We start from the raw sequence: 54,787 nt of genomic DNA on the forward strand, positions 1-54,787 counted from the left end.
TTCGCTGCCTGCTAAGCGGTTCTCACGAATTTCAGTGAGCCTTTCTGCGTCAATGGTCAAGCCAAACAGCTTATGTCGGTAGATCTCAAACTCGGGCAACAACTTTAAGCGAGCCAAGTCATCGTGGATAAATGGGTAGTTTGCTACGCGTAAGCCAAACTGCATCGCCATATACAAACTTGTTGGTGTTTTGCCACTTCGAGAAACACCCAACAAGATGATATCGGCTTCTTCCAGCCCTTTTAGCGTGATGCCATCATCATGCGCGAGCGTGTACTCAATCGCAGCAATACGGTCGAAATACTTCACCGAGTCCTTGTTTACACTGCGTGAGCGCTGCAACTTAGGAACAGGCGCCATCTGAATGTCATCCTGTACTTTCTGCACGATGCTCTCTAACACGTCATAACAGTGCGCGGGCGCTTCTAGCAATTTGGTTTTGATATCAGGTATCACAATCGAAAAGAACACTAGCGGTTCTAACCCGGTATCACGATACGAAATTTCAATCTCTTTTAATAAATCAGAAAGTTTGTCCTCACTTTCCACAAACGGAAAGGTTTTTTCATTGGCTTTGAAAGGGAATTGACCTAGAACAACATGCCCTAAAGTCTCACATGTTATGGCCGTTCCATCAGAAACATAGAATACATCACGACTTTGGATATCAATTTGCATTTTTTATTTAATGTTTAAAATTATTTTGAGTAGGATGGGAACCATAATATATATAACGAAACCCTGCTGACTATTACGTCCCCCACAGCTTTAAAAAATAATTTACATTTTTTTAAACTGATACGTAATCGTTTGCCTTTAAATCCCTACAATGCTTGCTATGTTTCTGGAGAAATAAATGCAAAATAATACCCTATGGTTCAATGGCCTATCCATGGAAGATGTCGACAAAGTCGGCGGTAAGAACGCCTCACTGGGCGAGATGGTTTCTAACCTGTCCAATGCTGGTGTTTCTGTACCTAATGGTTTTGCTACCACCTCTTATGCGTTTAACGACTTTCTTGATTACAAAGGTCTTGATGAGCGCATTCACCAACTACTTGATGAACTTGATGTTGAAGACGTTGACGCACTGCGTAAGACAGGTGCAACGATTCGACAATGGGTTCTAGATGCACCCTTCCCAGAATCACTAGAGCAAGACATCCGTGAGAACTACCGCGAGCTAATTGAAGACAACGAAGAATTGTCTGTAGCGGTTCGTTCATCGGCAACCGCAGAAGATCTTCCAGATGCTTCTTTCGCAGGCCAGCAAGAAACCTTCCTTAACGTGAAAGGCATAGATGCTGTACTCGAAGCAACTAAGCACGTTTACGCTTCACTCTTTAACGATCGCGCTATCTCTTACCGTGTACACCAAGGCTTTGACCACCGTGGCATTTCACTGTCTGCGGGTATCCAGCGCATGGTTCGTTCAGACAAAGCCTCTTCAGGTGTGATGTTTACGCTTGATACTGAGTCTGGCTTCGACCAAGTGGTATTCATCACCTCTTCTTGGGGCTTGGGTGAAATGGTTGTACAAGGTGCTGTGAACCCAGACGAGTTCTACGTTCACAAACCAATGTTAGAAGCGGGTCACTACCCAATCGTTAAAAAGACGTTTGGTTCTAAGTTGATCAAAATGATCTACTCGACCAATCAAGAGATCGGTAAGCAAGTAGATATCATCGACACCGACACTCAAGAGCGTAACGAGTTCTCACTCAACGATGAAGAGATCAAAGAGCTAGCAAAGCAAGCGATGATCATTGAGAAGCACTACCAACGTCCGATGGACATTGAGTGGGCGAAAGATGGCATCGACGGCAAGCTTTACATCGTTCAGGCTCGCCCAGAAACCGTATGTTCTCAAAGCGATCAAAACGTTATCGAGCGTTACGAGCTAAACAATAAGGCGGATGTCTTGGTTGAAGGTCGTGCTATCGGTCAACGCATCGGTTCTGGCCCAGTTCGCTTGGTTGATTCACTAGACCAAATGTCACTGGTTCAAGAAGGCGACGTACTGGTAACAGACATGACAGACCCAGATTGGGAACCTGTTATGAAAAAAGCCTCTGCGATTGTTACTAACCGTGGTGGCCGAACTTGTCACGCTGCAATCATCGCTCGTGAGCTTGGTATCCCAGCAATTGTTGGTTGTGGTACAGCAACAAGCAGCCTAAAGGATGGCGATACCGTGACAGTGTCATGTTCAGAAGGCGAAACAGGCTACGTTTACAACGGCGAACTCGACTTTGAAATCAAACGTTCTGAGGTTGATGAGCTACCAATGCTGCCAACCAAGGTAATGATGAACGTGGGTAACCCAGATCGTGCCTTCGATTTTGCACAAATCCCGAACGAAGGTGTTGGCCTTGCTCGTCTAGAATTCATCATTAACAAGATGATCGGTATTCACCCTAAAGCACTGCTTAACTTCGATGCACAAACGGATGAGCTAAAAGCGGAAATCAACGAACGTATTCGCGGCTACAAAGATCCTATCGATTTCTACGTGAGCAAACTAACAGAAGGCATCGCGACTATCGCGTCTGCATTCTGGCCTAAGCGTGTGATCGTACGTATGTCTGACTTTAAGTCGAATGAGTACAGCAACCTTGTAGGCGGCAAAACGTTTGAACCACATGAAGAGAACCCAATGCTAGGCTTCCGTGGTGCATCTCGTTACATCTCACCAGTATTCGAAGACTGTTTCGAGCTAGAAACTCAAGCGATCAAACGTGTTCGTAACGAGATGGGTCTTAAGAACGTTGAAATCATGATCCCATTCGTTCGCACGCCAAGCGAAGCAGCATCGGTTATCGACATTCTGGCTAAGTTCGACCTACGCCGTGGCGACCAAGGTCTGAAAGTCATCATGATGTGTGAGCTACCATCGAATGCAATCTTGGCTGATGAGTTCTTGAAGTACTTCGATGGCTTCTCTATCGGTTCAAACGACATGACGCAACTGACACTTGGCCTAGACCGAGATTCAGGTGACGTGGCACACCTCTTCGATGAGCGTAACCCTGCTGTAAAAGCGATGCTGAAAATGGCGATCGATGCAGCAACCAAAGCGGGTAAGTACGTGGGCATTTGTGGTCAAGGACCATCTGACCATGATGACCTAGCAGAGTGGTTAATGGAGCAAGGCATCAGCTCTGTTTCACTAAACCCGGATACGGTTATCGATACGTGGTTGAAGCTAGGTAACGTTGCGAATAAATAACGCTTAGCCACCCAAATAGAAACACCGAAAAGTAAAATCAACAAAGCCAGTCATTGCGACTGGCTTTTTCTTTATTGGCTGTTGTTTCTAGCTTGCTCAGCCACGGACATTACTTTTCATTCAGCAACTTAGCCGCAGAGCGCATTAGTGCAGGGCCTTTGTTCTCACCAAAACCTGAGTGGTATGGGTTGGTTGAGAACATCACACCCACAAAGTCACGCGCCGGATCGATGTAAATAAATTGGCCTAGGTTGCCGCTTTTCGACATCGCACCATCGTTGAAAATGAAATCAAACTGGTATGCGTTGTAGTCTGCTTTTTCGTTGTATGCGTGCAGTGAACTGCTCTCTTTGCTAGTACCTACGAATGCTTTTGGATCACCGCCGTTGCGGATACGATCAATCACAGCTTGTGACACCACTGCCTCATCAGCCACCGCTTTCCAACTAGGTGTAAATAGTGTTCCCCAGCGAGCCATGTCTTCCACCGTTGATGAAACCAAGCCAACCGCAATCGCCATGCCATCTGGCGTTAAGTTGAATTGCATTGGTTGACGTGCATGCACTTTTGACCAAACACGATCTTCGAATACTTGAGTCCAGGTTTTGTTTTCAACGTTTTCAACTAACTTAGTCAGCACCATTGTGTTGATAGATGCGTAACGGAAATGATCACCCGCTTTTTCACCTTCAAGCTTTTGCGCGCCCTTAGCCACATCCATCCAAGTTTCCATCTCACCCGTTTTTGCTCTTGGTGAGTTAAACGATGCCGCAAAGAAGCGCACTACATCAGAATCTGGGTTCAAGATAGACTCTAATGTCTCTTCATTGTCTAGCGCGGTCGACATGTTCAGAACTTGGTGTACTGTGATGCCATCCCAATTCGTTCCTTTCAATTCAGAAACATACTCAGCGATCTCTTTTTCAGGATCGACTTTGCCCTCTTCCACTAACATCGCAATCACAGTACCAACCGTCGTTTTCGCTGTAGATGCCCAAACATGCGTATCTGTCGGCTTCATACCTGGGTAAGCTTCGTAAACGATCTCCCCTTTGTGAATCAACATAAAGCCTTGAGTGCGGAACTGTTCATCCGCCAAGTACTCATCCATTCTCAACTGACCTTTGCTTTCAGTATCAACCTTGAGTGCTGCGAGTCGTGGGTCGATGTTTTTAACTAAAGACTTGTACTCTTCGTTTGGAGCCGCCAGTGCCGTTGGTAGAAACTCACTCATGTGCATGTTGTAGTAAACACTGTGGTCGCCGCCCATCTGCCAATGAAAATTATTGAATAACTCACGAGCTGAGTCAGTAAAACTTGGGGTAAATGCTGTGCTCGCCTCTTTCACGGTCAAGGTAACTTGAGCACCTTCAACTTTCAGAGCTTCTTCAACTGGGTTTGCTGCAAGAGCAAATGATGATGCGGTCGCTAACGATACTAGAACGGCAATGTGTTTGAGTTTCATAATTGGTCTCCTGTTTGGGTTAGGAGAAGTATAAGGAGATGCGCTACACTTAATTAGGTCACTTGGTGACATTTAATGGTAAGCACAAAACAATGAAAGCATCATCGAACACCACCAGCATATTGCTCACTTCGACCAGTAATATTGCTCCATATATTCAGTATTGTGACAAACATAGACTGGATTGGCGCACCGTCGCCGATGCGTGCGGTCTACCCATTGAGCTAACACAATCCAATCAATGGCTTCCTACACAAGACGTGATTCGCTTCATTCATGGCCTTGAGCGGAAGTTTGGTTATTCGATAGGGATTGAGGTTGGACGTAGAGCTTCTCTAGAGCAATTGTCACCTGAGCTAGACCGAAAAATTGATCAATGCACGTCACTAGAGCAAGCGGTACGTTGCTTGATTACTGAAATATCGACCTTAAGTAATCACGTCACCATATGGACGGAAAAAAGCGATGGGTTGTGGTGGCTGTGTCATCGAAGTTGCTATCACCCATCGACCTCAGGTTTTGAACAAGCCGAATGGTTTCGCGCCCTGACCGTGATTAGCCTCTGTCGTAAGTTCATTGACAGTCATTGGCAACCATCACACGCCAAGTTGGTCTCTAAGCACAACAGCGCACGTAAATTACCTAAGCATTTCTTTGATTCTGATATTCAGTTTGAACAGCAATACGGTGCGTTCTCGATTCCGCTGCCCGATGATTATCGGGCCATTTCAGAACGAAATAGTACCCAAGATTGGCATCACGCCGTCGAGATATTAATAGACACCTATGCGACTCTACCTTGGTTCAATATTGAGTGGTTTGCGACCATGCTCGGTATGACAAAACGAACGCTGCAAAGAAACCTAAAGAGCAAAAACATTCTCTTTAAAGAAGCCAAAGAACAGATTCGAGAAGCCAAAGCAAAACAGCTACTCGAACAGACAGACCTTTCTGTTCAAGACATCAGTTGGCAAGTGGGTTACAGCGACTTAAGTAATTTCAATCGCGCATTCAAAGGTTGGGTTGGAATCACTGCACCGAGCTATCGAAGCAATAAAAGAGGTTATTAAAAACCGAGGCTCAAAAACAAAAATGTCCGGTCAAATAACCGGACTCATAGTAGCTCTCAATACCAGTTGACTACTCTAATAAAGCTCTGGCGTTATCACCTTGCTCATAGATATAGAGGCTGACACGAGACAATATCGTTATCTCTTCTAAGCTGACTTGAAGTGAGTTCTGCCCCCTTCCAAGGTTCGCTCTCAAGCGATCAACCAACTGCTGTACAGCCATCAAATCATCTCTCGCTTTAGGTACTCGAGTGTTCATAAAGTTGAACCATTTTTCACTCATATTACGACTTATCTTGGCAAGCACCTCAGTATTGGTAATGGTGAATGCCTTATCAAGATTGCCTCCATCTCGAAGGATGTCATAGATGATGTGACCGTTCTTTTTCGCCACCATCATATTCTTGGTATTGAGCTGCAATTCACCGATATGTCCGTTGGCCATTTTTAAGAAGAACTTAATGTCTTTGTAACCGGCGTCTGTTGCTCCGCAGTTGAATTTTGCATTGTCGCCTTGGCTTGTACCGTAGCGATCTTTCATCGCAGACTGGTGGTGTTTTAGCTCAATAAACTCTTTGGTCAAAATGATCATCGCCTTGGCTACGATCATATCGTCCATATTCTCGAATACGATGGTCATACGAGCGGCATCTTTGAGATCACCAATATCGTAGTGACGTTTTCGATTGGTAATTTTATCCAGCGCGCCGTGGAAATCTTTTACGCCTAGATAAGCACCCGGAGGCTGTTTGAGTGTGCCGTTACATACTGAAGCGACTTTAACAGCAAACTCTCTGAGCGCTTCTTGCGCCTCGACCGTTTCCATAAACATCATGAAAAGCTGCTTTTTCTTAAGCGTGGCATTTGCGACCTGATTTCGAGAACCAAAATCTAGGTTACCGCTCCCTAACTTCTGGCTCGAAGATTCATCCAAGTAATTATGAATTTTCTCTTTCTGAGTCATGATGTCGAGAATGACCTGATCTTGCTGCTTATTGGCGTCATTCATGTAATCGAAGTTTTCGACTTTCTGTTTTAGAGCTTGTAACTTCTGTTGGTAGTCTTTGACGTTAACCAAACGAAAGCCCTGAGACATAATCCCTTGCTGGTTTATCTTCGCCAGAACCTTAGCTTTGTTCTTTCTCACTTGTTCTTGGCTGATCTGAATTTCTTCTGTCCCTGGCATATTTTGGCTCCCTCTCCAATATGCATTTAAAAATGTGCTTGCTGACTCGCAATTCCTTTTCTCTCCAACGATATTAGTTTATGGGTTTGATAATTACATTAGCCAACTTCGATAAGTCTATAAAATAAATAAGGTTTGAGAGGTGCTTCCATAAAGTCACGGTGCTGAATGCACAGAACCTACAGAAAACACACATAGGTAATATGTTTAGATCGGGTAACATTTATTGGTATCGAGCTGACGTTACGTTATCCTTTACGCAATTCTTCATTGAGTGGATTGTCACTACGACAAACCTACCTTCAAGACCGATAAGAGTGTTATGAATTCTACGACCGCAACTCCCTCGCCTTCTCTTGGCCGACAACTCTATACAATGACATGGCCTATGCTGTTTGGGGTGCTTTCCCTGATGAGCTTCCAGCTTGTAGACAGTGCTTTTATTGGCCAGCTAGGCGTGCTGCCGCTCGCGGTTCAAGGTTTCACGCTACCAATTCAGATGATCATTATCGGCATTCAAGTCGGACTAGGCATCGCGACAACGGCTGTGATCGCGAGAGCGATTGGCGCCAACGAGATACGCTATGCCAAACAGCTCGGCGGATTAGTGGTTGCGATGGGCAGTGTGAGTGTCGCGCTGTTCTCAGTCATCATCTATCTATTGCGTGGTCCTATTTTACAACTCCTCGATGCGCCACCGACGGTACTGCCGATCATTGATTCTTACTGGATATATTGGCTAGCCAGCTCTTGGACAGGCGCACTGCTCTACTTTTTCTACAGTGTGTGTCGTGCCAATGGTAATACCATGCTGCCAGGTTCGATGATGATCGCGACCAGTATTATCAACTTGATATTGGACCCGATTTTCATCTTCACGCTCGACATGGGTATCAACGGAGCCGCGATTGCGACCATCTTGGCGTTCGGTGCTGGTATCTTTATCGTTGCTCCTAAGGTGACTAAGAAGCATTGGATGACATTCGACTGGCACGATCTCGATATCGGCAAAAGTGTTCGCTCTATCGGAAACATCATGGGGCCTGCGATGATCAGTCAACTGCTGCCACCAGTCTCTTCTATGCTCGCCACCAAACTGCTTGCTGGCTACGGCACTGCAGCCGTTGCAGCTTGGGCGCTAGGTTCACGTTTTGAGTTCTTTTCGATTGTTGCCGTGCTTGCTCTGACTATGTCGATGCCACCTATGATTGGCCGAATGTTGGGAGAAAAAAACCTAGAAAACATCCGCAAGCTCGTCAAGATTGCCGTGACGTTCGTATTAGGGTTCCAATTGGTGATCGCACTAATAACTTGGGTGTTCTCTGGCGGGTTGGCAAGTCTCATGACCAGCGAAGACGAAGTCTCAACCATTTTGAACTATCACTTACTTATCGTTCCTATCAGTTTAGGGCCTTTGGGCATCTGTATGCTGATGGTTTCTATCTCTAATGCGCTTGGCAAGTCTTATACTGCCTTGACGATATCAGCACTGCGCCTGTTTGCTTTCTTCTTACCGTGTCTATGGGTTGGTTCGCAGCTTGCTGGCATTGAAGGCCTATTCTGGGGTGCCATGGTAGGTAATGTACTTGCCGGCACTTGTGCATGGTTTATGTACCAACGAGCACTTGGGCAAGTCGAAACCAAGCTAGCCAAATAGCTAATTGAACAGCTAGAGCGTTACGAACCAAAAAGCAGCCACTTAGGCTGCTTTTTTACATAACTATGGTTCTCAATAACGCTCAAAGATTTAAACCATCGATGGTCAATTTCATTCCCGAGATAAAGAGAAATAGATAGCACAATCGATACACCCATATTTGATTAACGCGATGCAACAACCACACTCCTAACTTAACCCCAACAGGAGCGAGAGGCATTAAAATCAATGCCGTCATCATATTGATCGTATCGAATTCACCTAAAGCAGCATAAGGAACAAGTTTGGCTAAATTGACTAAGCCAAACAATACAGCCATGGTCGCTACCAAAACAACTTTGTCTAGTTTCAATGGCAACATGTAAATACTTGCTGGTCCACCGCCCGCGTGAATCGCAGTGCTAGAAAAACCACTCAACGTACTCCAAAACCACGCACTTATTTTTCCACCCGCTTTTTTCTCATCCACACCCAAGAGTAAATACTGACCGCAAAATAGCAGGGAAAGAAGACCAATGAGTAACTTCAATCCAGACTCAGGTGTGATACTCAAAAACAATCCAGCCAAGATGACGCCAAGAACCGCCCCTGGAAGCATGTTCTTAATGACTGAATAATCAGCATTACGATAATGATGTTTTACCGCAAACACATCCATTACACACAATATTGGCAATAAGATGGCAGCAGCTTGAGTAGGTGCAATGGTTATTGCCATAAGGGGAACAGCAATAATACCTAGCGCACCGCCTAATCCCCCCTTGCCAATTCCATAAATCAACACGGCGGGAATCGCAGTCACATAAAACCAAGGTTCAGTCACAATGAGCATGTGCTGTACCCTTTGTTGAAGAAGGTTCTTTTAGCAATGCCATTCCTAACCATTAACCAAACCCTTTTTGACTCAAAAACAATCGACTGCGTTTGATATCAGCTAACGTTCCATCAGAATTTTGGGGATTACGCTCTTGTTCTATAGTGATCCAGTCTGAATAACCGATTTGATTGATAGCCAACTTTACTTCGGCATAATTGATCGCACCTTCACCTATAGGACACATCACTCCTTGTGCGCAAGCAGCCCAGAAACCTACCTTGCTTTCGAGAACATCGGAAAACACGGCGTCATTGATATCCTTGAAATGAACATATTCTAATCGAGATGCGTACTCAATTAGGCTTTTCGCTGGATCCATGGCGGCATAATACAGGTGACCAGTATCTAAACAGAGCCCAACCTCTTCACTCGATAAATCAACCAACATTCGGTCAATTTCATCACGGTACTCTATATAGCCACCAGCATGAGGATGAACGACAGGACGAATATCATAATGTTTCGCGATAGCAGCAATATCACGAATGGTTTGCATCATTATGTCCCAGAGCTGGTTGCCTAATCTTGGAGCTTCGTCACTCAATCCAGCGCATGCACTGCGCACATCATTTACACAATCAATCACGACCAGCTTTTTGCTGCCAATACGCTGAAGCATCGAGCATAAATCATGTGTTCGGTTCAAGATGCCCTCTTTATGCTCTAAAGATGAAAGCGGTTCAAAAAGTGTACCAGCACAGATCACCAAACCATTAGCTTTGATTGCCGTATTAACAAGCTCTCCCTCTAGAGGCATATATCCAAATGGGCCAAGCTCTATTCCTTGATATCCAGCAGCTTTACTTTCCACGACAACGGTATTCCATGATGGATTATGGACGTTAGTGGCAGACTCCACGCCCCAACAGCAAGGTGCACATGCAATTAAGCTATTCATGACTATTCTCCATTCGATTTAGCGTTAATTTGCAGAAATAACGCTCAAGTAATATACGCCAATTATTTGCAGCGTCATGTTGCATTTATGCAAACCGCGTTTCTACGAACGGCTATAACACCTCCTTCTCTGTGCCTTTAGAATGAATTCATCAACAAAGAATAACCGCACGCTGCGTTTTGTGTATTTACGAACTCTCAGCACCTCATTGAACTGTTAACTCAGCTTTACCTTGATACAGGATATTACGATGGAACCTATCTACATTGTTGCAGCGAAACGTACACCGATTGGCAGCTTCAACGGCGCACTATCTTCAGTTTCTGCACCCACACTAGGCGCTGCTGCGATTAAAGGTGCAATCAGTCAATGTCATATCGACCCTACGCTTATTGATGAAGTGATAGTCGGTAATGTACTCAGTGCTGGTATTGGTATGGGACCGGGGCGCCAAGCCTCAATTCAAGCCGGTATTCCAGAAACGGTCCCTGCATACACACTCAATATGATTTGTGGAAGTGGGATGAAAACGGTCATGGATGCGGCAAGTCATATCAAAGCGGGTGATGCTGAGATCGTTGTTGCCTGCGGAATGGAGAGCATGTCTCAAGCCCCATTTGTACAAACGCACAAAGTTAGAAGTGGCGTTCGTATGGGAAATATTTCGTTAGAAGACACCATCATTACCGATGGTTTAACCGATGCGTTTAATCAGTATCACATGGGTATCACTGCAGAAAACATTGCAGAATCCTTATCTATTTCGCGTGAAGAGCAAGATGAGTTTGCACTCAAAAGTCAGCTAAACGCAGCAAGTGCACTGGAGAGCCACGGTTTTAGAAGTGAAATAGAACCAATAGAAGTATCGCTGCGTCGAAAACAATACACCGTCGAGCTTGATGAATATCCAAAGACCGATAGTACATCAGAGAGTCTTAGTCGTTTACGCCCAGCGTTTAAAAAAGATGGCACTGTTACAGCAGGAAATGCCTCGGGTATCAACGATGGTGCAGCCGCGGTCATCTTGGCATCCAAATCAGCCGTGGATCGATACCAACTAAAGCCGATGGCAGAAATCGTTAGCTACGCTCAAGCAGGTTTATCTCCGGAAATTATGGGGCTAGGTCCCGTTCCCGCGATCGCTAATGCACTGGAAAAGTCCAATCTTTCACTGCAAGACATCGAGTATTTTGAGCTTAATGAAGCCTTTGCAGCTCAAGCTATCGGCGTTACAAAGCAGCTCGCAGAGAAACACAACGTTGATCAAAGTTGGATCCTAGAACGCACAAACCATAACGGTGGTGCTATTGCTTTAGGTCATCCACTTGGTGCATCTGGGATCCGTATTCTTGTCAGCTTGGCGTATCAACTAGAGAGAAAGCAACAAGACTATGGCTTAGCATCTTTATGTATCGGTGGAGGCATGGGTACTGCCGTAATCATCAAACGTTGTTCGTAGCTAAGTACTATACGACAAAGTAGAAAACGACCAAGTAAAAAACAAATAGCATGACAGCGTAAAAATTATCATCAGCAGTCATACCAAAAATTAAGTTAGACAAGGCGATGAGCCAACTCTGTATAGGGGCGAATTATGAGAAAAAAAATTAGTGCCAACGAGATTGCGGAAAAATTGCATGATGGGATGACTATCATGATTGGCGGCTTTATGGCAAATGGCGCACCAGAGGGCCTTATCGACCTACTACTCGAGCACAACATCCAAGACATCACACTAATTTCGACCGATACAGGGACTCAAACCACAGGTTCCGGTCGACTTATTGCAGCAAAACTCATCAAAAAACTTTATGCCTCTCACATTGGTACCAACCCAGAAACGGGGCACCAAATGAACAATCAAGAGCTAGATGTTGAACTGGTGCCACAAGGCACATTAGCCGAGCGTATTCGCGCAGGAGGCGCTGGACTTGGCGGCATTCTCACCCCAACAGGCCTAGGCACTATGGTGGCTGAGGGTAAACAAGTTATCAATATTGATGGGGAAGATTATTTACTAGAAAAACCTCTGCGCGCGGACCTTGCTTTTATACGCGGTTCAGTTGTCGATACCAAAGGAAATGTGTTTTACAAGAAAACCACTCAAAACTTCAATCCATTAATGGCGACCGCTGCCGACCTTGTGATTGTTGAAGCTGAAACACTTATTCCTGTTGGCGACATCGAACCAGAGTCAGTACATACCCCAGGTCTATATGTAGATCACGTCTATCAAAAGGAAGCGAAATAATGACGGATATTATTTGTAAACCTCAACCTGTTTATGGCGATGCGCCTTTGGCAAGAAAGATTACCGATAAGGCAGTAATACGCCGAAATATTGCTTGGAGAGTAGCTCAAGAACTGCATGACGGCGACGTCGTGAATTTGGGGATCGGCATGCCCTCTTTGGTTGCAAATGAAATTGACTCGGAAGTCGAGCTCATACTGCAATCTGAAAATGGATTACTCGGTATTGATGCTATTGCTGACGACAGTAATACTGACGCCGATTTAGTCAACGCCGGTGGACAGCCGATTACCGCAACCAAAGGCGCAAGCTATTTTAACAGCGCCGACTCCTTCACTATTATTCGCGGTGGTCATGTCGACGTAACGGTTCTCGGAGCCCTGCAAGTCGATGAGCAAGGTAATCTTGCTAACTGGATTATCCCTGGGAAAATGGTCCCAGGGATGGGAGGCGCTATGGATCTAGTCGTAGGCGCGAAAAAAGTCATCGTTTCAATGGAGCACACGGCGAAAGGTAAACACAAGCTTCTTAAAACCTGCTCTCTGCCATTAACCGCGCTTAATCAGGTCGACATGGTCATCACAGAGATGGGCGTGATATCCATTCATAAGTCCCAAATGATATTAACGGAGATAGCACCTGGCTACACCCCTGAAGAAGTGCAACAAGCAACAGAAGCAACCTTGATAATCCCGACACCTCTCAACATTATGCCACTTCCAAAACATTAAATTTTCTAAATAGTAAATCGTGTTACTGCGTTTTTATTTGTTATGACTGCTCCACGTCATATTCGCCCATGCTGTTACAGCATGGGCTTTTTTATTGTGTTCACGGCTGCACCAAGGTTGTCGATTAAAAAGCACCGATCCTTTCGATTAATTAAACGCATCATCTAATGCAGTAACTGCGTATCTTCCTTTTTTAGTACAAAAAAGCAGTAACCTAAATGGCTACTGCTTATTGTGAAACTACCTAAAACAATAGCTCCGATTACATCGTCGGAAAGTTAAAGCTGCTAGTGTGCTCTTCCAATCGCACGCTGGCAGGCCAGCGACTCGTGACCGTTTTCATTCTTGTATAAAAACGAACCCCATCATTACCGTGCATATTTAAAGGCCCAAAGATAGAGCGTTTCCACCCGCCAAAACTATGAAATGCCATTGGTACAGGAAGAGGGACATTGATACCCACCATCCCAGCCAACACCTCTTCTTGAAACTGACGCGCAGCCTCACCATCTCGAGTAAAAATAGCCGTACCATTACCATATTCGTGTCGATTAATTAGGTCTAAGCCCGTTGCATAATTAGGCACTCGCACAATCACCAACACTGGACCAAAAATTTCATCTTTGTAAATTGTCATCTCAGGGGAGACATGGTCAAACAAAGTCGGCCCAACAAAATACCCCTCTTTGTGGCCTTTAACCTCAAGCGATCGTCCATCAACCAGAAGTGAAGCACCTTGCAGCTCTCCCTCAGAAATATAATCACAAATTTTTTGTTTATGAGCAGCTGAAATAACAGGACCCATATCGTTTTCCCGTCCTTCCACAATCCCAGGCCCGACTCGCATGGACTGTATCTGCGTTTGTAATTTATCGGTTAAACGATCGGCCGTTTCATCCCCGACAACCACTACCACAGATAATGCCATACAACGTTCACCCGCAGCGCCATATGCCGCTCCCATGATGGCTTGAGAGGTCATATCTATATCAGCATCTGGCATCACTAAGCAGTGGTTTTTCGCACCACCCAATGCTTGGCAACGCTTACCATGAGCAGAAGCTGTGGTATAGATGTACTCCGCAATCGGTGTAGAACCAACAAAGCTAACCGCTTGTACACGTTCATCGGTAAGCAATACATCCACAGCTCGTTTATCGCCATTTACCACATTGAAGACGCCATCGGGTAGCCCTGCTTCTTTAAGTAACAAAGCCAGTTCTATGGCCAGTGACGGATCTTTTTCAGAAGGTTTCAAAACAAATGTATTACCTGTAGCCAATGCTACAGGAAACATCCACATAGGAACCATTGCAGGGAAATTAAATGGTGTGATGCCAACGCACACGCCCAATGGCTGCATTAATGAATGACTATCTATGCCAGTGCCAACATTAGATGAGTGCTCGCCTTTTTGTAGATGTGGGATGCCACATGCAAACTCTACCACTTCGAGCCCTCGAGCTAACTCCCCAACGGCATCTGAATAGACCTTCCCATGCTCACTAGAGATCAAGCGAGCTAAACGGTCAAGATTAGCCTCGACTAAGGCTTTAAATGCAAACAACACACGGGCACGTTTCAATGGTGATGTTTTAGCCCACCCCAGATGAGCATGTTGAGCGGACTCAATAGCTTGTGCCGTTTGTTCTTCATTACTTAAAACAACTTGCTTTGTTTGCAGGCCTGTTGCTGGGTCAAAGATCGGAGCAACGCGTTCCGTTTGATAGTCGCTTATTTCACCATTAATAAAATTAAATACGGTTTTCATAACTGGGTCCTTTAGTTTGAAATCAATGAAGGTGCGCCTTGTGATTTAAGACGAGACTGTAAAGATGACTGACAAGATGTAGATACATTGCGCTGTTGCCACGCTCTCACCAAGCTCGAATAGTTCGATTTGATTTGGGCAATGAGCTCCTGATCATTTATGTCATTCGCTAGCCACAGACTTGATGGCAATCCGAATATTGTTCGCCCAACCGCAAAGCCTTTTACCAGAGAACAAATTGCTGCGGTATTAAAGCCGGCTTGTACCTCATCTAATTCCGCATCCAGCCCAAGAATCAATATGCCTCGACAATGTGGGTCATTGTCTTGTATCAACAACTCCACTTGGTTCCAGGACGACTCCGAAAGCGGCGGTAATTTCCACCAGTCAGGTTTAACACCAATGGAATAAAATTGATTCATCAACGTAAGATACTGCTTATCCCCCAAAGTCATTTCCTTAGGTAAAATAACCTCTAGCAGCAATTCGTGCCCCGATTGGCAACACGCGTCATAGACTTCTTTTACTGTCTTTTCTTGTGATAGACGCAAGGCAATGTCATCGTCTGGGTGGCAAAAAACCAAACACTTCACAACATGTTCAAGTGGCCAAGTTCTCAACTGACTGCCGATGTCGCCATGCTCTAATTGCAAAGGTCTAGATCCAGGTTCTTCTACCGGTCTGCCAATCCAAGTACCTGTGCCGGTTGCAGTATTAAGGACTGGCTGACCAAAAGTACCATCACAAAGCAAGCCAAACTGTCCAGACAGATTCTCTTCTTGGCAGACATCTAGCGATGCCTTATAGATCAACTGCTTCAGTATCGAAATACGGTCAAGATCAGCGCCAACATCTTTCGCCATTTGTTCAAACTGACTACGGTGATCGAATGCCAAAATACATAATTCATCCCACTGAGTTTGACGTGTCGTAACTCGATGTAAATGGTTTAGTTGACTGTCTTGATCTGGTCGTAATACATCTTGAGCACGAGCTAAATAATTATCTAACTCTTCTTTAGTAGGCATAGCTGGCGCACAGCCATGGCGTGATACCACTAATGCACCACACGCGTTGGCATAAGCGCAAGCTTTCTCCCAACCTTCATCATTGAGGTAACCTCGTAGCAGGCCAGACATAAAGGCATCACCCGCACCAAGTACATTAAGAACATCCACTTTAACGCCTTCGACAGTGATACCTTCATCCAGTGAACCTGGTACATCGCTGGAAAAAACAGAACTACCCAACGCGCCTCTTTTGCACACGAGTTCAGCTTGACTAACAGTTCGAACCGACCTTAAAGCCGCAACTGTATTTGTGGAACCACCAGCTATATGAAACTCCTCTTCTGTACCAACAATAAGGTCGAAAAGGGGTAACACTTGCTGAAGTTGATGCGTAACCTCAGCAGAATCGATATAGCGAGTTTCGCCATCGCCAAGGCTAGTTAATCCCCAAAGAACGGGCCGATAGTCAATATCCAACGCAGTTTTAACACCGTGCTCTCGAGCATACTTTAAGGCGAGTAATACCGCATCTCGGGTCTGCGGGTTTGAAAGGTGAGTACCTGTAATCGCTAAGCATCGTGCAGAGGCTATGTAAGATTCTGAAATATCATCCACACTGAGTGCCATGTCGGCACAATTATCACGGTAGAAAATTAATGGAAACGTCTCTTCATCTTTGATGCCTAACAATACTAAAGCTGTTAAGCGTTCGCGGTCGGTGATGAGATGGCGAGTATCAACCCCTACGGATTGCAACTCCTCGCGAACAAACCGTCCCATATGCTCATCACCAACACGAGCAAGCATTGACGACTTTAATCCAAGCCTTGCTGTCCCATAAGCAACATTGCCCGACGATCCTCCTAAATATTTCGAAAATGACCCCATAGATTCTAATCGCGAACCAATTTGTTGCCCATATAGGTCAACCGCCACTCTCCCCAAACAAATCAAATCCAGTGTTTTTTCTTCTAACTGCATATCCCATTCCTTGTAGACAAATTGGTTCGCTTATATTCAGCTTTCATCGCTTACGAAGAGCAAACTCTGCCACCTCTGCAAACTAACACTCAGCCATATAAATAAATCTCACCTGTAGACAGCCCCTTTATATGAAATAAAAATTCCAAAATCAAAGAAAAACGAAACATACAGTTCATTAAAGTGATCCAGTTTACATTTAATCGCAAAAGTAGACTTCAAACTCAGAAATAAAGAAAAATTCAGAAAATATTTTTCATTTAATTTTTCATGTAAGTGACTTCAATCACTATATTTTTTTAACAATTAAAATCAATAACTTAGCTATAAATAAAATAGAGTTCATAATTTTAAACCAATTAAAATCAAAGGCTTAATAAAAAACAAACTCAACGCAAAACTTAACAACCACAAGATCTATGTAACAATTATAACAATTGCGCATTATGTCTAATGGCTAAAAAAAAATTCTGAATATATAGTTACCCACGATTTAAATGAAAAATATTTTTCGCGAAAATTAAAATTTAAAACGCCTACGTAAAGGAATGAAAGTTGCCAAGTCTCTAGGAGAAAGAAAGCACTCTCAGAGATTCAATCACAAAATATTTTGTAATTGGCAGAAGCAGTGATAACAACAAGGAGACATAGCATGTCATCGATAACCAACACATTTTCAAAGTTCATACGTCGCTTTACTCACAAAACCACTCTCTTCCAAAGCTCGGCAGCAAGACGAGTAAAAACAGGGATCATTGCAATAGGTTTACTCAGCCTCGTTGCCTGTGGTGGTGAAGAGACAAAAAGTGATGTCGTCACAATAGGTGTCGCGATTCCCAACTTCGACGATACATTTCTTGTAAATATGAAAGATTCCATGACGGCATACGCTGAAAAGCAAGATAACGTTAAGCTCATTTTTGTGGATGCCAAAGAAGACACAGTGAAACAGCTTGGCCAAGTTCAAAATTTCATTATCCAACAAGTCGACGGCATCATTTTAGTGCCAGTTAATACTGACGCGACCCAACCTATGACGGACAAGATTCTAGATGCAGGAATTGAGCTCGTTTACCTCAACCGCCGTCCTTCTTACTTACCCGAAGGTGTAGCGTACGTTGGCTCTGAAGAGCTGCAATTTGGCAAAGAGCAAGCTAAGTACGTCGCAGATAAAAGTGAAGGTGGAAACATTGGAATTTTGATGGGGATGATGACAATTGAAGCTGCAATTCTTCGTACAGAAGGCGTCGAAGATTACTTCCAAGATAAGCCTGATTTCAACATCACTCGCAAACAAACCGCTCTATGGCAACGCTCACAAGCAATGGTCGTAATGGAAAACTGGATCAATTCAGGAGACAAACTCGACGTAATTATTGCCAACAACGATGATATGGCTCTAGGTGCAATTCAAGCTCTGCGTGCTGCAGGGAAACTCGATGACACGATTGTTGTCGGCGTTGATGCGACTCCTGATGGCTTAATGGCAATTGAAAATGGCGCTCTTGATGCCACTGTATTCCAAGATGGTGGCGGCCAAGCTCGTGGCGCAATTGACGCCGCAATCAGTGGCATCACAAATCAGCCTCGCGAGAAAATCACTTGGATCCCTGCCGAGCTTGTTACCAAAGACAACCTCGAAGAATTCAAAGCTAAGCAAGGCTAACGCCCTCTTCACTCATATGATCTATGTGCCAACCCACTAACAAGGCTCGATACATAGATCATTTCAATCGGAGCAGTAAATATGAGTCAAGCCTTACTAGAAATGCGTGGAATATCAAAGTCATTTCCTGGAGTGAAAGCCCTTGATAATGTGCAACTCACATTAAAAGAAGGTCGTGTCATGGCCTTAATGGGCGAAAATGGCGCAGGGAAGTCCACCCTAATGAAAGTTCTTTTCGGTATTTACCAAAGAGATAGCGGCACCATCCATTATCAAGGTCATCCAGTTAACTTCAGTGGTGCTAAAGATGCCCTTGAAGCCGGAATATCGATGATCCACCAAGAGTTGTCCCCAGTACTTCACCGAAGTATCGCAGAAAACATTTGGCTAGGTAGAGAACCAACCAAGGGGCCACTGAACCTCATCGATCATCGCAAAATGTACAGTGACACAACCAAACTCTTGGAAAAATTGGACCTACACCTCGACCCTCGCACCCCCATGAGTGAGCTAACGGTAGCTACCATGCAGATGATCGAGATTTCGAAGGCTATTTCGTATCACTCCAAAGTGATCATCATGGATGAACCAACTTCGGCCCTTACAGGTAAAGAAGTTGACCACCTATTCGAGATCATAGAACTACTTAAATCTCAGGGAGTGGCGGTCGTATATATTAGCCATAAAATGGATGAAATATTCCGTATCTGTGATGACATCACGATCTTTCGAGATGGCAACTTTATTGGTGAAAGAGAAGCTTCATCGACTAATAATGACGAACTCGTTCACATGATGGTAGGGCGCGACCTTGGCGATGTTTATCCACCAATCACCGCCAAACCTGGAAAAGTAAGGTTGGATGTTAGAAACCTCTCTGTTGAAGGTCAATTCAACGACATTAGCTTCAAGCTACACGAAGGCGAGATCCTTGGTATTGCAGGTCTTGTCGGCTCAGGGCGTACCGAATTAATTGAAACTCTGTTTGGTGTAAGAAAGAAAGATGTTGGTGAGATTTGGATCAACGGCGATCAAGTAGAAATCAAAACGCCAACCGACGCCATCAATCACAAAATGGCCTTTCTAACAGAAGACCGACGTCACTCCGGGCTTTACTTAATGTTGGATATTTTTGCCAACACCTCCATTGCCCACCTTGATGCTTATCGTAACAAAGTCGTTAGCCTACTTGACGTAAGAAAAATGCAAAAAGACTGCTCAACGCAATGTTCGACTCTCAAGGTAAAAACGCCAGGTATGTCTGAAGCCATCGATAACTTGAGTGGTGGTAACCAACAAAAAGTATTACTCGCGCGCTGGATGCTAACTAAACCAGACATTCTCTTTCTCGACGAACCGACTCGAGGCATTGATGTTGGCGCCAAATCTGAAATCTACAAATTGATGCGCCTGCTCACCGGCATGGGTAAAAGCTTGGTAATGATCTCATCTGAGTTACCAGAGGTGATTGGAATGAGCGACCGTATTCTCGTCATGCACGATGGGCAATTTAAAGGTGAGCTCGACGGTCACGAAGCCTCACAACAGCAAGTCATGTCATTGGCGTTCAACTAAAAACAATAAGCTAATCCAACATATCAAGGAAAGTAGTTATGATAGCTAAACTTCTTCAAGCCACTTCAGAACAGCCCGAAACTGGCAAAAAAACACGTTTTTTATCCAAGTACGCGATCTACGTCGTCTTTGTCGGCATGTGTGTTGTCATGAGTATTCTGTCTCCGGTGTTTCTCACCGTTGCCAATTTACTTAATGTAATGACTCAGATGGCCAGTATCGGCCTGCTCGCCTTAGGTGTAACAATCATCATCATCACTCGCGGTATTGACCTTTCATCCGGCTCAGTACTTGCGGTTGCAGCTGTAGTCTCAGCCAGCACAGCTCAAACCCTCGATTGGGGCATGAGAATGTACCCCAACCTGCCTGAGCTGCCTGTTATTGTCCCTATTTTGGTTGCACTAGGTGTGGGGGCTCTCTGTGGCTTGATTAACGGTGCGCTAATCGCCTATACAGGTATCCCCCCGTTCATTGCAACATTAGGCATGATGATCATAGCTCGCGGGGCTGCATTACTCTATTCAGACGGTCGCCCGATCAGTAGCTTAATCGATTCATACCAATGGATCGGACAAGGAAACATAGCGGGGATCCCCGTGCCCGTGGTGATATTCCTCGTTATGGCATTGTTCACCTATGTGCTACTCAACTACACCAGGTTTGGTAAATATGCTTATGCAATCGGAGGCAACGAAACTGCAGCTTACGTATCAGGCATCAACGTCACCAAGTACAAAATTCTTGTCTACGTCTACGCTGGTCTTCTGGCTGGTATTGCTGCGCTTATTTTGACGGCTCGAATCAATTCAGGTCAACCTGGCTTAGGTAACATGTATGAACTTGATGCTATCGCTGCTGCCACTGTTGGTGGGGTATCGCATGCCGGCGGAATAGGAACAATCCAAGGAACTATCGTAGGCACCATGATTATGGGAGTACTACAAAACGGACTCGACCTACTCAATGTATCAGCCTATTGGCAACAAGTAGTAAAAGGCTTAGTGATTGTCGTAGCCGTTATTTTTGATATGAAGCGCCAAAAGAAAAGTAAATAAATACGTAGATGAGTAGCCACTATGCATTTACGCAGGCTTTAACATCTTGATTAAGAATACTGATGTGATTCGCAAGAAGCGCTAAGCGTTTATGTTAACCATAAATAAATCGCTCATACAACAAGTTGAATGTAGGGTCCTCAAATGAGGTTTTCCATGCCACGTAAGCTCATCACTCTCGTGGCATTTTTTTGTTTAGAGCGTGATTGTTATGTCTCTTTCTTAAATATCATCTAAAGTGAAATAAATGTTTCATTTTCGCCAACTCGACTTCACATCATCTATCTACTCTGATATATAGAAAACATTCCGGTCATCTTCGCCGTTAAACTTAGGATGTTGTTATGCATGCAGCTACGAATCTCAACGAACTAGAGAACCAAATTCGTCTACAACACAGTACGTTGAGCAAACGACTACAACAAGTCGCTCATTATGTACTCGAAAATTCAAACAGCATTGCCTTTGACACGGTTGCCGTCATTGCCAAGGCGGCCGATGTTCCACCGTCGACACTAATACGCTTTGCAAATGCCTTTGGGTTTAATGGTTTTAACGAGTTGAAACAAATATTCCGTCAAAACCTTGTAGAAGAAACCGCCAGCTACACTCAACGTACGCGTTTAGTTAAGGAGCTCAATGATGGCAGCCAGCAAGAAGAGCCTGAAGATATTTTATACGAATTTGCTCAAGCCAACTCACATGCAATGATGCAACTTGCCAAGCTCACCTCTTCCGAGAAACTCAAGCAAGCAGTCGATGTTCTAGCCAATGCTGATAACATTTATCTAATTGGGCTAAGACGCTCATTTAGCGTGGCGTCATACCTCACATATGCACTACGTCATATCGAATGTAGAGCATTCCTTATCGATGGTTTAGGCGGGATGTTTGAAGAACAGGTAAGTATGGTTGGGCCTAATGATGTGGTTGTCTCAATTAGTTTTAATCCATATGCGGAAGAAACGATCAAACTGTGTGAAATAGCGTCTAAAGCGGGGGCCAAACAAATCGTGATTACCGATAATCAAGTCAGCCCACTGTCGGCATTCAGCGACGTGTGTTTTACAGTAAAAGAAGCGAGTGTCGATGCCTTTCGATCACAGTCGGCTTCGTTATGCCTTGCACAATCTTTGGCAGTATCACTCGCATTTAGAAAAGGCAGAACCCTCGATTAATTCTAAGTTCTGCCTTGCATAAGCCAGTAACACCTTACGAGTGGTTAAAGCTACAAACCTCTTGGTTAGAGTTTGACCGTTACTCCAGTGTTCATGGACTCTAAAGCAGCCTCAGCAAGCACAAGAGCAAACTCTCCATCTTTACCACTGCAAAGCGGCGCTGCTTCACCTGCTAGAATCTCAACGAAGTGATCCCATTCATTGATGTATGCTTGTTCGTAACGCTCTAAGAAAAAATGCTGCGGTTTCGCGCTAACACAACCACTTTCCCCCCAATACTGAACGAGATCCTCTTTCATATTGCCCGCTTGTAGTAAGCCTTTCTCGCCATGCAGTTCAAGGCGCTGATCATACCCATAACCAGAACGACGGCTGTTTGAAATAGTGGCCATCGCGCCCGATGGAAAATTCATAACGATAACAGCAGTATCAATATCTCCAGCTTCACCAATAGCTTTATCAACCATACAACTACCGTGTGCAGTAATTGAGATTGGATCTTCTCCAAGGATAAAGCGTGCCATATCAAGATCATGGATACTCATATCGCGAAACATACCACCAGAAGCTTTAGCGTAATGTGCCGGTGGTGGCGAAGGGTCACGAGACGTGATCAGCAACGATTCTGCCTTACCGATCACACCAGAACCTAACTGAGTTTTTAGCTTACGAAACTGAGGGTCAAAGCGGCGATTAAAACCAACCAACATTGGCACTGGATATTGTTCAATCACGCCCAAGCAATCACGAACACGGCTCAATTCTAAGTCGATAGGTTTTTCACATAAGATCGTCTTGCCATTCTTTGCCGCTAGCTCAATAAAATCAGCGTGTGTGTCGGTTGCAGAACCGATGCACACTCCATGGATATTGGGGTCAGCCATAGCCTCTTCAATTGTTTGGATTTTTGCATTGTATTGGCTTGCTAGTTGGTTAGCGCCCTCCACATATGGATCTACAATAGAATACAAGGTTGTTCTCGGGTGGTTATCAATATTAACCGCGTGAACTTTGCCAATGCGTCCCGCACCAAATAAAGCGATGTTAAACATACTTTCCCTCATGACGTAGAGTGGCTGCTTAAGTGAATAAACAACGATAGCTAAATACGGTCACATCTTAGTGACCCTCTGATTTCCAATTTATATTCCATTTTTCATTAACAGAACCCGTTACTCCGGAACAGAGAATTGACAGAAAAACCAACATAATGAAAAAATATTATCACCCAAACTACATGATAAAAGCTCACAAATCCACGCAATATCGACCAGTTAATAGCCATTTTTATTTTTACTTAATTAACATCACAGATAGAAGGGTTGATTGTGGAAAAAATTTATCACAAGGAGGATAATGGTCTTAACGCGATTAATTACGCCAACAGCACAAGCTTTTTGGCGACTGACAAAGGACTACTTTATGCGCTATGCACTACACGGGATGTGTTCACTACATAATAATATTGTTAGCGATATCCGTTTGGCAAAAGAAACAGGCTATGACGGGTTAGAAATCCATACAGAAAAGTTGTGGCGATATATCAATGCTGGTTTAACAAGCCAAGACCTCAAAACAAGGCTAAACGACGCTAATATTGCGCCTTCTGCGATTGATATTATAGGTAGTGTGGAGAGTACGACCAAAGAAGCACAAAACCAGTTATTTAGAGATACAGAACTTCTGTGTGAATTTGCCAAAGACATTGGTGCGCCAACCATTCAATTAAACGCTTTCGAGGCGCTGACAGGCCTATCGGTTGAAGATAACATTCGTATTACTGCACAAAACATCCGCAATATAACCGATATCGGAAGAGAGCATGGTATCCGCTTCCAATACGAAGGTGCAGCATGGACCCCCATTGCTACGTTAGAGCAATATTATCAATTACATGATGCAGTCAACCGAGATAACTTTGGCTTTGTGCTCGACACTTGGCACTTCTGGGCATGCCGCGGGGCAACACCAGAAGACATGGCAAAGATCGATAAATCGCTCATTTACAATGTTCATCTTTCCGATGGACACCGCCCTGAAGTTGGTGCGCCTTGGGTCGATGAGAAAGAACTTAGAAATTGCTTGCTAGGCCAAGGAGAAATTCCACTACAAGAATGGACGTCAGCCATTCAAAGTACAGGATATGACGGGTTCTATTCTGGTGAGTTTCTCAATGATCAACTTTGGGAAGGCGATCATTACGAGACAGCCACTAGCATGCTTTCAGGCATGAAGCGTTTGTTCTCATAACCAGAACACTCCAACCATCCTGAGCTAAAAAAGCTGCCAATACGGTAGCTTTTTCTATGCTCGGCAGTCACTTTATTTAGGTTTTTCGCAAACATTAAAAAAGCCGATAATTATCGGCTTTTTAGTGTTATCTAGAACATTCTGAGGTAAACGCTATTTAATCTCACGACACATCAAACTAACAGCTAATGTTTGAGCTAGGTACATCGAAGAACTCAGCGATCGAAAGCCCATCACCTCCCCTTCTTCCACTTCAAAACACACGTCCATCTTACTGCCATGCGCCATCATCTGGTTATCTGCGATCGCGATGATAGGGACACCTCGGTCATGAGCACACTCTATGACATTGCTGGTTTCCATTGCATAAGGGGCAAAAGTCACAGTAAGCAATACGTCTTTATCGTTCATATTACGGATCATAGGGGTCAGCATCCCTCCATGGTCATCAAGCAAGACAACATTGTTATCTGATTTCATAAGAGCATACCAAAGGTAAAAAGCAACCGGATAAGCTCGGCGCATCCCTTGTATATATATCGTTTCGGCTTGATCCATCAGGCTCACGGCTCTTTCAAGCTTCTGTGGTGAAACTGATACTTGTAATTTTTCTATCGCTTCAACGTTAGCGACACCGTAATCGTTAAAAATAGCGGTTGGCGATTCTGGTTGATATGTTTCTTGGTCTCTTGCTTTGCGCACTCGGTCTTTATAATCCCGAGGTCTATTTAGATATTGGTCTCTAAACAGAGCCTGCATTTGGCTAAACCCACTAAAGCCCATCGCATTTGAAAATCGACTTAAGGTCGACAATGGGACATTGGCTTGTTCCGCAATGGTCGCCATAGTCTCAACGGCAACTAGCATAGGCTGGGCTAACACATAGTCCGCGACTTGCTGTAAGCGTTGACTCAAATTGTCATAGCGTTTGACGATTAACTCTTTCAGAGAGTCTAAATCACTAGGCACATGTACAATCTCGTTAGTTTCAACTTCCATACCTAACTTCTTTCCCGTTAAATATTGGTTTATAAATCAATAATACCCCAAGCTTTAACACTTGGGGTATTAATTCTAAGATAAAAGTTCGAAGTTTCGAATAGCTTCATCTTTTACGTACGGCATTGCTTTTTGCATAAAGTAAATTCTATCAAACTTCTCTGGTTCATCGTTCATATAGCCGCGTAGATTGTTACCCAAGGCTTGACGTAAGCAGGTGCCGATATTGAACTTAGAGACACGACTTTGCTTAAGTCTCGCCATATCTTCGTCTCGAATCCCACTAGCCCCATGTATCACCAATGGTATCGTCACTTCGGCTGAAATACGGTCAAGTAAGCCAAAATCAATAGTGCATGTTGGTTCGGTTAGACGGTGGACATTACCGACAGAAATCGCCACGCAATCAGCACCACTTTCGCGAGCAAACCTAGCTGCATCAGCAGGGCTAGTATCTATTGTTTTGATATGGTCACGACCTTCATCGTATGGAACAGAACCTATTTCACCCTCTACCGAAGCGCCTAATGCATGGGCGACATCCGCGACTTTGCGAGTTCGAGCGATGTTCTCTTCTAGGCTCAACTGTGAGCCATCGAACATCACCGAGCTAAAGCCGGCCTTTAATGCTCGATATACAATGTCTTCTTCATAGGTATGATCGAGGTGCAGACAAACTGGCACTGTACTTTTAGTCGCTAGACCTAAAAACATCGCCGCTGCCGTTTCTACCCCATAAAAATCAACGACATCTTTGTTACACGCTAAGATAACCGGTTTGTTCACTTCTTCCGCAGCCTCTACGACTGCGCGAGCATCTTCAAAGCCAAAGACATTAAAACAGGGAACTGAATAATTTGATGCAGCCGCATCAGGTAATAAATCGTTTAAATTAACCAACATAACGTATCCCTCTACTTAAACTTGGCGATCATATCCTTGATGCCTGGAATGGTTTCAACTTGATATTCATGGTGAGGGTCAAAGTGCTGAATCAAAGACTTAGACGTTTTCCCTACGATGATGGTGAAGTAATACATTTCATAGCCCGGCGCAGCTACACTCGGGTGGTATCCCTTATCAATAGCGATTACTGAACCTGTGCGAACGTGATAAACAGGACCAAAATCGTCTTCATGTTCGTATAAAAACTGTGCGCCGAAACCAAAATCAGGATTGAAACGGAATTGATACACCTCTTCGTATAATGTCTCTTTGCTGCCATCTTCTTTGACGCGGTCTTCATCATGTTTATGTGGAGGAAAACCAGACCAACCACCAGCGCCAACCGTAAATAGCTCACTGACAAGTAAACGGCCACGTTTGTCAGCATTACTTTGCCCAAGCACATGTTTGATCTTACGGTGTGTTTTCGTATCATCTGAGCCGTATTGAACCATTTCAACTTCATCAGCTCGAACGCAGAACGGTTCTAATGAGGCATCAAATTTACCACCTGCAATCATCACATCTGCGCTTTCACTTACACAATCAATGGTCGCTGTATAACCAAGCGGTACATAAACAGATTCAGGCTCACCGTCCCATACCGTGCGACGCTTACCTATATTATCAAAGACTTGAGGCTCATCGACACCGTTACTCACTGTGATACAACACGTACCACCAGCAAGTACAACTACCGACTCATACCCTTCAACAGTGTGAGTGTGTTGCTCACTCTGGCTTAAGTGAACCTGGTTGAAATAACAAAGTGGTGTAACCTCATCGTTAACATCAACGATTGGCTGGTTTTGATTATTAAATGGGGGTATATGCTTACCCATAATCCTTTCTCCTCATTCATCGAGTCGTCGTTGCAACTCAACATAGTTCTTATTATTTAATTCAAAACGAATAAAAATGTCGGACCGAGATGGTTCGTAATCCAAAGCGTATTAATAACTGAACGTATTAATGGCTGAGAAAATTACCGATCCGACTGACTCATTCCTTGATCTGTAAAGAAGGTTCAAGTCAAAATCGTTACGCTCGGCTCTCAATAAAATCGAGCAGTTCTTCCTTGGTTGGCATTGCCTCAGTACAGCTTTCGCCACTCACATTAATTGCCGCAGCAGCCGAACCATGACGAACACCATCCTCAAGTTCACCGTCATTGATAAGCGTCCAAATAAGACCACCAGCAAACGAATCCCCAGAACCAAATGGTTTATTCACCTTGACTCGGAAGATGCCTTGTTCAAACTTATAGCCATCTTTGCAATACACTTTAGAACCAAGCTCTCCAGCCTTGATCACAACCACTTGAGTGTTTTCACGTAAAAATCGTTCTGCCGTTTGGTCATCATCTTGATTACCGGGTGCCAAGACCGTTTCCATCATGTCGAACTCTTCACGATTGCCGATGACAATGTCAGATAAACCCGCAGCAATACCGTAATAAATGGATGCATCGACATCTGTGCGCCAAGAGTATGGACGGTAATCAACATCAAGGATCACCACCGTGCCGGCTCGACGAGCATGCTCCATAGCAATGAGCGTAGCTTCACGGCTTGGGCTCTCTGAAAGTGCGGTACCAGTTACAACCAGAGTTTTAGAACTCGCGATATACTCTGCGCTCACCTGTTCTGGTTTTATGGTTAGGTCTGATGCGTTGTTTCTATAAATCAGCACTGTACAGTCGCTTGGCTTCATCTCAGTAAATGCAACAGAAGTTCGAGAGCCCGTGTCATCAGTCATCATTCCGTCAAGGTTGATACCTTGATCCTGCATATAACCTTTTACGTAGTCACCAAACGCGTCATTTGCCACGCAACCAATAAAGCCTGTTCTACCACCCAAACGACTAACTGCTACTGCGATGTTTGCTGCAGAGCCGCCAACGAATTTGTTAAAGCCTGATATATCAGCCATGTCGGTATTGAATTCGCGAGCGTAGAGATCAACGCCAGCTCGGCCTAATACGATGGCATCCAGCTTGCGATCTTTTGGAAGTGCAATCTTTGTCATAGTCAGTTCCTATCTGCTGTATTCAACCCAAGCAGCGTTTTGGTCCGCAGACTCAACGCACTTCTCACATAAACGTACACCTTCGATGCCCGCATCAATACCAGGGAACCAAATATCAGACAGCGCTTGCTGGTCGTCACGCTCTGCCGCGTCAAACGCAAGTGCAAAACGGTGGTACAGGTTCGCCCAAGATTCGAAGTAACCTTCAGCATGACCACCGCCCACTCGGTTTACAGCGACGCCAGGCGCATCTTGGTGCAAGTAGCCCATACCACGTTCAAGAATACGCGATGGTTCACCTTGCACTTCTAAGCGCAGTTGGTTTGGTTGCTCATCCCACCACTCAATCGATGCTTTAGAGCCTACAATTCTGATTTTTTGTTGGTGCATAGAGCCAGCATTTACCGCAGAAGCCCAAAGTGTGCCTACTGCGCCACCTTTGAATTCCATCATTACGTGTGCGTTATCTTCTAACGGTGTACGTGACTTAATAAAGCTCTGACGCATACAAGCTAAGCGGTCTACTTCAAGGCCAGTCATCACTTCGCACAAGTAAAATGCGTGCGTACCGATATCACCCAGCACATACGTTGGACCTGATACTTCTGGGCTTACACGCCATTTCAAGCCAGGGTCGTTAAGTTCGTACTCTTCGTTGTGGAAACCATGAGCAAACTGCATATTGATAACGCGGATGTCACCTAAGTCGCCACGCTGTACCATTTCACGAGCTTGCTGCACCATAGGGAAGCCGCTGTAGCCATACATCACGCCAATCACTCGATTGTTTTGCTCGGCGATAACTTTTAGTTCTTCCGCCTCTTCAGATGTAAATGTGATAGGTTTTTCACAAACAACATGAAGGTTTGCTTCGAGTGCTACCTTACAAATCTCGTAGTGCGTAGAGTTTGGCGTGGCAATAGATACAGCCTGAATCCCGTCTTCACGTTGTGCTTCTGCTGCGAACATCTCTTTGTAATTCGCATAACAACGCTCAGGGTCTAATCCTAAGTTGGTTCCAAAGTCTCTGCAGCGCCCTGCATCTAAATCAAAAGCGCCAGCAACAAGCTTAAACAGTCCATCTCGTTGTGCAGCATTTCGGTGTGAATAACCAATCTGACTGCCACGTCCACCACCGATCATTGCCCAGCGTAGAGGTTGTTCAAAACGACGTTCTTCATTAAACATAATCTTGCTCCGTTATCTGATACATCGACTGATTGAGTGATGTATCAGTGGTTAAAGTTATTGTGATTTTAATTTTGGATATTCTTGATTAAACACCGCGACGCTGAGCCGCACGGCCCTCTTCCCAATCAGCGACTTTCTTTGCGGTCTCTTCGTTACGCGTAACCTCAGGAAGCCCCACTTCCCACCAGCAATCACATTTCGACCATGCCGCAGGAGATACTGGGTCAATGTCCACAACGATAACGTAGGTACGGTCAGCTTCTTTCGCTCTTGCAAATGCTGCATCAAAGTCGATAATAGAGGTCAATTTTTCGCTGATGGCACCTTGTGCTTCTGCATGCTTAGCAAAGTCAACACGAGCTAACTCTCCGTCTGGGCGGCGACAATCTTCCAGCAGGTTATTGAATGATTCATTACCCGTATTATTTTGAAGCTTGTTGATAACAGCGAAGCCGCCATTGTCACAAACGACGACGATCATTTTATGGCCAGTAAGAACCGACGAGTAAATATCTGAATTTTGAATAAGGTACGAACCATCACCGACAAGAACCACAACATCATTATCTGGGTTGGCGATTTTCGCCCCCCAACCACCCGCGATCTCATATCCCATACATGAGTACCCAAAGTCGATATCAAATTTACCGATTTGGTAATTCTGCCAGTTCATGGACAGTTCAGCAGGCAAACCGCCAGCGGCAGTTAATACTGTATCGCCCTCTTCCATACTGCGGTTTAGCTTGCCAATCACTTCAGCATAAGAAGAGGTGCCTTCAAGTAATTCACCGGCTTGTGGGTGAGTACGACGTTGAACTAACGCTTTCCACTCATCGGCTTCTACTTTCGCTTTTGAAGACCACTCATCACCTGATCGCCAGTCAGCCAAAAGACCAGACAATTTCGTCATACTGGTTTTCGCATCACCAATAACGGGATGAGAGCGATGCTTAATCGCATCAAATTTGGCCACGTTAATACTAACTAGCTGCATTTCTGGATTTTTAAATACGCTCCAAGATCCCGTAGTGAAATCTTGTAAACGTGTACCAATCGCAAGTACGACATCAGCTTCGTTAGCCATATGGTTAGCAGAGTTAGAGCCAGTAACGCCGATAGGCCCAGCATTAAGTGGATTGTCTTGCAGCATGGTGGCACGGCCTGCAATAGTTTCGACAACAGGGATGTTATGCTTAGCTGCGAACGCGGCTAGTTCATCGGTTGCAAGTGAGTAGTGCACGCCGCCACCTGAAATAATCAAAGGCTTCTTAGCTTTAATTAAGATCTCTTTCGCTTCTTCTAGTACGACCATTTCCGGCTCAGGGCGACGGATACGATGACATTTCTCTTCGAAAAATATCTCTGGGAAATCGTAAGCAATACCTTGAACATCTTGCGGCAATCCAAGGAAAACAGGTCCACAAGTCGCAGGGTCAAGCATAGTATCTAGTGCTTGTGGAAGCGTATGCATCAATTGGGCAGGCGACAACACGCGATCCCAGTAACGAGTCAATGGTTTGAATGCGTCGTTAGAGGTCACCGATGGATCTTCAAAGTTTTCCGGCTGTTGCAAGACAGGATCTGGAAGACGGCTTACATAAGCATCACCAGAGATAAGTAATAATGGCAGGCGGTTTGTATGGGCAATACCCGCTGCAGTAACCATATTAGTGGCACCAGGGCCAATTGAGCTGGTCGCAATACCTATACGTTGACGCTTATTCGCTTTTGCATAAGCGATGGCAGCCGTAGCCATTGATTGCTCATTTTGACCACGCCAGGTTGGGATTTTTTCTTCGATGTTTTTTAGCTGTTGACCAAAACATGTCACATTACCGTGACCAAAAATGGCGAAAGCAGCACCAAATAATTGCTCTTCTTTTCCATCGACTACAATTTTCTGCGCTGCAAGATATTTAGCTAAGGCTTCAGCAACGGTTAGGCGTACAGTTTTCATCTTCTTCCTCGATCTTTCTGATACGTAATTGCCGCGTTACCTTGCCAATTACGTATTGTCCATGTGTCGACTCTGGCTTATTGGGGAGATAGCCCCTCAATAAGCCATTTGTTATTACAAGCCGTATTTATTTGCGTAACCCGTGATGTTCTCGTAAGCCGTTTTAGCAAACGTAAGCGGGTGTGCTTTAGCAGGATCTTGCTCCGCTTCTACCAGTAGCCAGCCTTCATAATTACGCGCTTTTAGTGCAGCAAACACGTCGTCGTAATTCACATCACCAGTACCAGGAACAGTGAATACCCCATCAAGCACTGCGTTTAAAAATGATTTATCAGCATCACGAGCTGCGTTCATAACTTCAATACGAAGGTCTTTAAAATGCATATGACCGATACGATGACCCCAACGCTCAATAACATTGACAGGGTTGCCACCACCATAAGTAATGTGGCCTGTATCAAGTGTCAGATAAACAGAATCACCTGTAGCTTCCATCAAACGATTGATATCTTCTTCTGTCTCAACAATCGTTCCTACGTGATGGTGGAAAGAAAGCTTGATGTCATGTTTATTCAACAGATAATCAGCAACAGTAGTTAATTTTTCAGCGTAAGTTTTCCACTCTTCCTCAGTCAAAATCACGCGAGATGATAACGGCTTGCTGATGTCGCCATGCACTGTATTACTCACTTCGCCGTAAACCATCGCTTTGCAACCAGCAGCTTTAAGCAGCAAGATATGACCTTGCATTTCTGCAATTTCTTCTTCTGCACTTGATGTCATCAAATTTCCGCTGAACCAACCAGATGCCAATACTAGGTTGTGATTTTTCAACAAAGGAATAAGAGTTTCCGGATCTCTCGGGTATTTAGTGCCTAGCTCGGTACCAGTAAAGCCAGACTCAGACATTTCACTCAAACATGTCTCCAACGGGATCTCACCACCCAGTTCTGGCATGTCATCGTTTGTCCAAGTTAAAGGGCTAATTCCGTATTGAACTTTGCTCATGGTCGTACTCCAAAATTTTTATATTTAATTTTACTTAGGCCAGTAAAATTTCAATTAGATAGGTTCATTGCATCTGATCGATATTTTGGCCAAACAGGTTTGCTTCACTGAGATTCAATATAATCCAAACCGAACCTAATGAAAAATATTTTTCATTTTGATAAATTTGTTTTTAATTTTTAAAATTATATGGAAAAAGCGAGTGTTTACGGGGGTTTCGAGAAAAGAATGGCACAGATCACAATTAATTTAATACAATTAAAAACAATAACTTAGTAAAATTAATGCATTTGAAAAATATTTTCCACACCTTGATCAGGTTAACATTATTGACCAAAGAGACATTAATTTAATAGCCGTAGTCATTCTGAGCTATTATGATTCTCAACATCGCTAAAATGAAAAATATTTATCAAATCTATTTATTATTATTACTAAATTCATTGGCGAGTTATTAATTCGATACTCTAACCCTACATTCACCGAGTATCGAATAATCGCCCAGCACTAACTTATTTGATGGTTAAGAGAGTGTATGGACAATACAAAGGAGTATGTAATGTCACCTAATAATGGGACACAGTCTCACAAACATAATATCGCTTACATAGTTAGAATTTGTTGTATCGCCGCACTAGGGGGGATCCTACTCGGCTACGATACTGCCGTAATATCTGGAGCAATCGGGCCAATCAGAGATCACTTTGGTTTAACACCCGCTCAAACGGGTTGGGCAGTATCTAGCGTAGTTTTAGGAAGTATTATCGGAGCTGTATCCGCAGGAACCGTTGCCCTCAAATACGGTCGTCGAAGTGCACTCTTTTTGTCTGCTGTATTGTTTATCATCTCCGCCATCGGTTCCGCTATCGCACCTACATTTACCATCTATGTGTTACTCAGAATCATCGGCGGTGTGGCAGTTGGTATCGCTTGTGTGGTGTCCCCAATGTACATGTCTGAGGTTGCACCAAAAGATTTTCGCGGTCGAGCAGTCAGTATGTTTCAACAATCAGCGGTTATAGGCCAAACTGGTGTGTTCTACGTTAACTACCTAATTGCGAAAGGGATGTCTGAAGCCTGGTTGGTTGATGTTGGATGGCGTTGGATGCTCGCTTCTGAAGTATTGCCAGCGACACTGTTCGGCTGTCTATTAATCATGATTCCAGAATCCCCGCGCTGGCTAGTACTCAAGGGACAAATTGGTAAGGCAAAAGAAACACTCTCTCGAATTTCCAACCCAGAACATGCAGACAGAGTTATCCTCGAGATCCAAAAATCTTTACTCCCTGCAAATGCATCAAAAAACAGTAAAATAAGCTTACGCTCTCCCCTTCTTTTTTCCATTCTTGTCATCGGTACATTTGTTGCGGCAGCTCAGCAACTTACTGGTATCAACGTCATTATGTATTACACACCAGAAATTCTAAAACCTATTGCGGGTGGTACCGAGAACGCGTTGTTCCAAACAACATTTGTAGGTGTGGTGTTCATTCTTGGTAACGGATTAGGTATGTACTTAATCGACAAAGTTGGTCGCCTACCGCTCATGAAATACGGAACTTTGGGCTGTGCACTCGGCATGACAATCGTCGGATATGTGCTCTATACCGGAACGGAAGGTTACGCAGCACTGTTTGCACTGTGTTTGTATGTAGTCGCTTATGCCACATCCTGGGGCTGTGCATGTTGGACGATGATCTCAGAAATCTTCCCAAACAGTATTCGTTCAAGAGCAATGGCTATCGCCGTGGGTGCACAATGGTTTACAGGATTTATTGTGACTCAAAGCTTCCCAATGCTTAACGAAAACCCATATCTGAAAGAAAACTTTAACGGCGCTTTCGCCTTTTGGGTATTCGCAGCGTTGTCCCTGATTTGTATGGTAGTCGTTGTTAAGTACGTTCCAGAGACGAAAGGAGTTGCCCTTGAAGACATGGAAAAAGTAATGGCTAAAAAATTAGGTAAAAAAGTTCCAAGTAAAACAGCAGAAGCAACGGTGTAAATAGTATTAAAGGCAGGCATTTTAAACATTGCCTGCCTTTTCGTTTACTCGATCTAGGAGATTTTGATGTTAGATAAAATGGCATTTTTTATTTACGTTGTACGCACAGGGTCAATTTCAGCCGCAGCTCGCAAGCTCAACATATCAGTATCAGCAGGTAGCCGCTGGCTTCAGGAACTTGAGCAAAAATTTGGAATGCCACTGTATCGACGTAACAACCGCTTGTTAAAACCCACCCCTGCGGGTCAAACTTTATTTGATGAGTTTTCAGTGCTCGTTGACCAATCTGAAACCATCATGCGTACCATGCAAGACTATCAAAAACACGATAAAGGTCATATTGATGTAATTTGCACCCCAGTTTACGCCAATCATTTTTTAATGAATCACATCAGCGAATATCTCAGCACTAACCCCGAGGTCACTTTTAATCTCAACATTTCACCATGGGCACTTGATCATGCCGCCGACAGTGATATTACGATCAGTGCGAACGCATCCTATCAAGGCTATCGAGAAAAAGACTTACACCTAGTTCGTCGTGAAATAATGCAGAGCCCCTTTGTCGTCGTCGCTTCTCCAGAATATCTTGCTAGAAACAATATCCCACAAAGCCCTTCTGAATTAAAAACTCATTTATGCCTCTTTGCAACGACGCTCACCGGAAGTAATGACTGGGTATTCACTAAGGACAATGAGTGCCAGATAATTAAAATCCCTAAGTCGTTGGAAGTTAATGATAGTGACCTACTGCTTCAAGCTGCGCTGAACGGAACTGGTATCGCTTATCTGCCGCAATTTTTGGTAGAAAATCACATCAATGACAAAACACTAGTGCCTATTTTTGAATGCTATGACACCAGTATTTGGAGCCTAAATATGTACTACCAACCAGCCATAACCGCATCCGCCGTTGCTATTCATTTTAAAGATTTCTTATTGGCGAAACATTGAGCATCAAAGAACTGATTACTTGAATCAATCAAAATTTTTACTTTCCATCGTAAACAAAAAGCAGCCACTTAGGCTGCTTTTTCGTTTTAAGATTTAAAGGATATCGAGTTTAAACTTGCTCAAAGTGACTCAAAAATTCGCCGCAGTCTTTTTGGAAAAGTGGCAAAGCCTCAGCGAGCTTTTCATCATTCCAATGCCACCATTCAAGGCTTTCTAGCCGCTCGGCATAGCTAGGGTCGTCAAACCGAGGGCGCAGCACTTTGGCAGGGTTACCTACCACAATCGAGTATGGCGGTACGTCTTTGGTCACCACACTACCCGCGCCGATAATCGAGCCATTGCCAATCGTAATACCCGGAAGAACAATCACGCCGTGACCAATCCACACATCGTGTCCAACCTGTACTTTGTCTTCCTCACGCCACGAGAACACCTCATCGTCCAATGAAGTAGGGTCTTCGCCTAGTTGATACTTGCCCGGGCGATAAGTGAAATGATGCAACGTTGGACGCCACCATGGATGATTGCTCGGGTTCAGGCGAACCGCCGCCGCGATAGATGTGAATTTACCAATCTCGGTAAACATCAGGTTACAGTCGTTTTGGATGTAGCTGTAATCTCCAACTTGCACGTTATTTAGCACGCAACGGTCAGCGATTTCTGTCCAACGTCCTAGCTCAACATTGTGTAGTTTACTGCTATCCGAAACGCTAGGTTCGCAGTTTAAGGTAGGGGAAAGTGGTTGGCTCATAGGGTTATCTCCTCGCCATCGTTGAGAATGCGCAGTCGCTCTGAAAAGGCTTGTGGATGTTGCTCAGCCCAGCCAAGCATGTGGTGACTCACATGAATCAAGCCCAGATTTGTGGGGCGACAGGTTTCATTGATGTCTAAAATATGGTGGAAGTCGTTGTGGTTTAGGCTAGCTCGAGCCTGAGGGTCTTCAATTGGCGAGTAATTACAATCGGTAATTAACCAATCAACGGGAAACTCTTTCAACCAACGCTCGGTTTGTTTTGGCAGCCCTACCGTGTCGGTTAAATAAGCCAAGCGCTTGCCATCGAATTCGAAGCAATAACCAAGACAAAGTTTAGAGTGATTGAGTGGCACAGGCGTGATGGTGATTCCCTGCCAATCAAACGATTTGAATGCTTGTGCTCGCAAGGAAAAGTCCAAGATACCTGGGTGTTTATATAGATCGTCGCAGCCAAGCGGGTCATCCGGTGAAATCACCGAGATCTTATCGCCAGCGCCCCAGCGAAGATCAAACAAACTATGGACATGATCCATGTGGTAATGAGTCAATAAGATCTTGTCTATCGAGCCCGCTGGGAAACGACGCATCAGGTCAGGTGCATTAGCATCCAACAGCAGAAACTTGCCATTATGTTCAAGGAACGCTGATGACTTTTCTCGTCTTAAACTTGGTTCTTCAAGGGCAGAAACACACACCGAACAATCACACCCGTAAACTGGTACCATCGCACTGTTGGCTGTGCCTAACATGGTTAGCTTCATGCGACACCACCTATGGGTTCTGCGAGCTTTTCAGCTTGTTCTTTTAAACGGGAAAACTGCGCAATGCTCTGCTCAAGCGTGCCGCTATTATCAATACACAGCGTATTATTGAGAGCCGATGAGCCTGATGCTGAATCGATACAATAGTCTGCCGCACGTTGTAAGCGAAGGGCTATCTGCGCTTCACTCTCTCGTCCGCGAGCTCGCAAGCGTGCTTCTAACACCTCGGGGTTAACGCTCACCACAACAGGGACTAATCGTTCGCCAAACAACTCTCTTGCCGCATCCAAATACGCACGTGAGCCATTAACCACGACACTCAAACCGGCATCCATCCATTGATACACTTCTTGGCCAATGCCGTAACTCATGCCGTGCGCTTGCCAACTCATCGCGAACATATTGCGTGAATAACGAATGAAGAATTCATCATCACTGAGCTCTACGTGGTTTTCGCCACCAGCATCGGCCGCCCGTGTGATGTAGCGATGAGCGACCACCAAGTCTTCAACAAACTGCTCTCGTAGCGCTGAGATAATTGAATCTTTACCAGCTCCAGAAGGACCAATTACGTAATAAAGCTGACCTGGTTTGTCAGCTTTAGGGGCAGCGTTCACCACCCCATTCACATCAAATGAGTAACCTTTAGACATGGATTAGAATACCTTCTTGCCTTCACGCCACACACGAGATACTAATTGGTGATCCTCCAAACGATGCGCTAGCACCAAGTCAGCACGCTTACCTTCCGCGATGACACCACGGTCAGTTAAGCCAAGAGCTTGTGCTGGGTTCAATGTCGCCAATTGTACCGCTTGTGCTACATCGAGGTTATTGCGCTCATCATTCACTAGCGTAAATACCGCGTCTAACAAGCTCACTGGGTAATAATCGGAAGACAAAATATCCAACACGCCCAAAGACGCCAGTTCATGCGCTGCGACGTTACCCGAATGCGAACCACCACGAATCACGTTTGGCGCACCCATCATTACCTTCAAGCCCAATTCGTGAGAACGCTTTGCCGCTTCAACTGTGGTTGGAAACTCTGCGATAACCATGCCCAACTCTTTAGATTCCGTGACATGCGCGCTGGTTGCATCATCATGGCTTGCGGTTGGAATGTTCAAATCACGACACTGACGGGTGATCTCATCACGGTTCTGTTTCGACCAACGCTGTGACTGAGCAACCTGGTCTTTTTCGTAGGCCGCCATTTCAGCATCCGTCATGTTGTACTTGCCCTGATAGTAAGTACGGTACTTATCAATGTTCACAAATTGACGCTGACCCGGCGCGTGATCCATCAAAGACACCAACTGTACTTCTGGCATATTCACGTAACGCTCAAACAAGCCAACGGTGGTCGAGTGCGGCACTTCACAACGCAAGTGAATACGGTGCTCGGCACGGGTTAAACCACGTTTCTGGCTTTCTGCTACGGTATTAATAAACTGGTCGAGATTCTCTTGGCGATTGCCATCTCGGTAGTCTCCCAAAGCAACTGCATCAAGCACAGTAGTGATGCCCGACCCAATCAGCTGAGTATCATGCGCGCTCATTGCCGAAAGCGGTGGCCAGTTTACCTTTGGTCTTGGCGTGAAGTACTTCTCTAGATTGTCGGTATGCAACTCAATTAAACCCGGCATCAAGAAGCCATTCTCACCATCAAAGGCACCCGGAAGTTGGCTTGTCGAGTCAGACATGTTGGCGATCACGCCGTCTCGCAGCTCAACCGAGCCACGCACAACTTCATTTTCAAGCACCAGATTTACGTTGGTAATAATCATTTGCGTCAGCTCCCTTTACGCACACGCTGTGGTGAGTTGTTTTGGTGAAATGTCTTTTTGTAGCTTCACGTCATACAGGCGGTCAGCGACCAAATCTCGCGTTGCTTCATCATGGAAGATACCGATGATTGCAGCGCCGCCCGCTTTGGCTTCTTCAATCAAACTCACGACCACCGCACTGTTGGTTGCATCAAGCGAAGCCGTTGGCTCATCAAGCAGGAGGATTGGGTAATCAACAATAAAACCACGTGCGATGTTTACACGCTGCTGTTCACCGCCTGAAAAGGTTGCAGGCGCTAAGTGCCACAAATGCTCAGGTACGTTTAAGCGAGTCAGCAGTAACTTAGCTCTCTCTTGTGCTTCTTGCGCGCAGCCACCCATTTCCAACATAGGTTGCATCACTACTTCCAGTGCACTGATACGTGGAATCACACGTAAGAACTGGCTCACCCAACCTATGGTGTGTTGACGTACGTTGATGATTTCTCTTGGGGTTGCCTTCGCAAGATCGAGCGTACTGCCTTGGTGTACAACGTTAATTGAGCCAGAGTCCACTAGGTAGTTGGCATATAGCGCGCGCAATAGCGTTGATTTACCAGAACCTGAATGACCGTGCAGAACCACACATTCACCACTGTCTACTGAGAAGTTAGCGCCTGTTAATACTGGTAGTTCAACACCATTTTGATTGTGCAGCACAAAGGTTTTGCTGACGTTGTTTACGGTTAATTTGGTATTCATGTCATCGTCCTTAATTCTGCAATACAGAAGAAACTAGCAGTTGTGTGTATGGATGTTGAGGATCATCAAGCACTTGATCAGTAAGGCCGCTTTCTACTACTTCACTGCGGCGCATCACCATGAGTCGATGGGCAAGCAAACGAGCCACAGCAAGATCGTGGGTTACGATCACCACGGCCAATTCAAGCTCTGTCACCAAACGGCGAAGAAGATCGAGCAACTTGGCTTGTACCGACACATCCAAGCCACCTGTCGGCTCATCCATAAAGATCAACTTAGGGTGAGTCACAAGGTTGCGTGCGATCTGTAATCTCTGCTGCATACCGCCAGAGAAAGTCGTCGGCATGTCATCCATTCGATCCGTTGGGATCTCAACATCACCTAGCCATTTCGCGGATTTCTCACGAATTTCGCCATAGTTACGTTCGCCTACGGCCATTAGGCGTTCACCAATGTTGCCGCCCGCCGACACTCGGCCGCGTAAGCCATCCATTGGGTGTTGGTGCACCACGCCCCACTCGGTACGCAGCAAGTGACGACGCTGGCTTTCCGCCATTTGGTATAAATCTTCCAGTTGTGAGATTTGCTTATCCGCGTCACCACGCAAGTAAATCACTTCACCGCTGTCTGGTGTTTGACGGCCAGAAAGCGACTTCAATAAGGTACTTTTACCCGAGCCCGATTCACCCACAATGCCTAACACTTCTCCAGGGAAAAGGTCAAAAGATACGTTCTGAAAGCCCTTACCCGGCGCATAAAGCTTGGTGAGATTAGAGACAGACAACAGAGGCTGCTCTGACTGGTTCCATTCGTGTTTCATATTCGTCACAGCGTTCATGCGTTGTTCTCCTGTTGTTCGCGACAGTAATCCGTGTCTGAACACACGAACATATGTGAGCCTTGGTCATCCATAACGACTTCATCAAGGAAAGTATCCGTCGAACCACAAATCGCACATGGCTCGTCCCATTGTTGAATCTCAAATGGGTGATCTTCAAAATCTAGACTTTGAACCTTGGTGTAAGGAGGAACGGCGTAAATACGCTTTTCACGACCGGCGCCAAACAGTTGTAGTGCTGCCATGTTGTCCATTTTTGGATTATCGAATTTAGGAATTGGCGATGGATCCATGATGTAGCGATTGTTTACTCGCACTGGGTAAGCGTAAGCCGTAGAGATGTGGCCAAAACGAGCGATGTCTTCATACAGTTTGACGTGCATGATTCCGTACTCTTGCAGCGCATGCATTTTACGAGTCTCAGTTTCACGTGGCTCAATAAAGCGCAGCGGCTCTGGGATCGGCACCTGATACACCAAGATCTGATCTTCTTGAAGATCAACTTCAGGGATACGGTGACGAGTCTGAATAATGCTCGCTTCCGTCGTTTTTTCAGTCGTGTTTGCACTGGCGATGGACTTGAAGAACTCACGAATCGACACGGCGTTTGTTGTGTCATCTGCACCTTGGTCAATCACTTTTAGCGTGTCTGGCTGGCCAATTATTGCAGCGGTGATCTGAACACCACCCGTTCCCCAACCATAAGGCATTGGCATTTCGCGCCCACCAAATGGCACTTGATAACCCGGAATAGAAACCGCTTTAAGCAAAGCACGACGAATCATGCGCTTGGTTTGCTCATCAAGGTAACCGTAGTTATAACCCGTCGCACCTACTGGGCTCTGAGATGCTGTTTCTTCAGTATTGAATGGCGCTAAATCGTTACCTATCGGTGCATTAAGCGTTGCTGTGTTCATGACTGACCTCCTTGTACATCATTACCTTGTTCGTCATTACCTGGCTGAGCCATCAATTCATCGTGCTCTTTGTGCATTTTTCTCAGCAGTTCCAGTTCTGCTTGAAAATCGACGTAGTGAGGAAGTTTAAGGTGAGAGACAAAGCCTGCGGCTTCTACGTTGTCTGAGTGAGAAAGCACGAACTCTTCATCTTGAGCTGGGCCATCGACAGGCTCGTCGTATTCTGCGGCTTGCAAAGAACGGTCAACCAATGCCATCGACATTGCTTTACGTTCAGTCGCACCAAATGTTAAGCCGTAGCCGCGAGTCAACTTAGCTTTGTTCTGTTTATTACCAACAAAGCCATTGATCATCTGACACTCTGTCAGTTCAATTTCGCCAATATCGATACTGAAACCAAGCTCTTCAGGCTCAATCGATAGCGTTGAAAAGCCCGTACGAATCTCGCCCGCGAATGGGTGATTACGACCATAGCCACGTTGGGTTGAGTAACTCAGCGCCAATAAGAAACCTTCATCGCCGCGCACCAAGTTTTGTAGGCGTGCGCTGCGGTTACATGGGTAGTTCACCGGATTCATGGTGATGTCTTCTGGTACTTGTTGGTCATCTTCTTCGGTCAACATCATGTCGAGGTTTTCAAGAATGCCCAGCACCTGAGGGCAAGGTTCAGAGTCAGTCACATTTTGCGTAGGGATCTGCGGTGTTTCACCTTCGGCAAGTAGGCTGAAATCCAATAAGCGGTGCGTGTAATCGTAGGTTGGACCTAAGATCTGACCGCCCGGTAAATCTTTATAGGTTGCTGAAATACGACGTTCAATTCGCATTGTATTGGTATCAACGGGTTGCGCAGTGATCAGGCGAGGTAACGTGGTGCGATAAGCACGCAACAAGAAGATAGCTTCAACCAAATCGCCCGCGGCTTGTTTGATGGCTAATGCCGCAAGTTGTTTGTCATAAATTCCGCCTTCCGTCATCACTCGGTCTACCGAACCTGACAGCTGTTCTTGAATCTGTTCAACGCTTAACTCTGGTAATTCAGGATTGCCGCGACGCTTCTTCGCTTGCAGTTGGTGCGCCAAACTAATGGCCTTTTCACCACCTTTTACAGCAACGTACATGTTGTCGCCTCCACTTTAGTTGTACGAGGCAAACACAGCGCTTGCTGGTTCGCCACAAAGATAAAGTCAACACCTAATGGGAACTTCACCAATGATTGGCGTTCTTTAAGGTGAGCAATAAAGCCCGCCGGTAATCCGCTAAAAAACGCAGCTTGTTCACTTTGAATACCCGGGCCACTCAGAGACAGCTCAGCTCCAGACGTTAAGCTTTCAACCTCTATCACAACTGTTGTTGAGGTATCTGGGTACTCTTCGTTGCCGAGATTGAATGTCAGTACTGACCAATCAACATCCTGTAGATCTTGTGCTGAAATCGCAGCAAAGCTCGCTTGTTGAGTCTGCTCTACAATCGGTGCGCCAATGTGAAACTTGATGTTTTCAGTCACCGCGTGATCAGCTTTTAATGTCGAAGATAGCCAGATCGGCGTTGCATTGTCGGCCATGGAAAGTAGCGTTTGAGCGGCTGCACTCATCATTGAACCAAAGCCTTCGCAACGATTTAGTGTTACGACGGTACCGGGTTCAGACATCGCCTTGAGCAGCAATCGAAAGCACTGCTGACTGTCATGAACTGCATCTTGAAATGCAGGAGAAATCATACTCATTGAATTCGTTCTAACCTGTTTAATTCGTTAATCTTATTCTTGAATGACATGGGTTCTTAGGCTTGCTTGCGAAGCTTTTTCTTAACTAAGCCAGTTTTCGCCGTAGACCTAGTCTTCTTCGCGAAGCTCGTCTTCTCCGCGGACCTAGTCTTCACCACGAACCATAGTAAAAAAGTCCACTTTGCTTGAAGCCACTTCTTGGCGACGTTGACTGTCTCTTTCATGTTTCATCGCTGCCAAAGGCTCTATCAGTTGCGTGTTGATCACTTCGGCTTGCTGTCCGTTTTGCATCAGGGCATCGACGACCGCTGCTAGCTCTGCATGAGGCTTGCTTCGCCCTTGTAGGTAGCTGAAACCAAGCTCTCCACTCGTTAGCTTGATAACGGCGCGAGTAATCGTGACATCCCCCATGTTGAACTGGCGGCCTGTTGAGCCCATACGTGCACGCACTTGTGCTAAACCAATCTCTGGTTGGCGAACCATTGCGTATTCTGCGTCTAGCCCTAATTCTTCCCAGCGCGTTTTCAATTCTGAGAACTGGCTCTGCGCGAGTACTGACATCCACTTTTGTCGCTCTTTCAAAGCTGTCATTTAGTGCTCCATTACAATTTCGGTTGCATCGGCACGGGTGTTCGAACTTGAAAATTCCGCTATCACTTGCGTGCCTTTGATTACGTTGGTGGTTTTAATTTTGAGTAGCGGTGTACTGGTGCTGATTTGCAACAAACGACACTCTTCATTGGTTGGGGTTTTCGCGCCCACTCGAGTCTCTTTTCGCTCTAAATCAGTATCCAAGCCACGCTGAATAAATTGGTGCAAAGAACCGTTAGTGAAGTTCTTGAGAATCGGCCACCACTCCACATTGGGTAGGTAGTGGTCGATGATGGTTCTCGGTGTATCTCCGGTTTTTCGCAGGGTACGGATGTGAATAACCTTGCTCCCCTCTTCAATCTTCAAATAGCCCGCAATCTTGGGAGAAACATTGATAAGGCGAGACTGAAGCACCTCACATCTTGGCATCGCACCTTGCTCAATCAGGTTCTTGGTGAAATGTGCTCCCGAGTGAAGTCGATATTCACTTGGCTGACGAATCACCATGTTGCCTTTGCCTTGGTGGCGTTGAATCAAGCCCGTTGACACGAGTTCATCGACTGCGCGGCGAAGCGTGTGACGGTTTACTGCAAAGCGCTCAGCCAATTTGGATTCAGGTGGTAAGTAGTCACCTGGCACAAAGTGGTCTTTCACTTCCTTTTCAAGCTCTGAGGCAATATCTAAGTAAACGGGCATAAGGGTTTCCTTTCCTAAAATTCAATCACTTATCTAGACAAGTTTGGTTAAATAGGCATCTGAGATGCCTAGATAAACTTCTTACGAATGATTTGAGAAACGAAGTCGATAATGCTTACCGTCACAATAACAATCGCCATGATTGCGGCGGTTTGTTGCAGCTGGAAACCTGAAATAGATTGCCAAAGCAGCACACCGATGCCCCCTGCGCCAACCATGCCGACAACCGTTGCCGAGCGAATGTTCGACTCCAAGCGATACAGTGAGTACGAAATCCAAAGTGGCAACACCTGTGGAATCACGCCGTAAAGAATCACTTCGATAGGATTCGCTCCTGTCGCTTTCACACCTTCCATCGGTCCGGGTTCAATCGCTTCAATCGCTTCAGCAAAGAGCTTGGCAAGCACGCCCGTTGTGTGAATGAACAGCGCCATCACGCCTGCAAATGGCCCTAATCCGACAACCACGACAAACAGCATTGCAAACACCATTTCATTGATAGCGCGTAAACAGTCCATCAATCGACGAATTGGAAATGTCACCCAGCTCGGCATCAGGTTTTCAGCACTCAGAATGCCGAATGGAATCGCTAACAGAATCGATAACACGGTTCCCCAAATGCCCACTTGAATCGTCACTAGCATTTCGGTTAAGTACACATTGCTTTCACTAAAGTCAGCAGGGAAAAAGTCTTTACCTAGCTGAACCATGTTCTCTGGGTGCTCGAAGAACATCATTGGTGCCATTTCTGCGCCTTGCCACGCCCAGCTAAGGACCAGTAGTGCTATCACAGCAATCACGCCGTTTTTAATCGACAGCTTTGATGAAGGCTCGTAACGTTGAGTCATTGCAGTCATTGTTCTCATACTCTTTTATAGCGCCGCCACAGCGGCGCAGGGGAATTGGATTAACCTTTCAGCGCATCAATTTCTGTTTGCAGCTGGTCGATTTCGGCTTGGTATTGCGTCATACGATCGGCTTTCACTTTCTCGCTAAGGTTGCTGTTGTTTTCCGCTTCAACCAGCTTTTTAAACGCTTCCATTTGACGAATAGGCAGTAGTTGGTTGTTATCGGTAGCAGCAAAGCCAGACCAAGCCAGTTGATTTAGGTTTTTAAGCTGCTCAGGCTGTTCGCCGTAGCTCACGAAGAAATCACGCGCCTTTTGTTTCAAGCCTTCATCTAAGTCTTTACGGTAGGTAATCACATCTGATGGAATAAGCTCTGACTGCCAAACCACCTTGAGCTTGCTAAACAGCTCAGGGTTCTGATCTTCAATGCGAATAAGGCTCATGGTGTGATTAGTTGCGACATCGACTTGGTTATTCGCTACGGCCATCACGTTAGCGCCATGGCTTGCGGTCACATTGCGGTGAAAGTCATTCGCGGAGATGCCATTGTTGGCAAATGCTTCGAAGTTCGGAACGAGGAATCCCGAAGTAGAATTAGGATCGCCATTACCAAGCTTGAGTGTTTTGTGTTGCTCTAGAACATCTTCAAGCGTGTTGATGTTGTCGTTTTCAGCGTTAACAATCAGTAAGCTGTAATAACCCTGTAAGCCATCTTCATCGATGTAACGAACGAAGGCTTCAGCGTTTGCACGGTCAACAGCTTCCATTGCCGCCTTGTTTCCGTAGTAAGCAAAATCCACTTTGCCAAAACGTTGTGCCTGAATGATGCCTGCGTAATCGGGGGCGAAATAGGCGTTCACTGGCATGCCTAACGCTTTACCTAGATCATCCAAAAGAGGCTCCCAGCGGCTACGCAAGTTTTGTTGTGCATCGGTAGCGATGATGCCAAAGTTAATCGAATCTTTAGCAAAAGCGTGGCCAGCAGTGAGTGTCGTCATCAACACGGTTGCTAGTGTCACTGCCTTCTTAATTCCTGATTTCATTGAATGAAACATCTTAAATTCCCTGATACTTAAAAAGACGCAGCGAGCACGTCGTTAGGTTGAATATGTGGCGTGTTTGTCGATTTTTTAGAACGATATAGATCTTCAAGCTGAGGTTTAGTCAGTTCCGCACTCTTTCCTTCGTAGAACACTTGACCGTCTTTAAGCGCGATGATGTTTTCGCAATACTTAAGAGCGTGGTCGACTTGGTGGAGTGTTACGATGACAGGAATGCCTTCCTTTTGATTGATATCCGTAAGCAGCTCCATCACGATGCGTGCTGATTCTGGATCAAGCGAAGCAATTGGCTCATCGGCAAAAATGATTTTGGCTTTCTGCATCAGCGCACGTGCGATTGCGACACGCTGTTGTTGGCCACCTGATAGGTTACCAACGCGTTGGCCTGCAAAATCTTCCATACCAACGCGACGCAGTGCTTCAAGCGCTTCTTGCTGTTGTTCAACCGTAAAAATACCCGTCAGAGTGCGCCACTTAGGTGTAGAGCTCAGTGCGCCAATCAGTACATTGGTCATCACAGATAAGCGGTTAACGAGATTGAATTGTTGGAAGATGTAACCCGCTTGCGCACGGATGTCGCGGACATTGCTGTCTGCCTTACCGTTCGCCTGTACCGTTTGGCCAAGCACGTTAATTTGAGAGTCGGTGCTTTTATCTCCGATGATCAGACCGCTTAAGTGACGAAGCAGTGTAGATTTACCTGAACCAGACGGACCAAGTAGCGCCGTCATCTTACGACTGGTAATCGTCAAATTGATGCCATTCAGTGCCTTGTTCGAACCGAATGTTTTGTTGACCTTCTTAACTTCAATGATGTTATTCATCGTCAATGTCCCTGTTTGATTTAAGGCCACTTTGACGTTTGAATATTAAAGTTACGTGTCGGTTTATTTGCAGAAATGAAATATTTCAAGGGGTTAGTCAACTTGTCTAGACAAGCTTAACTCGCTGTTTTAAATACCAAAAAATCAAGGAATTCGCGGGAGAATATCAACTTATATACGGAGGTAATTCACAGTAATTTGACAATAAAAAGCTCAATAAAAATCGCAGCGTCTTGGAGTTCTCCAAGTAATAGATACACACCTCCAATAACTAACAAGCTCACATATAAAAAAGCATCCCATTATGGAATGCTCGTTTCACCTCAATCGAAAATTTGTTCTAGATCATTAAAGCCTTCAAAAATGCAATCTTTGGTTTTAAATATGTAAACCTTGATGAAGTTTAAGAAATTAAACCTAATTTACCTATTTCGAGTGATCATGTTCAAATTTCGCTCATGATTTAGCTCTAAAACTTACGATTTGTTGATGTTTTAGACGTCTACGTCAGGTTTACAGAAGTTTACTGCGTATTGTGAAAATACCACCAAAGGAGTAGATTTCAGTCATTGAGTTCAAAAATGTAAACCGAAATCATGAATGTAAAACAGGTTCGATTCACCGATGAAGACAGAGAATGCTTAAGCAATTACTTCCGCTTAGCAGACACAATTGCCGATTTGATTGGCCCCTACTGTGAAGTAGTCATCCATTCATTTGAAAGCTTAGAAAACTCAGTCGTGAAGATCGTCAATGGTCATCATACGGGGCGTGAAATTGGTTCACCGATCACCGATTTAGGTTTACGCATGTGGAGTGCATTCGAGAAGACTGGCGAAGTTTCTCCAAAAAGCTACTTCACCAATGCAGCAGACGGATCCCTACTGAAATCGACTACCTGCGTACTGGCTGGTCCACAACAAAAGCCGATCGGCATGCTGTGTATCAACATGAACTTATCTTTCCCATTTCCAGAAATCGTCAAAACGCTAATGCCGCAGTGCAATGTGCCACAAGCCATTGTCAGCGAGACATTCAGCAACAATGCAAATGATGTGATTCAGCAAGCATTGAGTTCAGCCATTAACGAGGTTGACCAAGACGAGTCGGTTTCTTCCAAAGGTCGCAATAAAGCCATCATTCGTTGTTTATTTGATAACGGAGTATTTGAGCTAAAAGAGACGACTACACAAGTATCAGAGCAACTTGGGATCAGCCGACAGGCGGTTTACAAGTTTATCCGTGAATTTAAATCAGAATAAAACCAATAATTTAGGAGTTACATCGTGAAACAGATCATTGCCACTGAACAAGCACCTGCAGCTATCGGCCCTTACTCACAAGGTACGTCTTACGGCGACATGGTTTATACATCAGGCCAATTACCTCTCGTTCCAGAAACGATGCAGTTTGTTGAGGGCGGCATCAAAGAGCAGGCTCGTCAGTCGCTAGAAAACTTAAAAGCTGTATTAGAAGCGAGTAATGCGGGACTGGACACAGTGCTTAAGACAACCTGCTTCCTATCAGACATGGAGAACTTCGTTGCCTTTAACGAAGTGTACACAGAGGTGTTTGGTACAGAGAACGCACCTGCTCGCTCTTGTGTTGAAGCAGCACGACTACCAAAAGACGCACTGGTTGAAGTTGAAGCCATCGCATACAAAAAATAACCGACTTAGGTATTAATGGGTATCATAGGAGATTCTCATGAGCGTTTCATTTATCGCATTAAGCGTACTGTTCTTTGGGTTCTACGCACTGCTGTCGAACTTCAAAAAGCAAAAGAAAAGTTTTAACTTCCGCGTACTGAGTGCGCTTGCTGCTGGCTTGCTGTTCGGTGGCGCAATTCAACTTGTTTTCGGTGTCGGCAACGTTGCGACATCTGGCTTTGCTGAACTGATTTCGGTGTTCGGTAAAGGCTACATCAAACTTCTACAAATGATCGTTATCCCACTGGTATTCGTGGCGATGATCTCTTCGATCATGAACGTTGAAGGCGGCGGTGCGCTATCTCGTATCGCACCAAAAATCATCGGTATTCTACTTTTCACTTGTGCAATCTCAGCTGCCGTTGGTATCGCAAGTATTTACCTATTTGGTATCGATGCAAACGCGCTAGTAAGCACAATCGGCACAAACAGCGCGATTGAAGCTCGCGGCGATTCACTGGTAGCAACACAAGATGCAATGGCGAGCAGTGGTCTGTCTGGTATGGCTCTGTCTATCATTCCAACCAACATCTTTGACATGCTAACGGGTTCTCAACGTACTTCTACGCTATCAACTGTACTGTTCGGTATGTTCCTTGGTTACTGTATCCTTCAAGTGAAAAACCGTAAGCCAGAGAAAGTGCAAAACTTCGTTGATTTCATCAACTCTGCAAAAGAAGTGGTGCTTTCAATGGTACGTGAAATTCTGAAGCTAACGCCTTACGGTGTATTCGCTCTGATGACTACGTTCATGATGACCAACGACCTGTTCGCACTTGCAGAGATGGGACGCTTCCTTCTAGCAAGCTACGTAGCAATTGGCGTTATGTTCGGCATCCACTTCGTCATGGTGTCCATGTTCGGTCTTTCTCCTGCTAAGTTCATGAAGAAAATCTGGCCAGTATTGGTGTTCGGCTTCGGTTCTCGTTCAAGCATGGCAGCTATCCCACTAAACGTTGAAACACAAACTCAACGCCTAGGTGTCGACGAAGAAACAGCAAACATGTCAGCGACATTTGGTACCAGTATCGGTCAAAACGGTTGTGCAGGTATCTACCCAGCAATGCTCGCTATTATGGCGGCACAAGTCATGGGTATGCCTGTAGACTTAAGCTTCATCCTACAACTGATCGCTGTTATCGCAATTGCTTCATTCGGTATCGCAGGTGTTGGTGGCGGTGCAACATTCGCAGCAGTAGCGGTACTGACCATCATGGGTCTAGACATCACAGTAGTCGCGATTCTAGTGTCTATCGAAGCGTTAATTGACATGGCTCGTACAGCGCTGAACATCTCAGGCTCTATGTTGTCAGGCGTTCTTACAGCGAAGAAGAATGGCTCATTGGATACTGAACAATACGACGCTGACGTTACAGCGACAGTATCAAAAGAAGCAGCAGTATAATTCTCAAACTTAATTAAGAGCACTCCACGTGAGTGCTCTTCTGTTTTTCCTGAGTTCAGGTTATTTAGGTAGTAAATATGAAAGTTGTTGTTATAGGTGGTAGCGCCGCGGGTATGAGTTTCGCAGCAAAATACAAACGTAATCAACCATCAGACGAAGTCATCGTTTTAGATAAGCGTAGCTACATCTCTTTCGGAGCCTGTGGCTTACCTTACTTTGCAGGCGGCATGTTTGATGACACCAAGCGAATGATCTCTCGTACGCCAGAACAAGCCATCAAATCTGGTTTAGATGTTCGTGTAGAAACGGAAATGGTGTCGTTCGACCGCACTGAAAAACAGATTACGGTGCGTCACCAAAACGTAGAGAGCACTATCGATTACGATATGTTGGTGATTGCGACAGGCGCTCGTCCGATCGTTCCCTCATTCGGTGAATACAATTCAGAACACGTATACACACTAACAAGCATGGAAGATGGCTTAGCTGTCAAACAAGCACTTAAAAATGATAGTAAACAACGCGTGTGTGTCATCGGTGCAGGCTTTATCGGGCTGGAAGTCTTTGATGCAGCACATGGCTTAGATAAGCACGTGACGATTATCGAACGTGAACCACACATCATGAGCCGTCAGTTCAGCCCAGAGATCATTGAAGTAGTTGAAGGTGCAATTCGTGAATCCGGTGCAGAGCTAAAAACCGGTTGCAGCGTATCTGCGATTCGCGATGCCGAGCAAGGTGGTTACATCGTAGAAACCGATAACGGTAATGTAGAAGCTGATGTCGTGATCCTGTCACTCGGCTTCAAACCAAACACTGAAGTATTCGAACTACCAAAAGCCGCAAATGGCGCGTTGTTGGTGAATGAATATGGTGCCACTGAAGATGCTTACATCCATGCTGTAGGTGACTGTGCCGTCGTCCATCATATGGCATTAGGTAAACCCGTTTATGTTCCTCTTGCAACTACAGCCAACAAACAAGCACGCATGATGGCAGACAAGCTAGCAGGAAAAGACACTTACATGACGGGCTTCTTGGGGTCGTCTTGTTTGAAAGTACTCGATTACGAACTGGCATGTACCGGCGTATCTGAACTTCTGGCGAAAGAACATAGCTTAGATGTGAAAGTATCAACGATTTCAGATAAGAACCAAACGGATTACTACCCAGGCCAAGAAGACATTAAGGTGAAGTTGGTTTATCACCCAGAGACTAAAGTTCTTCTAGGTGGTGAGATCGTAGGTAAGAAAGGAGCGGTTGGCCGTATTAACGCACTAGCAGTTGCTATCACCGCTAAGATGACCACACAACAATTAGGCTACATGGATTTCTGTTACGCTCCCCCATTTTCACGCACATGGGATGCTCTAAACGTGGCAGGTAACGTCGCTAAGTAAGCGAACTGATTGTACTAGTCCCAAAGAATATTCATTTCAACATCAAAGCAGAGCGATTAAGCTCTGCTTTTTAGATAACCTACGATCTTATAGTTCATCTGATGGAAGAACAAAGTCGACATATAACGCAAAATTCCCGATTCCAGAAGCTTTAATACCATCCAAGTCTAAATCATTTGTCGAATAGATCATGGAAGAAACCCCCATGTTGCTTAGTTCTATCGCCTTCTTATACTCACTCCCAAGCGAGCCAAGGTTATCACCCCGATACGTCACAGCCCTAATTTTATTTAAATCAATCCACTCAAGAATAAATGGTGTATTTAGATCTATATTTAATGCGACATTATTAAAACCTAACTCTATTGCTTCATTATATTTATCTATACTGAATACTTCGATAATAGATTTATCTTTATCTATTATATATTTTGAAAGCAAGGCAAGATTTTTTATTTTATCCGTAACTAACACCACGTCATTTTCATCTAGAACATCAATAGCTGTAAATATATTTAATGTTTTATATTTATCATAAATTATCTTTGATTCAAACTCTTTATAGCTAATAGACCCAGTATTATTAGAATTTGTCATTTCATGAAAAGACTTCCAATCATGAACAGCAACAATCCTTCCATCCGATGAGATAAGTAGATCTAACTCTATCATCTTGAAACCATGTTCAATTGATTGCTCCATCGCTTCTAACGAGTTTGTATATTTTAATCCATTGATTCCCCCACCGGCATGTGCGATCAAACCACCAGAATTAACGATAATTTCAGAGATATTATTATGTTCATTTGGGTATGCCTGTACATTGCCTCTCCATACATCAATGACTACACTCATCGAAGGGCCGATAACAAAAGCTACCCAAAAACATATGAGAACTAGACAAAATATTGAAATTAAGACTCTGATTCCTTTAAGTATCATGACATTTTACCTGTTGAGAACTGGGGCTGATGATAATGTGTGGTTTACCCTGTCAATATTGAGTTTAAACATGTTATTTATAGCAACTATAATAGCATTTGTCGGTAATAGATTTGTATTTCTTCTTCTCACGGTAATAATGACTTTTGATTTCTACTTAAGATTAAACTCTCTAAGCTTAGACTTAGGTGTCTTAGGGTCGGTTTTAGAGTCTAATCGAGGTGAAGTTCTTGAACATATAAAAAGCATTAGCGCCGTAACATATTTAAAGGTAATTGTATTTTTCATTCTGGTTTTTCTATCATTTCACATTACCTTAAGAAAGGTTGGTAAGTCATTTTCATTAATTATGTTGATATTATTTTCCAGTATATTAATCACCAAATTTTATAGCTTACATGATAATAAAAAGACGACATACCTCAATGAAGAATACTTAAAAACAATCCATCATGAAGTGTGGTTTAGTTTTTTAGGGCTAATTACAGTTATTAAACCTATTTCTTTATATTATGAGCTGTCTCTTCTCGAGGGGGGGAAATCAGTAATCTCTTCAAAATGGGAGAATGTTCATACAAATAAAGTATTAAAGGATATTTACATCGTAAATATTGGTGAATCTGTTATTAAAAATTACTACCCATCGTATAACGAAGAGAATGGAAATATAAAAGGCGCAGCCATATTTAATGGTGTTATTTCCCCATCCGTTGTTACATATTTCTCAGTCCCTCGAATATTATCAAAGAGCCTAGATGTAAACAGGCATGATAAAAACTTAAATGTGATAGATCTTGCTAATGATGCTGGAATGAAAACTTATTGGATATCAAATCAAGCTAAGATCGGGCAATACGAGACACAGGTATCCGCAATCGCGAGTAGGGCACATTACCAATATTATAAGAATACGTCTTATGATAAAGCCGAACCCGATAACATTCTCCTACCAGAAGTGATCAAGGCGATTCGTGAAGAAACTAAAAGGCCAAAAGTGATTTTCATCCACACCATGGGGTCACATTATGATTTTTGTAAAAGATTTGATGAAGAAATTTCACTAAAAGCCTCCGATAACAAGTATCTAGCATGCTATTCAAAATCAGTGGCTTATGGCGTGGCTTTTATAGAGAAGCTTAGAGACCTACTCACGATGCATGATAAAACATATAAAATCATTTATTTTTCTGACCATGGCCTAACATCTGTAAACGTTCCACCGTATCTGATTCACGGAACTGGCTCACATTTTTCAAGGCAGGCAGTAGAAGTACCTTTCATAGCAATGAGTAATGATCCACAAGAAACGAAAATACATTCGGTTAAATATAACCTAAGAGACTTTTCAGACACATTTGCACAATGGGTAGGAATATCTTCAGAACAGACAGAGCAAAACAAAAGTATCTTCAATACCGAGTATATAGGAAAGGAGTATGACTCAGTGTTAACGAGTGAGTTCAAGGTAAGAAAAATCGACTAAGCGAGTAGCTCTGTTACTAAAAAATCATGAATCATCAAAGGTTACGTAGTAAATATCGGCTTCCTAACATTAATCTGACTCTTATTTCGCTCTGTGTAAGCTGATATCAGTTAAATGTCACTTATATAAGACATTCATTGACCTTGTTGGTAACCAACCTAATAAGATGATTTAGGAGCTCTTATAGTATCGGTGAGTGAATAACTGAAAGTTCACTATTTGACTGGATATATAAAGGTTTGAAACGTTAAAACGAAAAAAAGCCCGCTGATTTCTCAGCGGGCTTTTCAATGGTGGTGGAGGGATAGGGATTTGAACCCTAGAACCGCTATTAACGGTTGCCGGTTTTCAAGACCGGTGCTTTCGACCA

General features: G+C 44.5%; 48 protein-coding genes (1 of these 48 running past the window's edge). 18 read left to right on the forward strand and 30 right to left on the reverse strand.

From position 1 onward, the window contains the following. Positions 1 to 678: the 5' portion of a pyruvate, water dikinase regulatory protein gene (locus MSG38_RS03880; protein ID WP_017060559.1), read on the reverse strand. 156 nt of this gene lie to the left of the window's left edge; 678 of the gene's 834 nt are visible here — the first part of the coding sequence; its start codon is at positions 676 to 678; its stop codon lies off the left edge, out of view. A 178-nt stretch (positions 679 to 856) separates the two neighbouring features. Between MSG38_RS03880 and ppsA the strand changes: the two genes are divergently transcribed. Beyond that, on the forward strand, positions 857 to 3,229 hold the full coding sequence (gene ppsA / locus MSG38_RS03885; protein WP_248338664.1) for a phosphoenolpyruvate synthase: 2,373 nt from the start codon (positions 857 to 859) through the stop codon (positions 3,227 to 3,229). Between the two features lie 109 nt (positions 3,230 to 3,338). Here the strand turns inward: ppsA and MSG38_RS03890 are convergent, their stop codons facing one another. Continuing rightward, positions 3,339 to 4,694, reverse strand: coding sequence for a serine hydrolase domain-containing protein (locus tag MSG38_RS03890; protein WP_248401035.1), 1,356 nt, complete (start codon positions 4,692 to 4,694; stop codon positions 3,339 to 3,341). Between the two features lie 92 nt (positions 4,695 to 4,786). Between MSG38_RS03890 and MSG38_RS03895 the strand changes: the two genes are divergently transcribed. Further along, complete coding sequence (locus MSG38_RS03895; protein WP_248401036.1) at positions 4,787 to 5,764, forward strand: AraC family transcriptional regulator; 978 nt, start codon at positions 4,787 to 4,789, stop codon at positions 5,762 to 5,764. Positions 5,765 to 5,834: 70 nt separating this feature from the next. Here the strand turns inward: MSG38_RS03895 and MSG38_RS03900 are convergent, their stop codons facing one another. Beyond that, a complete protein-coding gene (locus MSG38_RS03900; RefSeq protein WP_048609044.1) occupies positions 5,835 to 6,950 on the reverse strand; it encodes a hypothetical protein in 1,116 nt (371 codons plus the stop codon). Between the two features lie 322 nt (positions 6,951 to 7,272). On the opposite strand from MSG38_RS03900, the gene MSG38_RS03905 reads away from it, so the two are divergent. Further along, on the forward strand, positions 7,273 to 8,607 hold the full coding sequence (locus MSG38_RS03905) for an MATE family efflux transporter (protein ID WP_248401037.1): 1,335 nt from the start codon (positions 7,273 to 7,275) through the stop codon (positions 8,605 to 8,607). A gap of 82 nt (positions 8,608 to 8,689) precedes the next feature. Here MSG38_RS03905 and MSG38_RS03910 read toward each other — a convergent pair whose 3' ends face one another. Further along, positions 8,690 to 9,439 (reverse strand): sulfite exporter TauE/SafE family protein, encoded by a 750-nt coding sequence (locus tag MSG38_RS03910; RefSeq protein WP_081090204.1) that lies wholly within the window; start codon positions 9,437 to 9,439, stop codon positions 8,690 to 8,692. Between the two features lie 52 nt (positions 9,440 to 9,491). Further along, positions 9,492 to 10,382, reverse strand: coding sequence for a TIM barrel protein (locus MSG38_RS03915; RefSeq protein WP_248401038.1), 891 nt, complete (start codon positions 10,380 to 10,382; stop codon positions 9,492 to 9,494). Between the two features lie 250 nt (positions 10,383 to 10,632). Here MSG38_RS03915 and MSG38_RS03920 point away from each other — a divergent pair, with 250 nt between their 5' ends. From MSG38_RS03920 to MSG38_RS03930, 3 genes are all read left to right on the forward strand, one after another. Next, positions 10,633 to 11,841 carry an acetyl-CoA C-acetyltransferase gene (locus tag MSG38_RS03920; protein WP_248401039.1) on the forward strand — a complete coding sequence of 403 codons (1,209 nt, stop codon included), beginning with the start codon at positions 10,633 to 10,635 and terminating at the stop codon, positions 11,839 to 11,841. A 135-nt stretch (positions 11,842 to 11,976) separates the two neighbouring features. Continuing rightward, a complete protein-coding gene (locus tag MSG38_RS03925; protein WP_248401040.1) occupies positions 11,977 to 12,633 on the forward strand; it encodes a CoA transferase subunit A in 657 nt (218 codons plus the stop codon). Then, on the forward strand, positions 12,633 to 13,364 hold the full coding sequence (locus MSG38_RS03930; protein ID WP_248401041.1) for a 3-oxoacid CoA-transferase subunit B: 732 nt from the start codon (positions 12,633 to 12,635) through the stop codon (positions 13,362 to 13,364). The genes MSG38_RS03925 and MSG38_RS03930 overlap by 1 nt, the downstream gene beginning before the upstream one ends. Before the next feature lie 262 nt (positions 13,365 to 13,626). Here the strand turns inward: MSG38_RS03930 and MSG38_RS03935 are convergent, their stop codons facing one another. Both MSG38_RS03935 and iolC (MSG38_RS03940) read right to left on the reverse strand, forming a co-directional pair. After that, the gene (locus MSG38_RS03935; protein WP_248401042.1) at positions 13,627 to 15,135 is read right to left on the reverse strand and encodes a CoA-acylating methylmalonate-semialdehyde dehydrogenase; all 1,509 of its coding nucleotides are present in this window, start codon (positions 15,133 to 15,135) and stop codon (positions 13,627 to 13,629) included. Between the two features lie 11 nt (positions 15,136 to 15,146). Next, positions 15,147 to 17,126, reverse strand: coding sequence for a 5-dehydro-2-deoxygluconokinase (gene iolC / locus MSG38_RS03940; protein WP_248401043.1), 1,980 nt, complete (start codon positions 17,124 to 17,126; stop codon positions 15,147 to 15,149). A 652-nt stretch (positions 17,127 to 17,778) separates the two neighbouring features. Here iolC (MSG38_RS03940) and MSG38_RS03945 point away from each other — a divergent pair. From MSG38_RS03945 to MSG38_RS03960, 4 genes are all read left to right on the forward strand, one after another. Further along, the gene (locus MSG38_RS03945; protein ID WP_248401044.1) at positions 17,779 to 18,792 is read left to right on the forward strand and encodes a sugar ABC transporter substrate-binding protein; all 1,014 of its coding nucleotides are present in this window, start codon (positions 17,779 to 17,781) and stop codon (positions 18,790 to 18,792) included. 81 nt (positions 18,793 to 18,873) lie between these two features. After that, entirely contained in the window at positions 18,874 to 20,367 is a 1,494-nt protein-coding gene (locus MSG38_RS03950; protein ID WP_050645855.1) for a sugar ABC transporter ATP-binding protein, read from the forward strand. Between the two features lie 38 nt (positions 20,368 to 20,405). Next, on the forward strand, positions 20,406 to 21,422 hold the full coding sequence (locus MSG38_RS03955; protein WP_048612824.1) for an ABC transporter permease: 1,017 nt from the start codon (positions 20,406 to 20,408) through the stop codon (positions 21,420 to 21,422). 344 nt (positions 21,423 to 21,766) lie between these two features. Beyond that, positions 21,767 to 22,600 carry a MurR/RpiR family transcriptional regulator gene (locus tag MSG38_RS03960; protein ID WP_248401045.1) on the forward strand — a complete coding sequence of 278 codons (834 nt, stop codon included), beginning with the start codon at positions 21,767 to 21,769 and terminating at the stop codon, positions 22,598 to 22,600. A 65-nt stretch (positions 22,601 to 22,665) separates the two neighbouring features. Here MSG38_RS03960 and iolG read toward each other — a convergent pair whose 3' ends face one another. After that, positions 22,666 to 23,652 (reverse strand): inositol 2-dehydrogenase, encoded by a 987-nt coding sequence (gene iolG / locus MSG38_RS03965; protein WP_048612822.1) that lies wholly within the window; start codon positions 23,650 to 23,652, stop codon positions 22,666 to 22,668. A gap of 370 nt (positions 23,653 to 24,022) precedes the next feature. Here iolG and MSG38_RS03970 point away from each other — a divergent pair, with 370 nt between their 5' ends. Further along, positions 24,023 to 24,850: a sugar phosphate isomerase/epimerase family protein gene (locus tag MSG38_RS03970; protein WP_248401088.1), complete on the forward strand. Its 828-nt coding sequence runs from the start codon at positions 24,023 to 24,025 to the stop codon at positions 24,848 to 24,850. 153 nt (positions 24,851 to 25,003) lie between these two features. Here the strand turns inward: MSG38_RS03970 and MSG38_RS03975 are convergent, their stop codons facing one another. The 7 genes from MSG38_RS03975 to iolE all read right to left on the reverse strand — a co-directional run bounded on the left by MSG38_RS03975 (position 25,004) and on the right by iolE (position 32,978). Beyond that, positions 25,004 to 25,849, reverse strand: coding sequence for a MurR/RpiR family transcriptional regulator (locus tag MSG38_RS03975; RefSeq protein WP_017111576.1), 846 nt, complete (start codon positions 25,847 to 25,849; stop codon positions 25,004 to 25,006). 75 nt (positions 25,850 to 25,924) lie between these two features. Beyond that, entirely contained in the window at positions 25,925 to 26,752 is an 828-nt protein-coding gene (locus MSG38_RS03980) for a class II fructose-bisphosphate aldolase (RefSeq protein WP_048612821.1), read from the reverse strand. Between the two features lie 11 nt (positions 26,753 to 26,763). Next, a complete protein-coding gene (locus MSG38_RS03985) occupies positions 26,764 to 27,636 on the reverse strand; it encodes a 5-deoxy-glucuronate isomerase (protein ID WP_050633230.1) in 873 nt (290 codons plus the stop codon). A 199-nt stretch (positions 27,637 to 27,835) separates the two neighbouring features. After that, on the reverse strand, positions 27,836 to 28,822 hold the full coding sequence (gene iolC, locus MSG38_RS03990; RefSeq protein WP_059019121.1) for a 5-dehydro-2-deoxygluconokinase: 987 nt from the start codon (positions 28,820 to 28,822) through the stop codon (positions 27,836 to 27,838). 9 nt (positions 28,823 to 28,831) lie between these two features. After that, on the reverse strand, positions 28,832 to 30,010 hold the full coding sequence (locus tag MSG38_RS03995) for a Gfo/Idh/MocA family oxidoreductase (protein WP_248401046.1): 1,179 nt from the start codon (positions 30,008 to 30,010) through the stop codon (positions 28,832 to 28,834). Positions 30,011 to 30,098: 88 nt separating this feature from the next. Further along, positions 30,099 to 31,970 carry a 3D-(3,5/4)-trihydroxycyclohexane-1,2-dione acylhydrolase (decyclizing) gene (gene iolD / locus MSG38_RS04000; RefSeq protein WP_248401047.1) on the reverse strand — a complete coding sequence of 624 codons (1,872 nt, stop codon included), beginning with the start codon at positions 31,968 to 31,970 and terminating at the stop codon, positions 30,099 to 30,101. Positions 31,971 to 32,084: 114 nt separating this feature from the next. Continuing rightward, positions 32,085 to 32,978: a myo-inosose-2 dehydratase gene (gene iolE / locus MSG38_RS04005; protein WP_248401048.1), complete on the reverse strand. Its 894-nt coding sequence runs from the start codon at positions 32,976 to 32,978 to the stop codon at positions 32,085 to 32,087. Positions 32,979 to 33,537: 559 nt separating this feature from the next. Here iolE and MSG38_RS04010 point away from each other — a divergent pair. Both MSG38_RS04010 and MSG38_RS04015 read left to right on the forward strand, forming a co-directional pair. Beyond that, a complete protein-coding gene (locus MSG38_RS04010) occupies positions 33,538 to 34,980 on the forward strand; it encodes a sugar porter family MFS transporter (RefSeq protein WP_248401049.1) in 1,443 nt (480 codons plus the stop codon). Between the two features lie 66 nt (positions 34,981 to 35,046). Further along, complete coding sequence (locus MSG38_RS04015; protein ID WP_248401050.1) at positions 35,047 to 35,934, forward strand: LysR family transcriptional regulator; 888 nt, start codon at positions 35,047 to 35,049, stop codon at positions 35,932 to 35,934. Between the two features lie 109 nt (positions 35,935 to 36,043). Here the strand turns inward: MSG38_RS04015 and MSG38_RS04020 are convergent, their stop codons facing one another. From MSG38_RS04020 to phnC, 14 genes are all read right to left on the reverse strand, one after another. After that, positions 36,044 to 36,685: a DapH/DapD/GlmU-related protein gene (locus MSG38_RS04020; protein WP_248401052.1), complete on the reverse strand. Its 642-nt coding sequence runs from the start codon at positions 36,683 to 36,685 to the stop codon at positions 36,044 to 36,046. Further along, a complete protein-coding gene (phnP, locus tag MSG38_RS04025; protein WP_248401054.1) occupies positions 36,682 to 37,449 on the reverse strand; it encodes a phosphonate metabolism protein PhnP in 768 nt (255 codons plus the stop codon). The genes MSG38_RS04020 and phnP overlap by 4 nt, the downstream gene beginning before the upstream one ends. After that, on the reverse strand, positions 37,446 to 38,102 hold the full coding sequence (gene phnN, locus MSG38_RS04030) for a ribose 1,5-bisphosphokinase (protein ID WP_248401056.1): 657 nt from the start codon (positions 38,100 to 38,102) through the stop codon (positions 37,446 to 37,448). Before phnN ends, phnP begins: the two co-directional genes overlap by 4 nt. Positions 38,103 to 38,105: 3 nt before the next feature. Continuing rightward, positions 38,106 to 39,239, reverse strand: a complete 1,134-nt coding sequence (gene phnM / locus MSG38_RS04035; RefSeq protein WP_248401060.1) for an alpha-D-ribose 1-methylphosphonate 5-triphosphate diphosphatase — start codon at positions 39,237 to 39,239, stop codon at positions 38,106 to 38,108. A 15-nt stretch (positions 39,240 to 39,254) separates the two neighbouring features. Continuing rightward, positions 39,255 to 39,980: a phosphonate C-P lyase system protein PhnL gene (gene phnL, locus MSG38_RS04040; protein WP_248401062.1), complete on the reverse strand. Its 726-nt coding sequence runs from the start codon at positions 39,978 to 39,980 to the stop codon at positions 39,255 to 39,257. A 10-nt stretch (positions 39,981 to 39,990) separates the two neighbouring features. After that, positions 39,991 to 40,818 carry a phosphonate C-P lyase system protein PhnK gene (gene phnK, locus MSG38_RS04045; RefSeq protein WP_017066704.1) on the reverse strand — a complete coding sequence of 276 codons (828 nt, stop codon included), beginning with the start codon at positions 40,816 to 40,818 and terminating at the stop codon, positions 39,991 to 39,993. Beyond that, positions 40,815 to 41,735, reverse strand: a complete 921-nt coding sequence (locus tag MSG38_RS04050; RefSeq protein ID WP_282450300.1) for an alpha-D-ribose 1-methylphosphonate 5-phosphate C-P-lyase PhnJ — start codon at positions 41,733 to 41,735, stop codon at positions 40,815 to 40,817. The genes phnK and MSG38_RS04050 overlap by 4 nt, the downstream gene beginning before the upstream one ends. Continuing rightward, on the reverse strand, positions 41,732 to 42,853 hold the full coding sequence (locus MSG38_RS04055; protein ID WP_248401063.1) for a carbon-phosphorus lyase complex subunit PhnI: 1,122 nt from the start codon (positions 42,851 to 42,853) through the stop codon (positions 41,732 to 41,734). Before MSG38_RS04055 ends, MSG38_RS04050 begins: the two co-directional genes overlap by 4 nt. Then, positions 42,838 to 43,458 carry a phosphonate C-P lyase system protein PhnH gene (gene phnH / locus MSG38_RS04060; protein WP_248401065.1) on the reverse strand — a complete coding sequence of 207 codons (621 nt, stop codon included), beginning with the start codon at positions 43,456 to 43,458 and terminating at the stop codon, positions 42,838 to 42,840. Before phnH ends, MSG38_RS04055 begins: the two co-directional genes overlap by 16 nt. Before the next feature lie 144 nt (positions 43,459 to 43,602). Further along, positions 43,603 to 44,049 (reverse strand): phosphonate C-P lyase system protein PhnG, encoded by a 447-nt coding sequence (gene phnG, locus MSG38_RS04065; protein ID WP_059019138.1) that lies wholly within the window; start codon positions 44,047 to 44,049, stop codon positions 43,603 to 43,605. Then, positions 44,050 to 44,745, reverse strand: a complete 696-nt coding sequence (phnF, locus tag MSG38_RS04070) for a phosphonate metabolism transcriptional regulator PhnF (protein ID WP_248401066.1) — start codon at positions 44,743 to 44,745, stop codon at positions 44,050 to 44,052. It abuts the gene before it with no gap. A gap of 68 nt (positions 44,746 to 44,813) precedes the next feature. Beyond that, on the reverse strand, positions 44,814 to 45,593 hold the full coding sequence (gene phnE, locus MSG38_RS04075; RefSeq protein WP_048612996.1) for a phosphonate ABC transporter, permease protein PhnE: 780 nt from the start codon (positions 45,591 to 45,593) through the stop codon (positions 44,814 to 44,816). Positions 45,594 to 45,652: 59 nt separating this feature from the next. Continuing rightward, positions 45,653 to 46,648: a phosphonate ABC transporter substrate-binding protein gene (gene phnD / locus MSG38_RS04080; protein WP_248401067.1), complete on the reverse strand. Its 996-nt coding sequence runs from the start codon at positions 46,646 to 46,648 to the stop codon at positions 45,653 to 45,655. A gap of 17 nt (positions 46,649 to 46,665) precedes the next feature. Beyond that, a complete protein-coding gene (gene phnC, locus MSG38_RS04085) occupies positions 46,666 to 47,478 on the reverse strand; it encodes a phosphonate ABC transporter ATP-binding protein (protein WP_017067518.1) in 813 nt (270 codons plus the stop codon). A gap of 596 nt (positions 47,479 to 48,074) precedes the next feature. Here phnC and MSG38_RS04090 point away from each other — a divergent pair. The 4 genes from MSG38_RS04090 to MSG38_RS04105 all read left to right on the forward strand — a co-directional run bounded on the left by MSG38_RS04090 (position 48,075) and on the right by MSG38_RS04105 (position 51,992). Further along, complete coding sequence (locus MSG38_RS04090) at positions 48,075 to 48,740, forward strand: PAS domain-containing protein (protein ID WP_065676814.1); 666 nt, start codon at positions 48,075 to 48,077, stop codon at positions 48,738 to 48,740. Positions 48,741 to 48,764: 24 nt separating this feature from the next. Further along, the gene (locus tag MSG38_RS04095) at positions 48,765 to 49,148 is read left to right on the forward strand and encodes a RidA family protein (RefSeq protein WP_017111552.1); all 384 of its coding nucleotides are present in this window, start codon (positions 48,765 to 48,767) and stop codon (positions 49,146 to 49,148) included. A gap of 37 nt (positions 49,149 to 49,185) precedes the next feature. Next, on the forward strand, positions 49,186 to 50,592 hold the full coding sequence (locus tag MSG38_RS04100; RefSeq protein WP_017102501.1) for a cation:dicarboxylase symporter family transporter: 1,407 nt from the start codon (positions 49,186 to 49,188) through the stop codon (positions 50,590 to 50,592). A 77-nt stretch (positions 50,593 to 50,669) separates the two neighbouring features. Beyond that, on the forward strand, positions 50,670 to 51,992 hold the full coding sequence (locus MSG38_RS04105) for a CoA-disulfide reductase (protein WP_248401068.1): 1,323 nt from the start codon (positions 50,670 to 50,672) through the stop codon (positions 51,990 to 51,992). A gap of 87 nt (positions 51,993 to 52,079) precedes the next feature. Here the strand turns inward: MSG38_RS04105 and MSG38_RS04110 are convergent, their stop codons facing one another. Further along, positions 52,080 to 52,934 (reverse strand): glycerophosphodiester phosphodiesterase family protein, encoded by an 855-nt coding sequence (locus MSG38_RS04110; protein WP_061038558.1) that lies wholly within the window; start codon positions 52,932 to 52,934, stop codon positions 52,080 to 52,082. A 70-nt stretch (positions 52,935 to 53,004) separates the two neighbouring features. Between MSG38_RS04110 and MSG38_RS04115 the strand changes: the two genes are divergently transcribed. Beyond that, positions 53,005 to 54,417 carry a phosphoethanolamine transferase gene (locus MSG38_RS04115; RefSeq protein ID WP_248401069.1) on the forward strand — a complete coding sequence of 471 codons (1,413 nt, stop codon included), beginning with the start codon at positions 53,005 to 53,007 and terminating at the stop codon, positions 54,415 to 54,417. Positions 54,418 to 54,787 lie beyond the last annotated feature (370 nt).

The sequence above is a fragment of the Vibrio sp. 1CM24A genome (assembly GCF_023161725.1).
Taxonomy (GTDB): Bacteria; Pseudomonadota; Gammaproteobacteria; order Enterobacterales; family Vibrionaceae; genus Vibrio; species Vibrio coralliirubri.

What these genes read in the sequence shown, in the direction of transcription:
- ppsA (WP_248338664.1), top strand. Translation starts at nt 857, where the DNA reads ATGCAAAATAATACCCTATGGTTCAATGGCCTATCCATGGAAGATGTC.
- MSG38_RS03890 (WP_248401035.1), bottom strand. Translation starts at nt 4,694, where the DNA reads ATGAAACTCAAACACATTGCCGTTCTAGTATCGTTAGCGACCGCATCA.
- MSG38_RS03895 (WP_248401036.1), top strand. Translation starts at nt 4,787, where the DNA reads ATGAAAGCATCATCGAACACCACCAGCATATTGCTCACTTCGACCAGT.
- MSG38_RS03900 (WP_048609044.1), bottom strand. Translation starts at nt 6,950, where the DNA reads ATGCCAGGGACAGAAGAAATTCAGATCAGCCAAGAACAAGTGAGAAAG.
- MSG38_RS03905 (WP_248401037.1), top strand. Translation starts at nt 7,273, where the DNA reads ATGAATTCTACGACCGCAACTCCCTCGCCTTCTCTTGGCCGACAACTC.
- MSG38_RS03910 (WP_081090204.1), bottom strand. Translation starts at nt 9,439, where the DNA reads ATGCTCATTGTGACTGAACCTTGGTTTTATGTGACTGCGATTCCCGCC.
- MSG38_RS03915 (WP_248401038.1), bottom strand. Translation starts at nt 10,382, where the DNA reads ATGAATAGCTTAATTGCATGTGCACCTTGCTGTTGGGGCGTGGAGTCT.
- MSG38_RS03920 (WP_248401039.1), top strand. Translation starts at nt 10,633, where the DNA reads ATGGAACCTATCTACATTGTTGCAGCGAAACGTACACCGATTGGCAGC.
- MSG38_RS03925 (WP_248401040.1), top strand. Translation starts at nt 11,977, where the DNA reads ATGAGAAAAAAAATTAGTGCCAACGAGATTGCGGAAAAATTGCATGAT.
- MSG38_RS03930 (WP_248401041.1), top strand. Translation starts at nt 12,633, where the DNA reads ATGACGGATATTATTTGTAAACCTCAACCTGTTTATGGCGATGCGCCT.
- MSG38_RS03935 (WP_248401042.1), bottom strand. Translation starts at nt 15,135, where the DNA reads ATGAAAACCGTATTTAATTTTATTAATGGTGAAATAAGCGACTATCAA.
- iolC (WP_248401043.1), bottom strand. Translation starts at nt 17,126, where the DNA reads ATGCAGTTAGAAGAAAAAACACTGGATTTGATTTGTTTGGGGAGAGTG.
- MSG38_RS03945 (WP_248401044.1), top strand. Translation starts at nt 17,779, where the DNA reads ATGTCATCGATAACCAACACATTTTCAAAGTTCATACGTCGCTTTACT.
- MSG38_RS03950 (WP_050645855.1), top strand. Translation starts at nt 18,874, where the DNA reads ATGAGTCAAGCCTTACTAGAAATGCGTGGAATATCAAAGTCATTTCCT.
- MSG38_RS03955 (WP_048612824.1), top strand. Translation starts at nt 20,406, where the DNA reads ATGATAGCTAAACTTCTTCAAGCCACTTCAGAACAGCCCGAAACTGGC.
- MSG38_RS03960 (WP_248401045.1), top strand. Translation starts at nt 21,767, where the DNA reads ATGCATGCAGCTACGAATCTCAACGAACTAGAGAACCAAATTCGTCTA.
- iolG (WP_048612822.1), bottom strand. Translation starts at nt 23,652, where the DNA reads ATGTTTAACATCGCTTTATTTGGTGCGGGACGCATTGGCAAAGTTCAC.
- MSG38_RS03970 (WP_248401088.1), top strand. Translation starts at nt 24,023, where the DNA reads ATGCGCTATGCACTACACGGGATGTGTTCACTACATAATAATATTGTT.
- MSG38_RS03975 (WP_017111576.1), bottom strand. Translation starts at nt 25,849, where the DNA reads ATGGAAGTTGAAACTAACGAGATTGTACATGTGCCTAGTGATTTAGAC.
- MSG38_RS03980 (WP_048612821.1), bottom strand. Translation starts at nt 26,752, where the DNA reads ATGTTGGTTAATTTAAACGATTTATTACCTGATGCGGCTGCATCAAAT.
- MSG38_RS03985 (WP_050633230.1), bottom strand. Translation starts at nt 27,636, where the DNA reads ATGGGTAAGCATATACCCCCATTTAATAATCAAAACCAGCCAATCGTT.
- iolC (WP_059019121.1), bottom strand. Translation starts at nt 28,822, where the DNA reads ATGACAAAGATTGCACTTCCAAAAGATCGCAAGCTGGATGCCATCGTA.
- MSG38_RS03995 (WP_248401046.1), bottom strand. Translation starts at nt 30,010, where the DNA reads ATGTTTAATGAAGAACGTCGTTTTGAACAACCTCTACGCTGGGCAATG.
- iolD (WP_248401047.1), bottom strand. Translation starts at nt 31,970, where the DNA reads ATGAAAACTGTACGCCTAACCGTTGCTGAAGCCTTAGCTAAATATCTT.
- iolE (WP_248401048.1), bottom strand. Translation starts at nt 32,978, where the DNA reads ATGAGCAAAGTTCAATACGGAATTAGCCCTTTAACTTGGACAAACGAT.
- MSG38_RS04010 (WP_248401049.1), top strand. Translation starts at nt 33,538, where the DNA reads ATGTCACCTAATAATGGGACACAGTCTCACAAACATAATATCGCTTAC.
- MSG38_RS04015 (WP_248401050.1), top strand. Translation starts at nt 35,047, where the DNA reads ATGTTAGATAAAATGGCATTTTTTATTTACGTTGTACGCACAGGGTCA.
- MSG38_RS04020 (WP_248401052.1), bottom strand. Translation starts at nt 36,685, where the DNA reads ATGAGCCAACCACTTTCCCCTACCTTAAACTGCGAACCTAGCGTTTCG.
- phnP (WP_248401054.1), bottom strand. Translation starts at nt 37,449, where the DNA reads ATGAAGCTAACCATGTTAGGCACAGCCAACAGTGCGATGGTACCAGTT.
- phnN (WP_248401056.1), bottom strand. Translation starts at nt 38,102, where the DNA reads ATGTCTAAAGGTTACTCATTTGATGTGAATGGGGTGGTGAACGCTGCC.
- phnM (WP_248401060.1), bottom strand. Translation starts at nt 39,239, where the DNA reads ATGATTATTACCAACGTAAATCTGGTGCTTGAAAATGAAGTTGTGCGT.
- phnL (WP_248401062.1), bottom strand. Translation starts at nt 39,980, where the DNA reads ATGAATACCAAATTAACCGTAAACAACGTCAGCAAAACCTTTGTGCTG.
- phnK (WP_017066704.1), bottom strand. Translation starts at nt 40,818, where the DNA reads ATGAACGCTGTGACGAATATGAAACACGAATGGAACCAGTCAGAGCAG.
- MSG38_RS04050 (WP_282450300.1), bottom strand. Translation starts at nt 41,735, where the DNA reads ATGAACACAGCAACGCTTAATGCACCGATAGGTAACGATTTAGCGCCA.
- MSG38_RS04055 (WP_248401063.1), bottom strand. Translation starts at nt 42,853, where the DNA reads ATGTACGTTGCTGTAAAAGGTGGTGAAAAGGCCATTAGTTTGGCGCAC.
- phnH (WP_248401065.1), bottom strand. Translation starts at nt 43,458, where the DNA reads ATGAGTATGATTTCTCCTGCATTTCAAGATGCAGTTCATGACAGTCAG.
- phnG (WP_059019138.1), bottom strand. Translation starts at nt 44,049, where the DNA reads ATGACAGCTTTGAAAGAGCGACAAAAGTGGATGTCAGTACTCGCGCAG.
- phnF (WP_248401066.1), bottom strand. Translation starts at nt 44,745, where the DNA reads ATGCCCGTTTACTTAGATATTGCCTCAGAGCTTGAAAAGGAAGTGAAA.
- phnE (WP_048612996.1), bottom strand. Translation starts at nt 45,593, where the DNA reads ATGACTCAACGTTACGAGCCTTCATCAAAGCTGTCGATTAAAAACGGC.
- phnD (WP_248401067.1), bottom strand. Translation starts at nt 46,648, where the DNA reads ATGTTTCATTCAATGAAATCAGGAATTAAGAAGGCAGTGACACTAGCA.
- phnC (WP_017067518.1), bottom strand. Translation starts at nt 47,478, where the DNA reads ATGAATAACATCATTGAAGTTAAGAAGGTCAACAAAACATTCGGTTCG.
- MSG38_RS04090 (WP_065676814.1), top strand. Translation starts at nt 48,075, where the DNA reads ATGAATGTAAAACAGGTTCGATTCACCGATGAAGACAGAGAATGCTTA.
- MSG38_RS04100 (WP_017102501.1), top strand. Translation starts at nt 49,186, where the DNA reads ATGAGCGTTTCATTTATCGCATTAAGCGTACTGTTCTTTGGGTTCTAC.
- MSG38_RS04105 (WP_248401068.1), top strand. Translation starts at nt 50,670, where the DNA reads ATGAAAGTTGTTGTTATAGGTGGTAGCGCCGCGGGTATGAGTTTCGCA.
- MSG38_RS04110 (WP_061038558.1), bottom strand. Translation starts at nt 52,934, where the DNA reads ATGATACTTAAAGGAATCAGAGTCTTAATTTCAATATTTTGTCTAGTT.
- MSG38_RS04115 (WP_248401069.1), top strand. Translation starts at nt 53,005, where the DNA reads ATGTTATTTATAGCAACTATAATAGCATTTGTCGGTAATAGATTTGTA.